The sequence below is a fragment of the Enterococcus sp. DIV1328a genome (assembly GCF_050536905.1).
GTDB lineage: Bacteria > Bacillota > Bacilli > Lactobacillales > Enterococcaceae > Enterococcus > Enterococcus faecalis.
Window position 1 is genome coordinate 2,276,785 of record NZ_CP172912.1, and the last position, 43,216, is coordinate 2,320,000.

The 43,216-nt window shown below is 37.6% G+C and carries 49 protein-coding genes and 1 tRNA gene (2 of these 50 running past the window's edge); 5 read left to right on the forward strand and 45 right to left on the reverse strand.

Annotated features, from left to right (window positions below):
* The 8 genes from IGL93_RS10875 to IGL93_RS10910 all read right to left on the reverse strand — a co-directional run.
* On the reverse strand, positions 1-894 hold the 5' end (the start) of the coding sequence (locus IGL93_RS10875) for an FAD/NAD(P)-binding protein (RefSeq protein ID WP_010776068.1). 945 nt of this gene lie to the left of the window's left edge; the window shows 894 of its 1,839 coding nt (coding positions 1-894); it begins with the start codon at positions 892-894; its stop codon lies off the left edge, out of view.
* Between the two features lie 13 nt (positions 895-907).
* Entirely contained in the window at positions 908-1,258 is a 351-nt protein-coding gene (locus IGL93_RS10880; protein WP_002365077.1) for a DUF488 domain-containing protein, read from the reverse strand.
* A gap of 121 nt (positions 1,259-1,379) precedes the next feature.
* Entirely contained in the window at positions 1,380-1,778 is a 399-nt protein-coding gene (locus IGL93_RS10885) for a rhodanese-like domain-containing protein (RefSeq protein ID WP_002356334.1), read from the reverse strand.
* A 15-nt stretch (positions 1,779-1,793) separates the two neighbouring features.
* Entirely contained in the window at positions 1,794-2,765 is a 972-nt protein-coding gene (locus IGL93_RS10890) for an ROK family glucokinase (RefSeq protein WP_002356333.1), read from the reverse strand.
* Positions 2,766-2,984 (reverse strand): YqgQ family protein, encoded by a 219-nt coding sequence (locus IGL93_RS10895; RefSeq protein ID WP_010776069.1) that lies wholly within the window; start codon positions 2,982-2,984, stop codon positions 2,766-2,768. It lies immediately after the preceding gene.
* A 17-nt stretch (positions 2,985-3,001) separates the two neighbouring features.
* Positions 3,002-3,712, reverse strand: a complete 711-nt coding sequence (locus IGL93_RS10900) for a rhomboid family intramembrane serine protease (RefSeq protein WP_002362481.1) — start codon at positions 3,710-3,712, stop codon at positions 3,002-3,004.
* 10 nt (positions 3,713-3,722) lie between these two features.
* Entirely contained in the window at positions 3,723-4,265 is a 543-nt protein-coding gene (locus IGL93_RS10905; RefSeq protein ID WP_002384041.1) for a 5-formyltetrahydrofolate cyclo-ligase, read from the reverse strand.
* An 87-nt stretch (positions 4,266-4,352) separates the two neighbouring features.
* Positions 4,353-5,123: an alpha/beta fold hydrolase gene (locus IGL93_RS10910; RefSeq protein WP_010707173.1), complete on the reverse strand. Its 771-nt coding sequence runs from the start codon at positions 5,121-5,123 to the stop codon at positions 4,353-4,355.
* A gap of 165 nt (positions 5,124-5,288) precedes the next feature.
* Between IGL93_RS10910 and IGL93_RS10915 the strand changes: the two genes are divergently transcribed.
* From IGL93_RS10915 to IGL93_RS10925, 3 genes are all read left to right on the forward strand, one after another.
* Positions 5,289-5,864 (forward strand): DUF805 domain-containing protein, encoded by a 576-nt coding sequence (locus IGL93_RS10915; protein WP_002356327.1) that lies wholly within the window; start codon positions 5,289-5,291, stop codon positions 5,862-5,864.
* 90 nt (positions 5,865-5,954) lie between these two features.
* Positions 5,955-7,520: a membrane protein gene (locus IGL93_RS10920; protein WP_025192704.1), complete on the forward strand. Its 1,566-nt coding sequence runs from the start codon at positions 5,955-5,957 to the stop codon at positions 7,518-7,520.
* Positions 7,472-8,605, forward strand: a complete 1,134-nt coding sequence (locus IGL93_RS10925; RefSeq protein WP_029644925.1) for a DUF4950 domain-containing protein — start codon at positions 7,472-7,474, stop codon at positions 8,603-8,605. Before IGL93_RS10920 ends, IGL93_RS10925 begins: the two co-directional genes overlap by 49 nt.
* A gap of 259 nt (positions 8,606-8,864) precedes the next feature.
* Here the strand turns inward: IGL93_RS10925 and IGL93_RS10930 are convergent, their stop codons facing one another.
* The 12 genes from IGL93_RS10930 to IGL93_RS10985 form a co-directional block, all read right to left on the reverse strand.
* Positions 8,865-9,929 (reverse strand): FUSC family protein, encoded by a 1,065-nt coding sequence (locus IGL93_RS10930; protein WP_016618027.1) that lies wholly within the window; start codon positions 9,927-9,929, stop codon positions 8,865-8,867.
* Positions 9,930-10,184: 255 nt separating this feature from the next.
* Positions 10,185-10,436 (reverse strand): hypothetical protein, encoded by a 252-nt coding sequence (locus IGL93_RS10935; protein ID WP_033789494.1) that lies wholly within the window; start codon positions 10,434-10,436, stop codon positions 10,185-10,187.
* Positions 10,437-10,525: 89 nt separating this feature from the next.
* Positions 10,526-10,615, reverse strand: a tRNA-Ser gene (locus IGL93_RS10940).
* A gap of 95 nt (positions 10,616-10,710) precedes the next feature.
* Complete coding sequence (gene rpmG / locus IGL93_RS10945) at positions 10,711-10,860, reverse strand: 50S ribosomal protein L33 (protein ID WP_002356321.1); 150 nt, start codon at positions 10,858-10,860, stop codon at positions 10,711-10,713.
* 125 nt (positions 10,861-10,985) lie between these two features.
* Complete coding sequence (locus tag IGL93_RS10950) at positions 10,986-13,121, reverse strand: peptidoglycan D,D-transpeptidase FtsI family protein (protein WP_002359399.1); 2,136 nt, start codon at positions 13,119-13,121, stop codon at positions 10,986-10,988.
* Between the two features lie 164 nt (positions 13,122-13,285).
* Positions 13,286-15,223: a threonine--tRNA ligase gene (gene thrS, locus IGL93_RS10955; protein WP_002359397.1), complete on the reverse strand. Its 1,938-nt coding sequence runs from the start codon at positions 15,221-15,223 to the stop codon at positions 13,286-13,288.
* Positions 15,224-15,619: 396 nt separating this feature from the next.
* A complete protein-coding gene (locus tag IGL93_RS10960) occupies positions 15,620-15,799 on the reverse strand; it encodes a 2-hydroxymuconate tautomerase (protein WP_002356318.1) in 180 nt (59 codons plus the stop codon).
* Positions 15,800-15,917: 118 nt separating this feature from the next.
* Complete coding sequence (locus tag IGL93_RS10965) at positions 15,918-16,628, reverse strand: M15 family metallopeptidase (protein ID WP_002356314.1); 711 nt, start codon at positions 16,626-16,628, stop codon at positions 15,918-15,920.
* A 97-nt stretch (positions 16,629-16,725) separates the two neighbouring features.
* Positions 16,726-17,838: a sensor histidine kinase gene (locus IGL93_RS10970; RefSeq protein ID WP_002365141.1), complete on the reverse strand. Its 1,113-nt coding sequence runs from the start codon at positions 17,836-17,838 to the stop codon at positions 16,726-16,728.
* On the reverse strand, positions 17,831-18,535 hold the full coding sequence (gene vanR / locus IGL93_RS10975) for a VanR-ABDEGLN family response regulator transcription factor (protein ID WP_010776110.1): 705 nt from the start codon (positions 18,533-18,535) through the stop codon (positions 17,831-17,833). Before vanR ends, IGL93_RS10970 begins: the two co-directional genes overlap by 8 nt.
* Positions 18,536-18,633: 98 nt before the next feature.
* The gene (locus IGL93_RS10980; RefSeq protein ID WP_010776111.1) at positions 18,634-20,079 is read right to left on the reverse strand and encodes a L,D-transpeptidase family protein; all 1,446 of its coding nucleotides are present in this window, start codon (positions 20,077-20,079) and stop codon (positions 18,634-18,636) included.
* A 146-nt stretch (positions 20,080-20,225) separates the two neighbouring features.
* Positions 20,226-21,089, reverse strand: coding sequence for an aminoglycoside 6-adenylyltransferase (locus IGL93_RS10985; protein ID WP_010776112.1), 864 nt, complete (start codon positions 21,087-21,089; stop codon positions 20,226-20,228).
* A gap of 121 nt (positions 21,090-21,210) precedes the next feature.
* On the opposite strand from IGL93_RS10985, the gene IGL93_RS10990 reads away from it, so the two are divergent.
* A complete protein-coding gene (locus IGL93_RS10990) occupies positions 21,211-21,792 on the forward strand; it encodes a YdcF family protein (protein ID WP_002359392.1) in 582 nt (193 codons plus the stop codon).
* Between the two features lie 157 nt (positions 21,793-21,949).
* Positions 21,950-22,894, forward strand: coding sequence for an endo-beta-N-acetylglucosaminidase (locus tag IGL93_RS10995; protein WP_002382461.1), 945 nt, complete (start codon positions 21,950-21,952; stop codon positions 22,892-22,894).
* Positions 22,895-23,173: 279 nt separating this feature from the next.
* Here the strand turns inward: IGL93_RS10995 and IGL93_RS11000 are convergent, their stop codons facing one another.
* The 25 genes from IGL93_RS11000 to bgsB form a co-directional block, all read right to left on the reverse strand.
* Positions 23,174-24,004 carry a DUF6287 domain-containing protein gene (locus IGL93_RS11000; protein WP_025192710.1) on the reverse strand — a complete coding sequence of 277 codons (831 nt, stop codon included), beginning with the start codon at positions 24,002-24,004 and terminating at the stop codon, positions 23,174-23,176.
* A 234-nt stretch (positions 24,005-24,238) separates the two neighbouring features.
* Positions 24,239-24,958, reverse strand: coding sequence for a YebC/PmpR family DNA-binding transcriptional regulator (locus IGL93_RS11005; RefSeq protein ID WP_002356305.1), 720 nt, complete (start codon positions 24,956-24,958; stop codon positions 24,239-24,241).
* Between the two features lie 86 nt (positions 24,959-25,044).
* On the reverse strand, positions 25,045-26,232 hold the full coding sequence (locus IGL93_RS11010; RefSeq protein ID WP_025192711.1) for a nucleotidyltransferase: 1,188 nt from the start codon (positions 26,230-26,232) through the stop codon (positions 25,045-25,047).
* A gap of 80 nt (positions 26,233-26,312) precedes the next feature.
* Positions 26,313-27,053 (reverse strand): class I SAM-dependent DNA methyltransferase, encoded by a 741-nt coding sequence (locus IGL93_RS11015; protein ID WP_002356302.1) that lies wholly within the window; start codon positions 27,051-27,053, stop codon positions 26,313-26,315.
* 1 nt (position 27,054) lies between these two features.
* Positions 27,055-27,393 (reverse strand): ribosome silencing factor, encoded by a 339-nt coding sequence (rsfS, locus tag IGL93_RS11020; RefSeq protein ID WP_033072556.1) that lies wholly within the window; start codon positions 27,391-27,393, stop codon positions 27,055-27,057.
* A gap of 46 nt (positions 27,394-27,439) precedes the next feature.
* Positions 27,440-28,030, reverse strand: coding sequence for a bis(5'-nucleosyl)-tetraphosphatase (symmetrical) YqeK (yqeK, locus tag IGL93_RS11025; protein ID WP_002356300.1), 591 nt, complete (start codon positions 28,028-28,030; stop codon positions 27,440-27,442).
* Positions 28,008-28,667, reverse strand: a complete 660-nt coding sequence (locus IGL93_RS11030; RefSeq protein ID WP_002379799.1) for a nicotinate-nucleotide adenylyltransferase — start codon at positions 28,665-28,667, stop codon at positions 28,008-28,010. Before IGL93_RS11030 ends, yqeK begins: the two co-directional genes overlap by 23 nt.
* Positions 28,668-28,684: 17 nt before the next feature.
* The gene (gene yhbY / locus IGL93_RS11035; RefSeq protein ID WP_002356298.1) at positions 28,685-28,996 is read right to left on the reverse strand and encodes a ribosome assembly RNA-binding protein YhbY; all 312 of its coding nucleotides are present in this window, start codon (positions 28,994-28,996) and stop codon (positions 28,685-28,687) included.
* A 23-nt stretch (positions 28,997-29,019) separates the two neighbouring features.
* Positions 29,020-30,129, reverse strand: coding sequence for a ribosome biogenesis GTPase YqeH (gene yqeH / locus IGL93_RS11040; protein WP_284954640.1), 1,110 nt, complete (start codon positions 30,127-30,129; stop codon positions 29,020-29,022).
* Positions 30,126-30,653 carry a YqeG family HAD IIIA-type phosphatase gene (locus IGL93_RS11045; RefSeq protein ID WP_002356296.1) on the reverse strand — a complete coding sequence of 176 codons (528 nt, stop codon included), beginning with the start codon at positions 30,651-30,653 and terminating at the stop codon, positions 30,126-30,128. The genes yqeH and IGL93_RS11045 overlap by 4 nt, the downstream gene beginning before the upstream one ends.
* 221 nt (positions 30,654-30,874) lie before the next feature.
* Positions 30,875-31,663 (reverse strand): acetyl-CoA carboxylase carboxyl transferase subunit alpha, encoded by a 789-nt coding sequence (locus tag IGL93_RS11050; protein WP_002362363.1) that lies wholly within the window; start codon positions 31,661-31,663, stop codon positions 30,875-30,877.
* 1 nt (position 31,664) lies between these two features.
* On the reverse strand, positions 31,665-32,531 hold the full coding sequence (gene accD, locus IGL93_RS11055) for an acetyl-CoA carboxylase, carboxyltransferase subunit beta (protein ID WP_002356293.1): 867 nt from the start codon (positions 32,529-32,531) through the stop codon (positions 31,665-31,667).
* A gap of 94 nt (positions 32,532-32,625) precedes the next feature.
* The gene (locus tag IGL93_RS11060; RefSeq protein ID WP_002367303.1) at positions 32,626-33,996 is read right to left on the reverse strand and encodes an acetyl-CoA carboxylase biotin carboxylase subunit; all 1,371 of its coding nucleotides are present in this window, start codon (positions 33,994-33,996) and stop codon (positions 32,626-32,628) included.
* Between the two features lie 7 nt (positions 33,997-34,003).
* On the reverse strand, positions 34,004-34,429 hold the full coding sequence (gene fabZ / locus IGL93_RS11065) for a 3-hydroxyacyl-ACP dehydratase FabZ (protein ID WP_002356286.1): 426 nt from the start codon (positions 34,427-34,429) through the stop codon (positions 34,004-34,006).
* 3 nt (positions 34,430-34,432) lie between these two features.
* Positions 34,433-34,921 carry an acetyl-CoA carboxylase biotin carboxyl carrier protein gene (accB, locus tag IGL93_RS11070; RefSeq protein WP_002397489.1) on the reverse strand — a complete coding sequence of 163 codons (489 nt, stop codon included), beginning with the start codon at positions 34,919-34,921 and terminating at the stop codon, positions 34,433-34,435.
* Position 34,922: 1 nt separating this feature from the next.
* Complete coding sequence (fabF, locus tag IGL93_RS11075) at positions 34,923-36,158, reverse strand: beta-ketoacyl-ACP synthase II (protein ID WP_010776117.1); 1,236 nt, start codon at positions 36,156-36,158, stop codon at positions 34,923-34,925.
* A gap of 18 nt (positions 36,159-36,176) precedes the next feature.
* On the reverse strand, positions 36,177-36,914 hold the full coding sequence (gene fabG / locus IGL93_RS11080) for a 3-oxoacyl-[acyl-carrier-protein] reductase (RefSeq protein WP_002356283.1): 738 nt from the start codon (positions 36,912-36,914) through the stop codon (positions 36,177-36,179).
* A 3-nt stretch (positions 36,915-36,917) separates the two neighbouring features.
* Positions 36,918-37,847, reverse strand: a complete 930-nt coding sequence (gene fabD, locus IGL93_RS11085) for an ACP S-malonyltransferase (RefSeq protein ID WP_010776118.1) — start codon at positions 37,845-37,847, stop codon at positions 36,918-36,920.
* Between the two features lie 32 nt (positions 37,848-37,879).
* Positions 37,880-38,836 carry an enoyl-[acyl-carrier-protein] reductase FabK gene (fabK, locus tag IGL93_RS11090; RefSeq protein ID WP_010707125.1) on the reverse strand — a complete coding sequence of 319 codons (957 nt, stop codon included), beginning with the start codon at positions 38,834-38,836 and terminating at the stop codon, positions 37,880-37,882.
* A 136-nt stretch (positions 38,837-38,972) separates the two neighbouring features.
* Positions 38,973-39,200: an acyl carrier protein gene (locus IGL93_RS11095; RefSeq protein WP_002356278.1), complete on the reverse strand. Its 228-nt coding sequence runs from the start codon at positions 39,198-39,200 to the stop codon at positions 38,973-38,975.
* Between the two features lie 52 nt (positions 39,201-39,252).
* On the reverse strand, positions 39,253-40,218 hold the full coding sequence (locus IGL93_RS11100) for a beta-ketoacyl-ACP synthase III (RefSeq protein WP_010776119.1): 966 nt from the start codon (positions 40,216-40,218) through the stop codon (positions 39,253-39,255).
* Between the two features lie 15 nt (positions 40,219-40,233).
* Positions 40,234-40,674, reverse strand: a complete 441-nt coding sequence (fabT, locus tag IGL93_RS11105; protein ID WP_002362455.1) for a fatty acid biosynthesis transcriptional regulator FabT — start codon at positions 40,672-40,674, stop codon at positions 40,234-40,236.
* A 389-nt stretch (positions 40,675-41,063) separates the two neighbouring features.
* The gene (locus IGL93_RS11110) at positions 41,064-41,294 is read right to left on the reverse strand and encodes a YkuJ family protein (RefSeq protein WP_002379802.1); all 231 of its coding nucleotides are present in this window, start codon (positions 41,292-41,294) and stop codon (positions 41,064-41,066) included.
* Between the two features lie 100 nt (positions 41,295-41,394).
* Complete coding sequence (locus IGL93_RS11115) at positions 41,395-42,285, reverse strand: NAD(P)-dependent oxidoreductase (protein WP_002359377.1); 891 nt, start codon at positions 42,283-42,285, stop codon at positions 41,395-41,397.
* A gap of 72 nt (positions 42,286-42,357) precedes the next feature.
* Positions 42,358-43,216: the 3' portion of a cell wall glycolipid biosynthesis glucosyltransferase BgsB gene (gene bgsB, locus IGL93_RS11120; RefSeq protein WP_010776120.1), read on the reverse strand. It continues 365 nt past the right edge of the window; the window shows 859 of its 1,224 coding nt (coding positions 366-1,224); its start codon lies off the right edge, out of view — the gene reads right to left on this strand; it ends in the stop codon at positions 42,358-42,360.

The window sequence follows — 43,216 nt, forward strand, 5'->3', positions numbered from 1 at the left end:
GGTTAAAAAAACAGGCTGATAGGTTTCCCCGTAACCTTTTTGATTAATCCCTCGAGGATGAGAAGGAAAACCGCGACCAGAACCAGCAATAATAATAGGCTCTCTTCCAGAAGGTTCATAACGTAAGCGGTCATTTTGACGAGAAAAAACACCCCCGCGGCCAATCGTCAAGGCAGATAAATAGTCAAAAAATGCCAAACCTAAGCCTTTTAACACAACAGGTTGTTTTGCGGGTATATTGGCAAGTGCCAATAAAGCATCCGCCGCATTTTTAGGAGAAGAATAAAACAAACGATGCTCCTTGGCGTAGTCCGCAAGCTCTTGTTCAACAGTCGTTAATTCATTTTCTTGGTGACCCAAAGCTAAAATTACTTTGTCTGCCGTAAACTCAATGGATTGGGTGTACACATAATAGTTATTCTCTCCTGCCCGCACAGCAGTTACTGGCTCTTTAAAAAACGTCAGCGATGTTTGTTCGTTACACCGCGTGGCTAAATACGTATAAAACCATTTTTGGTACATGCCATAAAAAGCCCTCGAGCAGTGATCATTCGGTCCAAGGCGATGACATTCTTTCAACAACTCAAGATAATTATAGGGTTGTTGCTGTTGAATGTACTGCGCAGCTTCTGCTTGGGTCCATTCATAGAGAGTGGGGCCCTTGACAATTGGTCCTTCGCCACTAAAAGATTCATCTGTAAATAAAGTGACTTGGCTAATCACGGTGTTCATTAATAAATAATTAGGTTGCTCTGCTCGCCAAATTTTCCCACCTGGACCGTATGGATCAAACAACGTGAGCTGAACATTTATTTCCGTTTTACGAGCCCATTCAATGACTCGTTCTGCAGCTGATAAGCCTCTGGGTCCAGCACCTACAATTGCAATTTTCATCCAATCACCTACTCTATTTTTCTAATAATTCTTTTAAGACAACCGCTTGATTATGCACTGTATCTTTCGCCCCATAGACCAGCGTGACTACTGGCTGATTTTTTACAATCGTCTGTAACTGCTTAAACGCTGTGGCAGTTGGCTCATGTTTCAATTCTTCTTGGTATTTTTGTTTAAACTCGGGATATTTATTTACTTCATGATTAAACCATTTCCGTAGCTCTGTACTTGGGGCCACTTCTTTGAGCCATTCATCTAACTTTTCAGATTCCTTGGATTTTCCTCGTGGCCAAATACGGTCAACTAAAACACGGTAGCCATCTTGCTCTGTCGGTGCTTCATATGCTCGCTTGATTTGAATCATCTGCCTTCACCTCTTCTCTTTATTGTAGCTCAAAAAGTGAGGACTGACAAAAAGCAGCATCTCTATTAAACTTTCCTATACAAAAAGAGTTGGTCTCAATGAAGACCAACTCTTTTTGTTATTAACTATTTCTCTTTTTCACTTTCCCAGTCCAGCCATCATAGCCGCCTTTTAAAATATAAATATCAGTATAGCCATTTTTGCGTAATAAATTAGCTGCTCGGATACTTAAAGCTTTCTTCTGATCATAAAGATAAACAGGTTGATCCTTACGAAGAGAACCAATTGTTGTTTTTAACATGCTGTATGGCATGCTGCGCGCCCCTAAAATATGCCCAGCATCAAATGTATCTTTCTCACGAACGTCAATCACTTGTGCTTTACGCATTGTTTCTTTAAATTCTTCTTCCGTCAGCATTTTTGCTGAACGTTTCACCATAATTTTCAAATATAATTCATTGAATACCATCGCTAGTACAATAACTAGCAAAATACCATTGATTACCCATAAAATACTCATTCTAAAAAGCCCTCTCTATTTCTCTTTTGAAAATTGTAATGCTAGTGAAGCGGCACCAATGACGCCGGCCTCATTACCTAGCTCTGCTAATTTGATTTTTGTACTATTTCGAACTTGCGGGAAGGTAAATTCTTGGAAATATTTTTCTACACGACTACGTAAAAATTCTCCTGCTGCAGAAACACCTCCACCGATAACCACGCTATCTGGATTTAACGTGTTACCTAAGTTTCCTGTGGCTAAGCCTAAATAGAAACAAACACGATCCACAACCATTAAAGCAAAATGATCGCCTTTTTCAGCAAATTCAAAAACATCTTTACTCGAAACATCTTGTCCATCATCAATCGCTTGTTTCAGTTCAGAGTCACCTGCAAACTCTTCTGATAAATGACGTGCAACACGAACGACACCAGTGGCGCTAGAAACAGTTTCTAAACAGCCACGTTTCCCACAGGTACAGTCAAAGCCGTTAGGATCAACCGTCACATGCCCAACTTCACCAGCACAGCCAGCAACACCGTGGAGCAATTCTCCCGCTGCAACAATGCCTCCGCCAACACCTGTTCCTAAAGTAATAAAAATCACGTCGGGATTGTTTTCCCCCGCGCCCTTCCAACGCTCACCTAAAGCGGCAACATTGGCATCATTATCTAATGCAAACGGAATTCCTAAAGCAGATTCGATTTGTTCTTTGACAGGCTGTACAGTCGTCCAGTTTAAATTATAGGCACCTACAACAGTTCCTTTTTCAATGTCGACACTTCCTGGTGTTCCCATACCAATTCCCACAAAATCTTCTTTTTTCATATTATAAAGATCTATACGGTGACGAATACTTTCAATAATTGATGGCACAATATGCTTGCCATCTTCTAAAATATTCGTTTCAATACTCCATTTTTGTTGAACAACGCCATCAGTTGTTAAAATAGCAAATTTGATGGTCGTTCCACCTAAATCAATCCCAATAATCTTCTTATCCATTTAGTCGATTCCTTTCTGCTTCCCTCTAGATTCTTCTATTCGATGCTCTCTTTGCAAAATATGCCAGGCCTGTAAATACGTATCTCGGTCTACCAATTGACCTTCATACAATTTTTTTAATTCAATCATCATTAACTCAATATCATAAATCCGTGCACCGACATAAATATACATCCCAAACTGTTTAAAAAGTTGTTGTACATCATATAACGTTTCCATACGAAAACACTTCCTTATTATACAGGTAAACCGTATTTTTTAAAACCCAATAACAGACAAATTACGACAAGAAAAATAAAAATTAACGTGGCCATAATTCGCTCGTGCTTATTAAATGCTTCTTCACGATTTGGAACAGCAAAAGCCGTCGCGACTAATAGTCCACCGATTAGACCGCCAACATGACCCATCATATCTACAGAGCTACTAAACAAGTTAAATAACAAATTAATCACAATAAACATTGAATAGCGTTGCACCATATACATAATCGCTGGATTGTCTCTAAAATGGCGTCCTAAAATAACAAATGCGCCAAACAAACCAAAAAGCGCTGTACTAGCACCCGCTGAGACACTGTTGGGTGTCCCAAAGGCAAAACTGGCGATATTTCCAGCAATCCCACTCAATAAATAAATTCCCAAATAGCGCCAATGCCCATAAATTGCCTCAACCTGTGCGCCGATATAATAAAGAGTAACCATATTCAAAATAATATGCATAAACCCAATGTGAAGAAACATTGGCGTGATAAACCGCCAGTATTCATGATTTTGAGCTACCAGTGGACGAACCATTGCTCCCCAATTAACTAAGTTTAAAATATTTTCTGATCCTCCAGTTAATTCCAATCCAAGGAAAACAATGATTGAAATACCTAAAAGGGCATACGTAATGAACGGCTGATTTTTTAGCCGTTTCAATTTCATTTCTGTTTGATAATTCATTCCATTCCTCCTATTGTATAAATAATTGTTCGATTGGCTGATCAAACGCTTCTGGTTGCCATTGTTCATGGAGTTGTTCACTAAAAACTAAACTACATGAATGGCCCGAAAAATGTTCCAAATAACGATCATAAAAACCACCGCCGAAGCCTATTCGATAGCCAGCCCGATTGAAAACAATCCCTGGCACAATCAATAAATCAATCGCTGTAGCTGTTATTTCTGCCGCTGTTAACGGAGGTTCTTCCACGCCAAATGCACTGGTGTCATAAACCGTCTCTGGAAAGACTTGATAAAAGTGCATTTTGCCTCCTTTAAATGTTCGCGGCACCGCCACTTGCTTGCTCTCTTGCATGGCCCGCTCGAAAATTGGCTGTGTTGATAATTCTAGCGGTAACGACCGAATCATTCCGATTGTTTGTGCTTGTTGCCATTGCTGACTAGCAAACAACTGTTCATAGAGACTTGATTCTTTATGTTGTTTAATTTCTGGATGTTGTTTTAGCCATTCTAGGGCAGTTAAGCCCACTTTTCTCAACTTGTTTTTCTCCATGTACACCTTCAACCCCTTTTCTGTTAAGTTTATAGAAAGTGTTCTTAAAAAACAAGCTGATTCCCCTTTTCTCTTTGAAAAATCCCGTTATTTTTCTAACGTTTTTGACGCTTCTTTAAAAAAGTCAGCAACCAAATCCATTGTTTCTCCTTTCACTAAATGCCGCTCACCGATTTCCGTTATAAATTGCGTATTTCTCGCATACGTTTTCCCAGACACTAATTGTTCAAAATCAGCCATGTCTTCATAGGGAATTTTTTCATCTTCCGTTCCATGCCAAAACAGCATCGGTCGTTCTTGTAGTCTTTCTGGCGTTTGTGATAAATCGTATTGATGTACCCAACTTAGCAACAGTGGCAAGTCTTTAGGTACAAAAATAGCAAATTCTTTCGCCCGTTGAATCACTCGCTGAATATAGCGCGCCGGATAGGGTGTTCCCATTAAGCAAGCAGCAGCTTGAATCTCAGGATGTTGGGTCATAAGAGCGCTAGTAGTAATACCGCCCATGGATACACCACCTACGCCAATCCAATTTTCTTTAATCAACCCTAATTTATGAAAATGATGGATAATTACTGGAAATTCAATTAAATTATATTGAATGCTACTCCAAAATGTAATCGAAGGAATCGTGGAAATAGGTCCTGTTTTTCTTTCTCCATGGTTCATGGCATCTGGTAAAATGACCCGAAACCCCTCGTGTGCTAATTTTCTTGCTTGTGTTAAAGATAATTCTTTAGCTGATTGCCAACCATGATAGTAAACAATTAAAGGTAATGCTTCGTTTTTTTGCTCTTCTGTTGTCACTTCTAATGCTGGAATTTTTGCTATGTAGCGATGTCTAATACTGATTTTCATTCATGATTCCTCCATTATAAAATATCTTCTCTTATTTTACCGTTTTTTGATAAAACCTGCTCTTTATATGATTTATCAAAAAAATCACAAAATATGCGAATTCGCATTTTCCTATTTTATTACTTTCCGTTATAATCATTTTATTAAATACAAAGGGGTGTTTTTATGGTTAAAATTGAGGAAAAAGGCAAAGTAACATTTGGACAAGCTTTTAAAGATTATTTTCGTGGATATGTTGATTTTAAAGGTCGGACCACACGTGCTGGTTATTGGTGGATGACATTGGTATTAAGCATTTTAGCACTTATTTTTTATATTGCCATTGTCGGCAAAGCCGTGTCAGCAATTTTAGCAGCTGAATATTTTGAAACCTATGATTTTGGGAACTTATTACCGTTGATGCTTTTTGCACTTGTTTTATGGTTAGCTTTATTATTACCAACGTGGGCAATGTGTGTCCGTCGGTATCGTGATGCTGGGATGACAGGTTGGGGCGTGCTTGTTTTATATCTACTTTCTATTGCCTGTAGCTATACACAAGTTTTCTCTGTTATGTCAACACTGAAATATGATGTTCAAACAGATACTGTGATAACAGGTGGCAGTCCCGTCTTCTTATTTTTCACTCTTGTGATTAGTCTGTTTTTCTTCTTACTAACAGTCTTACCGACAGATAAACTAACAACAACTAGCCAAAATAGCGTCTTACGCTTCTTCTTCCGTTACAAAGAAGTGAAGTAAGGAAAAGTTTTAAGCCTTTCTTTTAAAAGAAGGGCTTTTTTCTTATTTTAAAATCTTTATGATAAAATAAGAACTAGTCTAGCTAAAAAAATGGAAGGAGAAAATATGGCTACTTTTAAACGGATTCTGAATCTAGAAAATTATATTTTTACTTTTTTTATTTTATTTGTCTTTTACGGCGCAATTAACTCTCCCTATTCGCTGGTAAAAATTCTTTGGGAAAAGCCTAAGCACTTGCTTGTTTTACTTCCTCTATTAATTATTCTATTGTTGATTATTTATAAAAACAAAAAATTTCTTTACACTAAGATTCAAGCGCTCTGGCACTTAATAAAAGCCTATGATCGTGTGGTTATTATTGGTAGTTTGATCAGTTTATTTTTACTACAACTTTTACTCCTGAGGCAGATTACTGTGCCGATTGGCTGGGATGTTTTTGACAACTTTCATAGTATTACCACTGAAAATAAGGATTATTCAAAAATCGTACTTTCTTTAAACCCCAATAACGAATTTTTCTTTTTCATGATGTATTACCTGAATAAATTTTTGCGTTTCATTGATGTAACAGAGAGCTGGAGCAATACTTGGTTTAGTTGGCAAGTGGTTAATTGCTTGTTTATTAATAGCAGTTTATTTCTCTTTTATCATGCCTCTAAACGTGTCTTTAATCCATTAACCGCCTTCGTTGCTTACAGTTTATTTTTTCTTTCTTTCGGATTGTCTCCATGGTTACTCACGCCTTATACAGATACGGCCGTCTTATTGTTCATCAACCTAGTCTTTTTTGCATATAGCCTTTTTGACCAAGTTTCCCATCCCTTCGTAAAATATTGTTTATTACTGTTTATTGGAATTGGCTTAGCTTGGTGTTTTTTAATGAAACCTTCGTCTATTATCTTTTTTATTGCATTTAGTTGTATCAAAGTGCTGCAACTTCTTTTAGTAAATCGGAACAAACAGTCTATCGTAAAATTAACCGTGGTTGCTCTCTTTTTACTGACTGGTTTCGCCAGCGCATATTATAGTTTTCAATTTTTTGTGGAAAAACAAACGATTACGGAAATCGATAAAGAACAAGCCAAACCTTGGACACTTTTTGTAATGATGGGTTTGACTGGAACTGGCGGTTACAATGATGCAGATACACAAGCAGTAAATCAGTTGCCTACACAAAAAGCCAAAAAAGCTTATACCATAAAAATGATTCAAGACCGTTTAAAAAATAAAGGATTCTTCGGTTATCTCCGTTTTCTGGCTCAAAAAAATCGTCATAATACTGCCAATGGTGATTTTGACTGGGGTTGGGATGGCGGTGATTTAATCCCAGAAACACCTTCTAAAAATCGTTGGCAAGAACACTTGCGGTCACTGTATTATCCGCAAAATCCCAAAAGTAACTATCTACGAATTTATATGCATTTTTTCTATTTACTCACATTACTAGGTCTATTGTTCAGTATCCCTCTAAAAGATTCAAAAAATAACTACGCGATTTTGAAATTAGCTTTCATTGGAGCTATTCTGTATTTATTGCTCTTTGAAGGCGGCCGCTCTCGCTATCTAATCCAGTTTATGCCGTTTTGGTACTTGTTATCAGCGAGTGGTTGGCTGGGGTTGAGAGAGATTCGAAGATACAAAAAAACAGTAAAATAGAAAAGAGGATTGAGTTAAAAATGAAAAAAAGTTTACTGGGGTTGATTGTTTTTTTATCCTTACTGACCCTTACTTCTTGCAGAAATAAAGTGACCACAAAAGAGCTAATGGCAAACGAGTGGGCCGTAAACTCCAACGTTGATGAAGTAGTAATGATTGTATCATTCAGCGAAGATACCGCTACTTTCAAAATCAATACAGATGAACACACATCAACTGCAAAAAATGATTTGGAAAAAGCAGGCGAAGAATTAGGTAAACAAATTGCAAATAAAATAGAATACAAAGTCAAATACCATCTAAAAAACAATCAAATTCGTTGGAAAAATGAAGGAAAAGAAGTAGCTTACAAGATAAAAAAAGAAAAGCAAAATCTACTTTTCACTCCTACTAAGACAAACAATTCTGATAACCAAACAAAACTAGTTTTGAAACCTTACACAAAGAAAAGTATTGATTCTTCCACTCAAAAAGATAAAACGGAAGAAACCAGCTCTAATTATCAAAACGTCTCATCTGAAACAAACCAATCTACCTCTTCATCTACTACTAAAGAACCGCTACCACAAGTTAGCTTAGCTGATTTTATAGGCGGTTGGGGTATTCCTCAAAGTGATAACTTATTTTTTATAAATGCTGACGGAACACTCACTAGCATAACTCAATCGAATGTTCCTCTTCAAAATGTAAGTTTTTCTGTGGATGAGAATGGTAATCAAATAATGACGTTTCTTTTGAATAATACGCCCCGAACAGTAACGAAAAATAATGATGGTACTTTAACTGTTAATGGACAAATATACACTTATCTAGGTAATATTACGTTGGAACAATTAATTGAAAGAAATAATCAAACTCAACAAGTTTTTGAACAATCTGAACAGCAACCACCACAAAACTCTGATTCTCGTGAACAAATACAAAATTCTAAATCAGACCAACCTATATACGATACGGTACGAAGTGGTGAAGGTGGGCGACAGTTAGCCGAAAGAAATGGTTTAACCTTAGAAGAATTATTAGCATTAAATCCAGGCATTGAAACTTCTGTTTTTTATCCTGGTCAGTCATTACGAATTAAATAGAAATTTAGGTATACTAATAGATAATAGTCTATGAAAGTAGAACTGGACCATCTACCATTTACTTTGGGATACCAGTTGATGGCAATAGGTTTGACGAAGTGGAACTAGACCTTGTACCGACTGGCTCAGCAAAAATTGCGACATTTGATATAGCAGTTGGGCATTGATTAACAGCATGCATATAATTTGATAATATGGAATATAAACAAAAATGTCTAAGGAGCCTAACATTCTTTCAAGAAAGAATGTTAGGCTCCTTTTATTCAGACAATTTCAGCCACTCTTTGCGATTGCAATAGGACATAGTTTTTACAAAGACAAAATGATAAAGCAAACCGTAAGCTAGCCCCAACATATTTAACAAAATTCTTAAGTAAAGACTTGTTTCTAGCCCAAATATCATAGAAGCTGCCATGATAGCACCAACACAATTAAAAATCGTTTTACTTTTATAAGATGTGCATAAGCCTAAACAAAGTCCTCCTAAAATACCAAGTAGGTTCGTTGGTATATAAAATAACAAGATAGCCGATACTAGAGAACCAATAACGACCCCTATTATTCGTTCTTTGGCTCGTTCAGACAATTTAAACGTATCATACCCAGAAAATAATGACGAACTAGCAAATGTTGCCCACATAAAGCGGTCAATCTGAAGGTGCGTTCCTATAAAAAGTAATAAGCTAATGCCTAAAGCGTAATAACCAAACCAAATATTTCTTTGATTAAAAAAACCATTTTCTTTAACCATCTGTATAAAAGTAATCTCCTGATCCAACTTTTTATGTTTCACATGATAAACAAAAGCTAAAAGTAGATAAGCAAACACTAATACAAAGAAAGTTTGTTCTAATTGCTGAAACGATTGATAGTGAACCGTGCCAACTAAATATAAGTAGGAGAACGTATACAAGCCAGGATTACCCATTTTAGGGTTTTTACCAGTTAAGAAAAACAATGCCAGCAAGCAGATAAAATGAAGACCCCATTGTAAAAATGATACAGAAATCAGTGAAATTAGTGGACTAACACCTAGAATTGTTAACACGATTCCTAAACTAAGCAAGGCCTGTTTTTCCCTGTAGCCATATGAGACGAAACGGATACTCAACAGCAAACAAAATAATACAATTGAAAAAGGCGCTACAGCTTTTCCAAAGAAAAAAGTAATCGTCGACACCCATAAAATCGCAAACGAAACTAATAAGATATCCCTTATTAACAAGGCGCGCCAAAAATATCTCCGCTGTTTTTTAGTGTCCGCTTGATGAATTTTTTGTTTTAAAATAAATGGATCTAACTGCAATAATTGATAAAAAGTCACCTAAAATCATCTCCTAAAAATCGACTCTTCTCAATTCATTATTCCAACTTTTCCTTCTATGAAATTATAAGAAAAGTAGTTGTGACGAACATTTTACTACAACTTTTTTTCTGAATCAATACATGCTTTATTTCTTAATTCAATACCTCTCCCGATACGATTTGCTTACTTCATAAAAAATAAGCCTAGAAAAAATCAAAACGATTAATTCTAGACTCAAAATTAAATAACTGTTGAACAAAAGCTAGCGCTTTTTTACATAAACTTTTCCAACAGATCCATTTCTTTTTCTAATTCTTTTTCATCATACTTGTCATACTTACCAGCTTCGTGTGCAATTTTTTTAATCTCATGAATGGCTTTTTTTTCAACAATCCATTTCTTCATACTATGTTTTTTTGTATCCTCATCTAGCGAGTCCAACTCTTCTAAACTTGCATCCAATTTGTTCAAAACGTCGGAAATTTTTGCTAATGCTTGCGCTTCTTTTTCTTCATAGTTTGACATAATAGACACCTCTTCTTAAGTATTTTTCTACTTTAAGTGTACGTCTCTGTCGTTTTATTTGCAACTAATAACTCAACTGCTTCTCGGTACGGAGGATAAGGGATTCGAACCCTTGCACGATGTTACTCGCCTAACGGTTTTCGAGACCGTCCCCTTCAGCCAAACTTGGGTAATCCTCCCTCTACATTCCATCTACAAATGAACATGTAATGAATCAATAGATAAAAAGCCTAGACCCTTACACAACAAGGATTCTAGGCTCTGTCTAACTAAATTATTTAGTTTCACGGTGTAAAGTAACTTTTCTTTCACGTGGGCAATATTTTTGTTTTTCTAAACGATCAGGATTGTTACGTTTATTTTTATTTGTTAAGTAGTTACGTTCTTTACAAGAAGTACACTCTAAAGTGATGTTTACGCGCATGTTTTCCCCTCCTACTAATAATTGATCTTTCCAAGAGATTTCTTAGACTTGAATATCATACCATTTTTTTTGTCATTTGACTACCCTTTTGGGCAAATTTGTAAAGTAGTTCTACTTTACAAATTTTATTTTTTGTACATTTCCATATACGCTTCTAAAACTTCTTTGGCAATCGTTTGATTTGGTTTGGAAGATTCATCATTTAAGTGTGGTAAAACAACGCTAATTGCAATTTCAGGATTTTCGTACGGCGCATAAGCCACCAAGTTACTATTAACCGTTGTATGGTTTACTCCATTAGCATCTGTTGCTTGCGTTTCGGCGGTCCCTGTTTTAGCAGCAATCGAAAACTTGTCTGATTTTAAACCACGTGCAGTTGTAAAAGGACTAGTTCCATTTACCACATTATAGAAACCTTGTTGAAGAATTCCTATCTGGTCTTCAGAAATATTCACCTTATTCAAAACTTTTGGTTCAATTTCTTTTAAAATTTTTCCTAAAGCTCCATTTTCATCATTGCCATAGATTCCTTCTACCACATGGGGTTGCACGCGGATACCATTATTTGCGACAGTGGAAACGTACTGTGCTAATTGTAACGCGCTATAGGTATCATATTGTCCAAAAGATAGGTCAAGAAGATTACCGCCTTGTGGCGCAGAAGACGAATCCTTAAAGTCCTTGTTTTGAATTCCTGTTGTTTCTCCTGGTATATCAATTCCAGTTTTCGTTCCCATACCATATTCTGCAAAAGCTTTTCTTAATTCTTTAAAGACAGTGTCATCTCCTACTTCATAAGGGAAAATCATATTGGGATAATAATTCACACCCATCATTTTAAAGACTAATTTCATCATATAGGCATTCGAAGAATATTCTAACGCTTGCTCCGCAGTTAATTGCATGGTTGTTCCGCCAGAAGCATTCCACCAAGAAGCTTTTGGATTACTACCTGCTAGTAAAATAGCTTCATCTGTTAAAACGTCATTGCCTTTAATGACGCCTGTTTCATAACCAGCTGTTAAAGTACCTGCTTTCACAACTGATCCAGGAACTTCAGAATTCAAAATAGGTGCTAAAGGATTAGGTGTGACTTCCCCAGTTGCTAAATCATGATGAAATCCGGACATCGCTAAAATAGCACCTGTTTGAGGGTTCATAGCAACGACATATGCATTTTCTGAGTATGGTCCAATGGTTTTGACTATTTGTGAATAGTTTCGTTGTAAAATTTCATCAACTTTGTTTTGGAAATTTGAATCAATCGTTAATTTTAAGTTGGAACCTTTTTCCCCTTTGGAAATTGGGGTTTGTGAAACAATCTTTCCGTTATTGTCTAAAACGACTTCTGATTTTGCTTTTTTACCTTGTAGAACGTCTTCATATTGTTTTTCTAAATAGCTAGTCCCAACACGGTCATTTCGTGCATAACCTTTTTTCAAATATTCATCGACTTCTTCGGCTGGCAATCCTTGTTTTTCAGTTGAAACGGTGCCCAACAGGCTACGTAATGCACCACTTTGAGAATAATCACGCGTCCAATCAGTCCCTGTTGAAACACCAGATATTTCCGCTGTGTGTTCACCAATTGTCGCAATTTCACCTTCTGTTACCCCTTCATTCTTGATGAAGACCGTGTTCATTTGTGACGCGGCATTCATTCGTTTAAAAATCGTCACTGCTTGTAAGGTTCGGTCATCAAACGCAATTTCTTCAGGGGTGACTTTTTCAACGGCTTTGGCATATAATGTGCCTTCGTCCGTAATTTTGTTGCCTTTTTCATCTTCTTTATCTTGATCGGTTAAACGGGCTTGGGCTGCTTTTAAATTTTCAGGATTCGCTAACCAATAATCTTTTTTATCACGGTCCGTTAAGTTTGGATCAACTGGAACGTTAATAAGTTCGTTGACTTTATTCGCAATCGGTAAAATATCTTTTCCTTCAATGTTTTTTCCTCGTGTGTAAGTGATTGCTAAATTGGCTTTGTTAGAAACCAAGACTTTTCCTTGTGAATCATAAATTTGTCCTCGAGGGGATGGTGTCGTGATTTGTAGTGAAGAATTGGCAGTGATTTTTTTGTTAAACTCTTCTCCTTCTACAATCTGTAAATACCCTAAACGGACAATTAATGAAACAAATAAAGTGAATATCACAAAAAATAATAAGTTCAATCGAAAAGGAATATGTGGCTTTCTACCTCGTTGACTCTTTGCTGCGGCATCTGTTTTTTTTATTTTATCTATAAATGAGTTTTTCTTCATACCTCTAGTCCCTTCACTAAAAAGTTTCGCATTCTCATTGTAACAAAAATTAGTCAAAAAATCAGGATTATTCCTAGCTCTAAGGAAATATTTAATTATTTTGTTGTTGAAAAAAGTCAAAAGGACTTCTGAATTCAGAAGTCCTTTTGACTTTTTCTCTTTTTTTAACGGCTGTAATTGTGAACTTCAGCAGCCATGCTGTCAATGAAAATTGATAAATCTTCGACAGAAGTTTCTTTGCTTCCATAACGACGGACGTTCACCGTTGCATCTTCCATTTCTTTGTCCCCGACCACTAATTGATAAGGTACTTTTTGTGTTTGAGAGGCCCGAATTTTGTAGCCCATTTTTTCGTTACGATCATCGACTTCAACACGTAAGCCTTGTGCTTGTAAACGTTCTTTGATTTCATAAGCATACTCAGAATGCGCTTCTACAGAAACTGGGATAATAGTTGCTTGAATTGGTGCTAACCAAGTAGGGAAAGCGCCTTTGTAAACTTCTGTTAAGTAAGCCACAAATCGTTCCATTGTTGAGACGATACCACGGTGGATAACAACTGGGCGATGTGTATTTTCACCATCTTCGCCAACATAAGTTAAGTCAAAACGTTCTGGTAATAAGAAGTCTAATTGGATGGTTGATAATGTTTCTTCCATTCCTAAAGCTGTTTTTACTTGAACATCTAACTTCGGACCGTAAAAGGCAGCTTCACCTTCTGCTTCAAAGTAATCTAATTCTAATTCATCCATGGCAGCTTTTAACATCGCTTGCGCTTTTTCCCACATCGCATCATCATCAAAATATTTGTCTGTATTATTTGGATCACGATAGCTTAAGCGGAAACGATAATCCGTAATGTTAAAGTCAGCATAGACTGCCACCATTAACTCCAAAGTACGTTTAAATTCGTCTTTAATTTGGTCAGGACGAACAAAAGTATGGCCATCGTTTAAAGTCATTTCACGAACACGTTGTAACCCTGATAATGCGCCAGATTTTTCATAGCGGTGCATCATCCCTAATTCAGCGATTCGAATTGGTAATTCGCGGTAACTATGAATGTCATTTTTATAAACCATCATATGGTGTGGACAGTTCATTGGACGTAATACCAGCATTTCGCCATCGCCCATATCCATTGGTGGGAACATATCTTCATGGTAATGATCCCAGTGACCAGATGTTTTGTATAATTCCACATCTGCCATAATTGGTGTATACACATGTTGGTAACCTAAGCTAATTTCTTTGTCCACAATATAACGTTCAATTGTACGACGAATGGTTGCGCCTTTTGGTAACCAGAAAGGTAACCCTGAACCAACTTCTTGTGAAACCATAAATAAATCTAATTCTTTTCCTAATTTACGGTGGTCACGTTCTTTGGCTTCCTCGCGCATTTTGATAAATTCTTTTAAATCTTTTTTATCGAAAAAGGCAGTGCCGTAAATCCGTTGCATCATATGATTGTCAGAGTTTCCGCGCCAATAAGCACCAGCTACTGAAAGTAATTTAAAGACTTGAATCCGTCCTGTTGAAGGGACGTGAACACCACGACATAAATCAACAAAATCGCCTTGATCATAGACAGTGATGATTTCATCTTCTGGTAAATCTGTAATTAATTCAACTTTGTAAGGATCATCAGCAAATAATTCTAACGCTTCTGCACGTGAGATTTCTTTACGAACGATTGGGTTATTTTCCTTCACAATTTTCATCATTTCGGCTTCAATTGCAGGTAAATCTTCCGCTGTCACAGGGGATTCCCCATTATCTGTATCATAGTAGAACCCAGAATCAATCGCAGGACCTACGCCAAATTTAATGTTAGGGAAAAGACGACGTAAGGCATTAGCCATTAAATGAGCTGACGAATGACGTAAAATTCCTAAAGCATCTTCATGATCAGGCGTCACGATTTCAAGCGAACCATCTTCTACGATAGGACGATCTAAATCGATTAAAACACCATTGAATTTACCAGCTAAAGCTTTTTTGGCTAAACTGTTGCTAATACTTTTAGCAACATCAAATGTTGTAACCCCAGAATCAAACGGTTTGACAGCGCCATCTGGAAAAGTAATGTGAATAGACATAATAAAATTCTCTCCTTTTAATTTTTTTGATTTGAAGCGTTTCATTGTGTTCCTGTTTTTCACAATGAAACGAAACAGCCACCTGTTCCCCTTGTTAAAAAACAAAAAGTCCTAGTATTCTAACGAATACTAGGACGAAAATATCGTGGTTCCACCTAATTTTGAACACAAATAATCTGTGTTCCTCTAGCGTGTTAACGGTGCGACCGCCTTTGTTTCAACAAAGGTTTCGAAAGTGGTCATCCCTTGTGCCAATCTGGAAAATTTTCAGCCAAGATTTTCCTCTCTAATAGATCGCGGGCAAGTTCAGTTGTCTTTCTCATCAATCATTTATGCACTTATTTAACCACTTATTTTCAGAAAAAGCAAGTGATTCAACAGAAATTCTCTGAAAACTTATTTTTTCCATTCGCCGCCTTGTGCATAGCGGTCTTTTTTCAATTCATTGACAATCACATGGATATTCTCTTTTGGTGCACCAGCGTTTTTTGACACAGCTTCTGTAATATCTTTGACCATATTAGTTAACTGTTCTTCTGTGCGGCCTTCAATTAATTCTACATGTACAAATGGCATCTTCGTTCCCCCAATTTAAATTGCTTGTTCTGTTTGTATCATAGAGCGGGTTATGACGCTTGTCAATAAAAAATAGCCTATGTTCAGTAAAAGCTAAGATAGCTTTATTGATAAACAATTAATTATTATTTTCTGCTAAGTATTCTTCTAACGTTAGACTCGCTTTTTGAATCTCTAGTGCTGCTTTTTTACCCACATATCGATAATGCCAAGGTTCATAACTAACACCCGTAATTTCCACTTTGTCTGAAGGATAACGAAGAATAAATCCATATTTATAGGCGTTCTTTGCCAACCAAGCGTAGACTTCTTCGTCAGTAGATCGCTTACTTTGCGCATTTATATCCACTGCTAAACCTACTTCATGTTCACTAGTTCTCGGCACTGCTACCCAACTTTCAGCTGTTTCAATCGCTTCTTGTTCGCTGAATCCTTGATCTTGAAAAGCCTGTACTTTTTCTGCCATAATTTCTTTTTGCTCTTCATTTGTTCGATAACTAGAAGTGACTTCAAGATAGAAGCCTTGTCTTTTGGCATCTTTAAACATCCTGTTCAAAGCTGGATAAATTCGTTTATCCACTGCCTGTTTGTTAGGTAATTTTTTTAATTGGATTTGATAATCTTCAGGAATCTGATGCGTTTGATTTACTAATAATAATTTCCATGATTGATCGCCTTCTTCAGGAGAACTCATTTTTTCCTCTTCCTCTAAACTGAGGGCTTGCTCATTTCCTATTGAAACTATTTTTTTCTCAGCAACTTGTTTAACAGCCATGCCCACAATAAAAAGGCCTAAAATAGCGACACCAATTGTAACTTTAAATTTCATTTTTATTTCTCTCCTCTTTACTTACTTAACAAAATTAGTATAGCAAGCTAGTAAAAAGGAGCCTTCTTTTTTTTCGCAAGAATTTCTAACGATTTTCTTACAAAATCGATAAAGAAATCATAAAGGTAGTTTTTTCATTTTCGCTTTCAGCTGAAAGCACCCCGCCATGCAGCTCCACAATTTTTTTAGCAACCGCTAAACCTAGTCCTGCGCCTCCTCGGTTTGTTTGACGGGCAGTATCTAATCGGAAAAATTGTTCAAAAATTCGGGCTAATTTTTCTGGTGGAACAGTAGGACCATGATTTGTAAAATAAATATTTACTCGTTGATTTTCATTATCAACTTTAGTGGAAAGAGAGATGGTTGTTCCTGCATAGCTGTAGTTAATGGCATTTTGAACTAAGTTATCAAAAACTCTTTGCATTTTATCGACATCAAGATGAATAGACAAAGCCTCAGTAAAATCTGTTTCAATAGTTAACTGTTTTTGTTTCAACATAGGTAAAAATTCATAACTTACTTGATTTAACATACGATCCAAGCGAACACTCGTCGGTTCTAATTCAATATTCGAGAGATTAAATCGAGCTATTTCAAAAAATTCATTAATCAACTCTTCTAAATGCTCTGCTTTTTCTAATGAAATAGCTAAATATTTTTCTCGTAATTGCGTCGAAATTTCCAGTTCATCATGAAGAAGTGTTAAATAACCAATGACTGATGTTAAAGGCGTTTTTAAATCATGTGCTAAATAAACAATCAAATCATTCTTTCTTTGCTCAGCTTCCTTCGCTTGTTGCTGGCGTAAGTTAACTTCTTGACGGATTTGATTCAACTCTTTGTCAAACTCCATTAAATTTGCTGACAAGGCTATCGGTTCTTCGGAATTCTGATAGAGTTTCCCTGTTGCCTCCAATACTTCTGTTAATTGATTGATGCTTTGCAACCATATCCGAAAAAGAATGATTACTGAACCACCTAGAATTACTAAGCTAATTAAATAAACGTAGTTCTCCTCAATTCCTTTGGCTAAAAGGTAGAGTGGATCTTCCATGCCCCATCTACGTAATCCAAACAAAAAATTACTAAAAAAATACAAGACTGCTGATAACGCCAATATTCCCAAACTAAAAAACAAAAACTTTGTTAGTAGTTGTTTAATCATTCGTTCTTTAAATTGCTGTTTTCCTGTTTTTTTCTTTTCAGTCAATTTTATACCCCACTCCCCAAACAGTTTTAATAAACTTTGGCTTCCTTGGTGGTTCTTTTAATTTTTCCCTTAAACGGCCAATATGTGCCATCACGGTATTTCCATTGTTTTCCAAATATTTTTCACCCCAGATTTCTTCAAACAATATCTCTGCTGGGACTACTTCTCCCTGACGTTCTGCTAAATACCAAAGAATTGAAAATTCTAATGGCGTTAAAAATATATCCTCCCCGTATAGTTTACTTGTATGATGTATTTTATTTATCACCAAACCATGAATATCTATTTCTGTTCCTTCTGTTTCTTGTTGTAGACTCGCCTGTGAATTATATTTACGAAAACGTCTTAGTTGTGTTTTAATACGTGCGACTACTTCCAATGGATTAAATGGCTTTGTAATATAATCATCAGCGCCTAAAGTTAGCCCAGTAATTTTATCAATGTCCTCAATTTTAGCGGTTAAAAGAATAATAGGGAAAAAATATTTTTCCCGTGCTTTTTTAACCATTTGAAAGCCATCAATATCTGGTAACATTACATCAAGTACCGCTAAATCGAACTGATTATTTGCCATTGATTCCAGAGCAGGTTTCCCTTGATAAAATTTTTCTACTTCATAACCGTCACTCGTTAAATATACTTCCAGCAAATCAGCTATTTCTTGTTCATCATCTACTAATAAAATTCTTTCTGCCATGGTTTTGCTCCTTGCTTGTCCATTTATAAATTATCTATTCAACTAAAACAGCACCAAAAAGACTGCTCATTTGCCCTTTTGGTGCTGTAAATAATCATTTATACTTCTTCGCCGTAATCTACAGGTTTATCAAATTCACCTGGTGCATCATCATAGATATGTCCGTAAATAATTACCGGCATTCCGTCATAGGATACGTCAAAGATTTTTGAAACTTCTGTTCCTGGCGTATTGATACAGCCATTACTACCAGCATCGGTTTTAAAGGCTTCTTTATCGCCATACTTATCCAATTTATGGTCGGAGTCATGAATCCCAATTTGTGTGACAACGCCCCCTTGACTTAATAACGGCATCCAATATTTTACTGGCACACTGTATCGAGAACCATCGAGCATTTGACCTTCTAAATTCACATCGGTTGTCCGATATAAAATTGTATGGAATCCTGGTACTGTTGCGGTTCCTTTGTTATATCTGCCAGTAATGACATCTGTGGTGACTATTTTTTTGCCATCAATGAAACAATACATTTTTTGATCTTTTAAATCAATTTCAATGTAATTATTGGCAATTTTACTATTTTCTTTGGTATCGCCAACCAACGGAGCAGTGATTGCATTCGTTTGTTCTTGGCTATTCAGCGCGTTTACTAGTAGTTCTTTCGTTTTGGCCCCATCAATCGACCAGCCATAACTTCCGTTGTTTTTAAAACGACGTGTCGTGCCGTGAACATCTGTAAATAAAACTGGTTGATTAGCAGAACCATATGTTGTTTCTAATTGTGTCACCCAAGTAGTTAGTTTTTCTTTGTTGATTGTGCCATCATCATTCAGCACGTTTTGAATTTGTGTTTTATCAAAGGCTACTTTTTCACCATTAATATCAACTGTAATTGTTTTATTTAACTTGTTATTGAGCGTTGTCAATGTTGCCTTTAACGTTTGATCCTCTTTTGTAATTTCAGGGGCTTTATAAAAATCTTTGGCATTGTATTGATAGTTGCCTTTTCCCGCTTCAACATCCGCAATAATCTGCTGATTTAAGCGCTGTGTGTCCACTACTGTGCCTTGTTCTTCGGGAACAATTTCAAAAGTGCCATTGCCTCGACGGATACTCGCATTTTTGCTTGGTTTCCCCTCTGGAAAACTCAAAGTTGCTAATTTGGCTTCTAGTTCTTTTTTGAATGCCTCGTTTAACGGTAGCTTCACCTTGCTACTGTGTAAATGGTCTTTTAAAAATTTTTGATCCAATTGGTATTTTTTAGGAAGTTGAATTTTTTCTTCTTTTGTCCCCGTTTGAACCACAACTTCTTCGGTTTGATTAACTTGCGCTAATTTTTCTTCCGCTGCATTTACATTTAACCAGCCTACAGAAACTCCATTTACTTTTGTGGTTGGTAAAAAGTGACTTTGAAAATAAACATAGCTGCCCCCAGCAACCAGAGCTAGTCCAACCAAAGAAGTAATAATTACTTTCTTTTTATTATTTTTTCCTGATTTTTGACGACGTGTATTACGCATTTGCATTTCTTCTTTTTTCATTTGTTCATCCTTTATATCAATAATTTTAGGTTTATTTCTTAGAGACTAGGCAACAAACAACTGCGGTGATCTACAATCAAAAAAACTTCCCTTTCTCTCGCAGATTAATTTTTTCAATTATACACTATTTTTACGTTGTTTTCAGCTTATTTTCCTTGTAAATCCTTTAATCTTAAAGAATTTGTATACTCTGTGACTTTTTTTGCTTCTTGTAAATGATACGTAAACTGGGCCATTTTAGCAAAATCCTGAGCGACGACATCAAAAAAGGCTTGTGTCTTTATTAAGCTGTTCCAACAAGCTTCTTTACTAGAAAAATCCAGCAACGATGCTAATTGATCCATCGTGTCAGGAGTGACATAATTTTTCAGATACTTAAATTGTTTCCCAACAGAAATTGGCTCCGGTTCCTGCCAAGCCGCTTGCCAAGAAAGCAAGCGCAACAGTTCCTGCTGACAATATTCATAGAGATGTGTGACAGCGTAAAATAGTTCATTCCGACAAAGCCCCTTAACTACATACGTACTAACCCACCAAAATTCATTGCAACAATCGTTAAACTGCTGCTGATTCGGAACTGTTACTGTATAATTTTTATCAGATGCTACAGGTAAAGGTGGCAAATTTTCATCTTTGTCTAACAAGATAATTGCTAAAGAATCGCCTTCATGCCAATTGTCTTTTTCTGCGAGAGGACACAACGTTAAATCGATACGTTGACCATCTTCAAATAACATTAAAAATGTTTCCCGCGTCTTCGGTTCTGTGGGAAATAAGGTCATTTCCTTGGGACGTTGCATAATTAATGGTTGACCAAATTTTGCTGTCCACGTTGCTGTTTCAAAAAACTCAGCACATGGTTCTACAATATAAACAATGTCGAAATCTTGAAAACTATCTTTTGGCGCTTTCACATTCGTACGAGAACCCACCATTCCCACGGCTCGAATGTGTTCTTCTTGTTTTGCTACATCCATAATAAGTTGAAACATTTCTTCTTCTGTACGCATTCACTCGCTCCCTCTCTTCAAAAGTTTCTATTAAAACATAGATTTTTTTATAAGTCTTTTGTTTTCTATCGCTTTTTCTATGGTACTTCGTATACACTAACATTACAAGGAGGGATGTTTCATGCATTGGTTAAAAATAACAAGTTTATCCATTGTCAGTTTTGGCTTTTGTATTCTTTTGATTTTAGGTCTACTTATTTTTACTGGCAAAAATACGCAACCCACCGATAAACCAGATGCTATTTTAATTTTAGGGGCCCGTGTTTTAGGGACGTCTAAAGAAACCGCACTGCCCAGCCGTGTTTTGCAAGCTCGGTTAGATGTGGCTATCCCCTATATTAAACAACACCCCGAGACACCCGTTATTGTTAGCGGAGGGCAAGGAGCAGATGAGCCGGCTACGGAAGCTGCGGTTATGAAACAATACTTGCTAAATAAAGGTGTTCCAGAAAAACAGATTCTCTTAGAAAATCGTGCCACACGCACCAAAGAAAATATTGTCAATTCACAAAAACTCCTTTCTTTTAAACGGCTAGTGATTGTTACTAGTGACTTTCACATGTACCGCTCGCAACTTTTAGCCAAGCGAGCAGGCATCTCAAATGTTTCAGGCATCACTGCGGCTTCTTCTTTTCCAAAAGATATCAAAAATTTTGGTCGAGAGCTGCTTTCTTTAGGCTATGCCTTACTCTTTGATTGGTAAAAGAGCGTCCTTCGCAAGACCATTTTGCGAAGGACGCTTTTATATTCTGTGGATTTGCTCACTTTTGTTCTCTTCTTCTTGTGTTTAAATTATAAAAATGATAACATATCTTTGTTAGCGCTTACAAATAATATTTATTTTATAGGAGGAGAAAGTTATGGGGCATCAATTGAGCACTCATTTTTTTAACAAGAAAACAGGGATTATTTCAACTTTTTTAAGTTTGATACTTTTAGTCGGTGGTTTACTGTTTGCACTACCTGCATTTGAAGTACAAGCAGCATCAACTGTTACACCTAAAACAGTCATGTATGTAGAAGTAAACAACCACGATTTTAACAATGTGGGAAAATATACTTTAGCTGGAACCAATCAACCTGCTTTTGATATGGGGATTATTTTTGCAGCCAATATTAATTATGATACGGTCAATAAAAAACCTTACTTATATCTAAATGAACGGGTCCAACAAACTTTAAACGAAGCTGAAACACAAATTCGTCCAGTTCAAGCACGCGGCACTAAAGTCCTATTGTCTATTTTAGGCAACCATGAAGGCGCTGGCTTTGCTAACTTCCCAACTTACGAAAGTGCGGATGCCTTTGCAGCTCAATTAGAACAAGTCGTTAATACGTATCATTTAGATGGTATTGATTTTGATGATGAGTATGCTGAATACGGAAAAAATGGGACGCCTCAACCAAATAATTCTTCGTTCATTTGGTTACTTCAAGCCTTAAGAAATCGCTTAGGCAATGATAAATTAATTACTTTTTATAATATTGGACCAGCGGCTGCGAACTCTTCAGCTAATCCTCAAATGAGTTCTTTAATTGATTATGCTTGGAACCCTTATTATAGTACCTGGAATCCGCCACAAATTGCGGGGATGCCTGCTTCTCGTTTAGGTGCTTCTGCCGTTGAAGTTGGTGTCAATCAAAATCTAGCTGCGCAATATGCTAAACGTACGAAAGCGGAGCAATATGGTATTTATCTAATGTATAACCTCCCAGGAAAAGATTCATCTGCGTATATCTCGGCGGCGACACAAGAACTTTATGGTCGAAAAACGAACTATTCACCAACTGTTCCAACACCTTAATTATTATCTCGTGTCTACAAGCGCCAACATGTAAAGAGTTAAAAGCCAGCTTACTACAAGCTGGCTTTTTGGTATCTTGAGTGAATCGTTTTACACAAAAAAAGACCCGCCCTTTGGGTAAGGACGGGAAAGGAGTTAAAAATGAAAAAGTGTTTTGTGTTGTTAAGGTTGTTTGTTGATATGCTTATATCTTACAAACTAAATGTGAAGATTTTGTGATCATTTCATTCTTATTTTGCTACTTTTATAGGAATTAAATAGATTGCCACGAGACTATCTTTAGTTGCCTCGTGCATCCGTTATTCTGACTGCTCCTTGTGGTGATACTCTGTAAAAACCGACAGTTCCTGTCCCTCCATTTGCAACCATCTGTTTCGATTGGGCTCTAAAAAAGAAGTCATTTCCATTCATACCCAAAAATCCAAGGTTCGTATCATTATTTTCTGCATCAGTCAGTGTCTTTCTAATATATGTCTCTGCTTTTTCTTGTGTATCGATGATTTTTGCCTCTTCATTTTGGTCTTGATTTTCCTCTTCAGAAGAACGATAGTAATACTCTTCCGCAGGATAATTTCCACTATCTTGAGTAATTAACAATCGTGGTTTCGTCTTATCCGATTGGTCGCCGTTAGGATTTTCAACACCAATTTTATATAATAATAACGCAGCACCAGTAGGCCCCCACCTAATACTTAAGCTTGTAATTGGTCGCGACTCATCAGTAGGTGAATCCTTCGTAATCATTCCTCCGGTATTTGTACTACCATCAGGATGAATGATCAAACTCTCTCCTTTACCATTTTTCCATGTTCCAACTAAAGTAGTAAAATCGCCAGCATTAATCGCTGTAGTATCTAAATCAGCTGTGGTTAGCTGACTGTTGTTTTCATCAGCTGCAGACTCTTCACTTTTCACTGATTCGTTAAACTCGATACTGCTACTCGCTTGTTCGTTTGTCTTATCAATTGTTTCACTCGTTTTTTCATTCGTCTCTTCAACTTTAGAGGATGCCTCCGTTGAAGCGGTTACTTTCTTTTCTTTTGGTTCCCGACAAGCAGTTAATGATAAAACCGCTAGCCCGACAAAAAACGCTAGCATTCCCTTTTTCACGCCTATTCACCCCGTTCAATGATCTATCTTACTAGACTATTGTACTATTAATTCAACTGTTTAGACAAATATTTATGGAACAGACAAAAGTTGAACCTGTCATTGAATGCTTTGTGTCACATGGACTTATCAATCAACTTTCTTTTTTCTATATATTATATGAAAAAAAGTGAGCCATCAGTCAAAATGACCGATGGCTCACTTTCTAAATCTTAAAACAAACGAACAAATGGATTATTCAGGTAAATCTACATTATGATGAACTTTTTGAACATCTTCTAAATCTTCTAAAACGTCTAACATTTTTTCAAAGTTCGCCAAATCGTCGCCTTCTAATGTTACTTCGTTTTGTGGAACCATTTCTAACTCAGTAACCGTGAATTCTTCAATGCCTTTTTCTTTTAACGCTTCTTGTGCATGGTGGAAATCTTCTGGTTCTGTGTAAACGATAATTTGACCGTCTTCTTCAACAACATCGCGAACATCAATGTCTTTTTCCATTAAGTATTCTAAAATTTCATCCGCATCGTCACCAGCAAAGCCAATGATACCTGTATTATCAAACATATAGGAAACAGCACCGCTGACACCCATGTTTCCGCCGTTTTTACCAAATGCGGCCCGCACATCTGCTGCTGTTCGGTTCACGTTGTTTGTTAAAGCATCAACAATGACCATTGAACCATTTGGCCCAAATCCTTCATAGCGTAATTCAGAATATTGTTCATCTGCTGAACCTTTTGCTTTTTCAATAGCGCGATCAATAATATGTTTTGGTACATTGTATGTTTTGGCGCGTTCGATTACAAACCGTAATTTTTGGTTTGCATGAGGATCAGGGTCTCCTGACTTCGCTGCTACGTAAATTTCAATCCCGAATTTTGCATAAACACGGCTATTGTTTGCGTCTTTGGCAGCTTTTTTCTCTTTAATATTTGCCCATTTACGGCCCATATTCTCACTTCGCTTTCTCTGATTTGTTGTTAGTATCTTATCCCTTGTTTATTATACTGGGGAAACTGATTTTTGTTAAGTATTTTTTAGGTATCTGGCGAAAATCGTAAGGGAAACCGACCAAAATTTTGTTCTTTTAAAGAAGAATCTCCCATCTGATATAGTTGATTGGCGCGAATATCTAATGAAAGCATTGCGCGGTTTTCTTTAGATACTTTGGAAATTACCGGCAATTGAATCTGTGCTTTGGTTTCTTTTAGATAAGCTTGTCCCTTTGGCGTAAATCCTAGCACATGGAGATAACTGTTTTGCCAAGCAGTTTCAACTTCTTCTTTGGTCATATTTAACAATATATAGGTTGCTAATCGTTGCAACCTTGTCCAAGTATAACGCTTCGTTTTCATACGTTCCATTAATTCGTGAAAAGAACCTGCTGCTTGGATTTGATCTTTTAGTCGATGTTCAAGTCCTTCCGTCATTTGGTAAATGGCTTGTAACTCTTCTAACGAGGATTGAACAATTTTATACTTTAGGAAGGGCCAATAGTTTTCCCATGAAATCATTGCTTGTGTTTGTAAATGTTGTGCGGTTATAGAAGGAACCGTTGGCAGCACTTGCGTTATTTCTTGTTGAAAAACACTTTGCCTAATCGCCGTGGCGCTAGCAACTTTCCCAGAAATCGTTGCATCATGAAAGCCCGCTTGTTTTCTAGCAATTGGGTAGAGCGTCATCGGGGTTGGATACGTGGCATTTTCCTTTGCATAACTCATCCCCAAAATATGATTAGGCGAAGAAAAATCAAACCTGCTTTCAGGATATACTTGACGAAAAACAGCAGTCATTTTTTGTGGATAACTCAATTGTTTGTCTGTCAATGCGTGGAACGTTTGATCAATTAAGGATTGATTTTCTTGGACAAACTGGCCGAAAGCCGCATAATCAATTGCGCTTGTACTATCTGTTCCAAAACATAAGCTCTCACATTGCAACGCCTGCAATAACTTTATACCGCCTTTGGCAAAGTAATCCGCAGACTGTACCGACCAAGCTGTCGGCAATTCAATGACTAAATCCACACCATTTTGCAAAGCTTCTTCTGCTCTGGCCCACTTATCTAGTAAGGCTGGTTCTCCTCTTTGTAAAAAATTTCCACTCATTATAGCAATTACTACTTCAGCTCCGCTTTGTTGGCGAGCTTGTTGGGCATGATAGCGATGTCCATTATGAAAGGGATTATATTCCACGATAATGCCACAGGCTTTCACTCTAGCCACCTCCGTTATAAAAAAATGGACTTATCAGCAAAGAGACCAACGTTTTTAAGCGCTGTCCCAAGCTCATAAGCCAAATCTTATTAATCTCTTTGACAAACAAAGAACCAGCGTTCACTTGTTTCAGTTGGTGCTTCATCTGTAAAGTCTGCATAAACTTTGACGTTCATGAAACCAGCACTTTCTAACATTCGTAAATAGTTATCTAACGAATAGGTTCGTTCTTGATGCAATTCATCATACCGAACAAAGTGCTCATCTGTTTCCTGTTCTTTCACAAAAAATGTTAAGAAATGTTCGATGCTGTGTTCTTTTTCACCAGCGTAACTATCCCATAGAAAAGCAAATTCTTCTGTTTGATAATGATAGCTATATTCTGGAAAAACTGAATCAATTTTGTAAGTAGAATGAACATCAAAAATGAACGTTCCTTCCTCTTCTAACGCTTGATAAACTTCATCGAACACTTGTTGTACTTCTTGGCGGTTAGCCATGTAGCACAGTGAATCAGAAAAACAAGTGATGGCTTGGTATTGTCCCACTTCAGATAAATCTAGCATATTTCCCTGAACAAATTGAACTGGCACTTCTTCTTCAAAGGCTCGTTCACTAGCAATCATCAACATTTCTTCTGATAAGTCTAAGGCCGTCACATCGTAACCACTTTTCGCGAAATCAACTGCTAAAGCGCCTGTACCACAAGCCATTTCAAGAATTTGTTGGGTTCCTTGTGGGAGATGACGATTGGAAAAATCCAACCATTTTTGGTATAGGCTTTCGTCCATCACTTCGTCATAGACGAAAGCAAACGTTTCATAGGCCATTTTAGTCAACCCAAGCGCTTAGATCAACCATTGGGGCATCTGACCATAATTTTTCTAAGTTGTAAAAGGCACGTTCTGAAGATTGGAATACATGGACAATAACATCGCCTAAATCGATTAAAATCCATTTTCCGCCTTCTTTACCTTCCACACGTTTGACTTCTACTTGATTTTTGGCTTCTTGTTCGTTAATTTCATCAACAATCGCATTGATTTGACGTTCACTATTGGCTTGGCAAATTAAAAAATAATCTGCTAATAATGAAATCTCTCTTACGTCTAATGCGACAATTTCTTCTGCTCGTTTTGAATCTGCTGCTTTGACAGCAATTTCTAAAATTTTCTGGCTATCTATGATAGTTCCCTCCTAGTAATTCTTTCTTCTTTTATTTTTGATTAACGACCCATTGATTGTAGGTCTCTAACGTTTTTGGATAAATTTTATGTTCTTGTTCAATCAAATGTAACAAGGTATGTTTCGTTTCATAAGCAACCGCTGCATCTAAGTCAACAAGGGCAATTTCACGGGCTTCTTTCACACCTGGAAAATCACGTCCTGGTTCAATGTAATCTGCGACATAAATAATTTTATCTAGCAAGCTCATCTTAGCAGCCCCAGTTGTATGCACACGAATTGCCTGCAAGATTTCTTCGTCATCAATGGCTAATTCCCGTTGAACAATATCCGCCCCAACTAAGCCATGCCAAATTTCATTGCCATAGTTTAATAAAGCCAAATCAAAACCATCTCGGCGAATAATCAACTCGAATTCATCGTTTGGACGTTCTTTGGCGTAATCATGCGTCAAAGCAGCAATACTGGCTTTGGCTTCATCGGCACCATATTTCGCTGCCAAGGCCACAGCTGTTTCCTCGACTCCTAACACATGGCGAAAGCGACGTTCACTCATTTGCATTTGAACTTTTTGCATTAATAATTCACGTTGTGCAGCATCATAATTTGTTATCCAGCTCATCTTGATACAGTCCCTTCTCTTGAATATAGTTTATCACATTCTCTGGAAGAAGATAGCGTGTTGAGCAACCACTTTTGACTTTTTGTCTAATCAAAGTGGAACTAATCGCCATCTGCGGAACATCGACCCAAATAATTGGATAGGTAGATTCCGTTGGATAATTAGGACGCCGAATGCCGACAAATTGAACTAAATGGAGTAAGTCATCAATCCGATGCCATTTGGGCAAGTATTCCACCATATCTCCACCAATTATAAAATAATAATCAGTATCTGGATTGGCTTCTTTTAAAGCTTTCATCGTATCATACGTGTAACTTTTGCCTTTGCGAATTAATTCAATTGGCTCAATATCTAAGCAGGGATTATCAGACACCGCTAGTTCTAACATTGCTAACCGATGTTCGCTGCTAATTGTTTTCTTTTCGTCTACATGTGGTGGTAAGTACGTAGGCATTAAGTAAACTTTGTCCAAACCTAGTTGATTTTGAACTTGATCGGCCATGACAAGATGTGCTAAATGAACGGGATTAAAATTACCACCTAACAAGCCGACTTGCTTTCTTGTTTGAAAACGTAACGGTTCCTCTTGCAAGAGAACGTCCGCTCCTTGACGCGCTTGTCTTTTTTCTCCCATTGTTCATCCCTCCAATATTAAATCTCTTTGACTGCTGCTGAAATTTTTTGATATTTTTCTTTACTTGATGGCTTGAATAAGACCAACACGCGACCAATAATTTGTACCACATCGCAATGAATGGCTGCTGTTAGTTCTTCTGCAACCTCTTCTGCTACTTCATCTGTATTTTGTAATAACGTAATTTTAATCAATTCACGTTTTTCCAACGCTTCATCAATTTGTGTAATCATTGCGTCATTCAAACCACCTTTGCCTACTTGAAAAATAGGTTGTAAATGATGTGCCTGACTACGTAAATAACGTTTTTGTTTTCCTCTAAGTTTCAAATTGTTTGCCTTCTCTCTAAAATTTAAATTAATGCTTTTCTACGTAAAACATCGACACCTTTAGGCGCCCAACCAGCGACTACACCAGGTTCTGTGACAGTAATCCAACCTAGACCAGCAAACACAATATCCGTTTTTTCTTTCACGGAAAATTCAAAGCGCACTAATTCAGGAAACTCAGCGACTTCATCGGCACGTGGGGGCTGCAATAAGCCACCAACATGTTTTTCATAAAAAGCATCGGCGGTTGCTGTTTTTGTTCGGTGTAAATTTAAGTCATTGGAAACGTAGGCAATGATGGAACTTTTAGCACCTTGGACATAATCAAAGCGAGCCAAGCCACCTAAAAACAAGGTTTGTTCAGCATTTAATTGGTAAACTTTTGGTTTGATTTCTTTTTGCGGTGCAATAATTTTCAAGTCTTTTTTACCTAGGTAATGTGCCATTTGATGACGGTGAATAATTCCCGGCGTATCGATTAAGAAGTGGCCATCGTCTAATGGAATTTCAATTTTATCTAGCGTTGTTCCAGGAAATTGTGATGTCGTAATCACATCTTGAACACCCACTGTTTGTTGAATGATTTGATTGATTAATGTTGATTTTCCAACATTGGTCACACCTACGACATAAACGTCTCGGCCTTCACGATATTTTTCGATCGTATCTAATAACTCTTGCATTTCTTGTGGTTTCTTGCCACTTGTTAGTAAAACATCAACAGGGCGTAATCCTGCTTCATGGGCCCGTTCTCTCATCCATTGAACCATTTTAGGTTTTTTTAATGATTTAGGCAAAACATCCACTTTATTACCAACTAACAACACAGGATTATCTCCGATAAAACGATGTAGTCCTGGAATAAGAGAGCCATTAAAGTCAAAAATATCCACTACGTTCACAATCAGTGCATCTTCTGTTCCTAAACCATTCAATAAACGTAAAAAGTCATCATCTGTTAATTGGACATCTTGAATGTCATTATAATGTCTTAAGCGAAAACAACGTTGGCAATAAACTTCCCCTGTTTCCATTCCTTTTTCGAAAGCTGTTTTTGGTGTATAGCCTAATTCATGAGGATTTTCCGTTTGGATAATCGCACCACAGCCAATACAATGAATTGCCTCTGTCATTCTAATCCGCCTCTCCATGTCATTTCTGGATGTTTTTTTGATAAGTATTTCATAATTTTCCGTTCAAAGAACCGATTGATTCTAGTATTCCAGCCATCTGTATCGACAATCGGTTGAACTAAAACATTGCGTATACCCGCTGCGTTAGCTCCCCGAATATCTGTCATAATCTGATCGCCGACCATTAACATTTCAGATGGCTTCAAGCCTAATTTTTTTTCTGCTAATTTGAAGCCACGTGCGGTTGGTTTCAAGGCACGTGCTACATAATCTAAGTCAAACTTTTCAACAACGCGTTTAATCCGGCTGTCTTTGTTGTTTGAAACAACAAGGACGGTAATTCCTGCATTTTTCATCTCTAATAACCAAGTTTTTAATTCTTCTGTTCCATCGGGATTATTCCAAGCAATTAACGTATTATCTAAGTCAGTTAGTACTGCCTTAATCCCCAGTTTTTTTAATTGTGCGGGGGTAATTTTATAAATCGCATCAATCATCCATGTCGGTTTATATTTTGAAAACATCGTGACTCCTCTCACTGACACTATGTAGTTTCTTCGATTTTAAGAGACTGAAACATAACTAAACAATTATGCTTCAGTCTCTACCTATTGTATTATACTGCATTTTGCTGAAAATTTCTATAAAGGACGGTCGTTCCTTGTAAAAGAACAAGTAAAATAAAAGAAAAAATAAAAAAAGCCACCCATCAACCCCTGAAAAGTTCGTTGATGAGTAGTAACTTCTAATATTTGCGAAAACGTTGGTATCTTTTTTCTAGTAACGTTTCCGTATCTAATTTAGCTAATTCAGTTAATTTTGAAATAAACGCTTTTTGTAACATGCGATTAATTTTTGCTTGTTCCAGAGGCTGACCGTTCATAACTTCTGGAATTACTTTATCTACAATAGCTAATTCCTTCAGCTCTGTCGCTGTGATTTTCATCAATTCTGCTGCTTCTTTCGCACGACTGCCATCTTTCCACAAAATAGAGGCGAAACCTTCTGGCGAAAGAACCGCATAAATCGTGTGTTCCAACATCCAAACTTCATCTGCGACTGCTAAAGCTAAAGCACCGCCACTACCGCCCTCACCAATGATGACTGAAATGATTGGCACTTTCAAATCAGACATCTCTAACAGGTTTTGCGCAATGGCTTCCCCTTCGCCCCGCTCTTCGGCACCAATCCCACAATAGGCACCAGCAGTGTTCACAAAGGTAATGACTGGGCGATTAAATTTTTCCGCTTGTTTCATTAAACGTAACGCTTTGCGATACCCTTCAGGATTAGGTGAACCAAAATTACGTTCAATATTTTCTGGTAGATTTCGGCCTTTTTGGATACCTACCACTGTAACTGGTTTCCCTTGCAAAGTAGCAACACCACCGACTACAGCTAAATCATCGGCAAAGTAACGATCCCCATGAAATTCTAAAAAGTCCTCAAAAATGGCTTCTATATATTCTAAAGTTGTCAAACGATCTTGGGCTCTTGCCAAGGTAACAACATCATTGGCTGTTTTCTTTTCCATGTTAGCGCCACCCTTCCAAAGAATGTAAACGTAACAAGTCGCTCAATCGTTGACGCAAAAGATTTCTTGGCACAATCTGATCTACAAAACCATGTTCTAAAAGAAACTCGGCCTTTTGAAAATCATCTGGCAACTCTTGACGAATCGTTTGTTCAATTACACGGCGGCCAGCAAAACCGATTAAACTCTGAGGCTCTGCCAAAATAATATCGCCATCCATCGCAAAACTTGCGGTAACACCGCCAGTCGTTGGATCAGTCAATACCGTAAGATACAGCAAGCCTGCTTTGTTATGCCGTTGCAAAGCGGCCGAAATTTTCGCCATTTGCATCAATGAAAAAATCCCTTCTTGCATACGGGCACCACCAGATGCAGTGAAAATCACTACTGGTAAATGCTTTTCCGTCGCCCGCTCAAACAAGCGTGTGATTTTTTCACCAACAATCGTTCCCATACTGCCCATGATAAAATTAGCGTCCATGATTCCAATTGCAACAGCTTGTCCTTCAATTGTTGCTTCTCCCGTTAAGACAGCTTCATCTAGCCCAGTTTTTTCTTGCATTTTTTCAATTTTTTCAAGATAACCAGGAAAATTTAGTGGATCTTTTGTCACTAATTCACTGTCCCAATTGTGGAAACTTTTTTCATCAACGGTTATCGCTAATCGTTCCCATGCACCAATCCGAAAACTATAGCCACAATGCGGACAGATTTTTTCTGCACCCATTTCTTTTGTATACAGTGTTCGCTTACAAGAAGGGCATTTTGCCCACATATTATCTGGAACAGAAGGCTTCTTTGATGCATCATTTGCATCAGCACGATTTGGATTAATGCGAATGTAATTTTTCTTTTTAAATAATGCCATTTGCTTACTCCTCGTATTTTAGCGGCAAGAGCTCAGCTCCTTTCAAAAGATCACTGATCTTTCCAAGCAAGAGAGCTCTTGCGGCGTTCTTTCTTTAATGATTGCTTTCTGGCTCCCAATTTGGTAGAAATGTTTCTTGTAAAAAGCTTGTGTCATAGTCACCTGTCAAAACATTGTCATGTGTAATTAAATCCAATTGGAATTCGGCATTCGTAATAATACCTTCTGTTACAATTTCATTTAAAGCCCTTTGCATTTTCATCAAGGCATCAAAACGATTTTCACCATGTACGATGACTTTCGCAATCATCGAATCATAATAAGGTGGAATTGAATACCCTGAATACATAGCGCTGTCTACACGCAAGCCCATTCCACCACTAGGCAACAAGAGATTTTGAATTTTACCTGGTGAAGGAGCAAAATTAAAGGCAGGATTTTCAGCGTTAATTCGGCACTCAATCGCATGCCCAGTCATGGTAACATCCTCTTGGGTATAGCCTAAAGGTTCACCTGAAGCAATTTCTAATTGTGCTTTGACTAAATCAATCCCTGTTACCATTTCCGTAACTGGATGTTCGACTTGGATGCGGGTATTCATTTCCATGAAATAAAAGTCGCCAGCTGGATCCATCAAAAATTCAATGGTTCCGGCATTTTCATAATGCACAGCTTGTGCCGCTCGAACGGCCGTTTCGCCTAACATCTGACGCTTTTCTTCAGAAATAGCAATCGATGGTGATTCTTCTAACACTTTTTGATTATTTCTTTGTAGTGAGCAATCACGTTCCCCTAAGTGAATCACATGCCCATATTGATCACCTAAAATTTGCACTTCGATATGACGTGCTGGATAAATAATTTTTTCTAAATACATATCATCATTACCAAATGCGGCTTTGGCTTCTTGCTGCGCTGAAGTAAAGTGTTTCGGTAACTCTTCTTTTGAAAGAACTTTTCGGATTCCTTTTCCGCCACCACCAGCAGCTGCCTTTAACATCACTGGGTAACCAATTTCTTCAGCAATCGTCAACGCTTCTTCGACAGAATCAATGACGCCATCACTCCCAGGAATAACAGGTACCTTGGCTTTCTGCATCAGTTGACGTGCATTTATTTTATTGCCCATTGCATCAATCGTTTCTGCTTTAGGACCGATAAAAGTAATGTTACATTCTTCGCACATTGAAGCAAATTGACTATTTTCAGATAAGAAACCAAACCCTGGATGAATCGCTTCAGCATTGGTAACAATCGCTGCACTTAAAACAGCTTGAACATTTAAATAAGAATCAGTTGCTTTCGCCGGTCCAATACAAATGGCTTCATCTGCTAACTGTGTGTGTAACGCTTCTTGATCCGCTTCAGAGTAAACAGCAACTGTTTGAACGCCTAATTCGCGACAGGCACGAATAATACGAACAGCGATTTCTCCGCGGTTTGCGATTAATACTTTCGAAAACATTTTTCACCTATCCAATCATAAAGGTTAATTCAGCCTCGGCAACTTTTTTTCCATTAACTTTTGCTACACCTTTACCCATTCCAGCAGAAGCGCGGACTTTTAAAAGTTCAACCTCTAAAATTAATGTGTCGCCTGGTGTTACCTTTTGTCTAAATTTTGCTTTATCTAATCCACCAAAGTATGCCGTTTTCCCTTTGAATTCAGGCATTGAAAGTAATGCCACGGCGCCTGCTTGAGCCAACGATTCAATAATTAAAACTCCTGGCAAAACAGGATTCCCAGGAAAATGACCTTGAAAAACTTGCTCATTAACCGTTACATTCTTTTTCGCTACAACGCGTTCCCCGGGAATGACTTCTTCAACACTATCTAATAATAAAAAGGGATAGCGATGTGGTAAAATTTCTTGAATTTCTGTAATTGTTAATTTCATGTTTTATTCTCCTTTAGCAACTCGGAATAGCGGCTGACCAAATTCAACCACATCTTCATTGTTGACTAACACTTCGGTGATCACGCCGTCAACTGTCGCCGTAATTTCATTCATTAATTTCATCGCTTCAACGATACACACAACGTCACCCGTTTTAACAGTGTCTCCTACTTTGACAAAGTTCTCTTTATCTGGTGCTGGTTGTAAATAAACGATTCCTACAATAGGTGACGTAATTTCTTCTGTCTTTTCATTGGCTGTCGGTGTATTGGTTGGCGTTTCTTCAACGACAGAAACTGTTTCAACAGGCACTGACACACCACTAGCGGCTACTGGTGTTTCTTGTGGTTGCGCCACTGGTTCTACGGCACTTCGTCCAGAAACTGTATTTTTATTCATATATAATTCAAACGAGCCTTCTCGTAAATCAAATTCGGTTAAAGTTGATTGATCAAATTGTGTTAATAGTGCTTTTACTTCTTCTAACTGCATGTTAATCCTCCCAGCGTTTTAAGCAAATAACTGCATTGTGGCCACCAAAGCCTAGCGAGTTACTTAAAGCATAATCAAATTTATGCTCTTTGCTTTCGTTTAAAACAACGTTCACCGTAATTGCTTCATCTTGATTTTCCACATTAATGGTTGGCGGAATAAATTGATGTTGTAAAGCATTTAGGGTAGCAATTCCTTCAATTCCACCAGCGGCGCCTAAGAGATGTCCCGTCATACTCTTTGTACTACTTACATACGCCGTTTTTGCGGCATCACCTAAAGCCAATTCAATTGCTTTAGATTCTGCACTGTCATTAGCTTGTGTGCTTGTTCCATGGGCGTTAATATAGCCAATTTTTTCTGGAGAAATCCCCGCTTCTTCCATTGCTAGTACCATGGCTTTCGCTGCGCCGCTCCCATCTGGTGTTGGCGATGTCATATGATAGGCATCGCAATTAGCACCATAGCCAACCACTTCACCTAAAATAGTTGCGCCTCGTTCTAGAGCATGATCTAATGATTCTAAAATAAAGACACCCGCTCCTTCTCCCATCACAAATCCACTACGTTCTTTATCAAAGGGAATTGAGGCTTTTTCTGGATCAGTCGCCTTTGTTAAAGCGGTCAAGGAAGCAAATCCTGAAATACCGATTTCTGTAATAGGCGCTTCTGCTCCACCAGCAATAATGACATCGGAGTAGCCATGTTTGATATTGCGGAACGCTTCCCCAATTGAATGAGTTGCACTAGCACAAGCCGTCACTGTTGACGTACAAATTCCTTTGGCACCAACACGTAAAGCAATATTTCCCGCCACCATGTTTCCAATCGCCATTGGAATAAATAACGGTGCCACACGTTCAGGTCCTTTGTCGTGCATCCGAATTACTTGATTTTGAATTGTTTCCAAACCACCAATCCCGGAACCCACCATGACGCCAAACCGATCCACATCTAGTTGACTGGTATCCAAGCCACTCATAGCCATTGCTTCTAAGGCCGCATAAATGCCAAATAACGAAAACTTATCCATGCGTTTGCCATCTTTTTTAACAAAATATTTTTCCATTGGAAAGTCTTTCACTTCAGCTGCTAAGGTGACACCTGTTTCACTAACATCAAATTTACTAATCGGTCCGATACCATTTTCCCCTGTTTTCAAACTTTCTAAAAAAGTCTCAGGTTCATTGCCAATCGGCGAGGTGACACCGTAACCGGTAATAACTACTCGATTCATCCTTTTGACTCCTTTCGTTTATCCGTGCATGACTAAGCCGCCATCAACATTCACGACTTGCCCAGTAATATAGGGACTTTTAGCTAAGAATATCGCTGTAGCTGCGACATCTTCGACTTGCCCAAACGTTTGTAAGGGAATTTGCGCATTCATTTGTGTTTTAACTTTTTCCGATAAAACATCCGTCATTTCTGTTTGGATAAACCCTGGTGCAATCGCATTGCAGGTAATACCGCGCGGCGCAACTTCTCGTGCCACCGATTTAGTAAAACCAACGACACCCGCTTTACTCGCAGCGTAGTTTGCTTGACCAACATTTCCCATTAAACCAGAAACGCTAGCCATATTAATAATCCGACCACTTCGTTGTTTCATCATACGTTTAACCGCTTGTTGAGTCATGTTAAAAGTTCCTACCAAGTTAATATCTAAACAGGCATTAAAATCCTCTTTTGTCATTCGTAATAATAATTTATCATTCGTAATCCCAGCGTTATTCACCAGAATATCAATCGAGCCTAATTGGTCAACAGTTGCTTGAATCATCTCACCTGCTGCATCAAAATCGGAAATATCTCCAGAAAGGCCAATACATTTTACCCCAAAGGCTTCAATTTCTTGTCGTTGTTCTGGCGTAATCTCACTCCGACCGTTTAAAACAATATTGGCGCCCTCTTTCGCAAAAGCCAACGCAACTGCTTTGCCAATCCCACGAGTGCTTCCAGTAATAAATACGTTTTTCCCTGTTAATTCCATTTTTTACCTCCCAGTAAGTGCTGTTAACGTTTCTGTTAATGTTGCAACATCTTCCACACGGTGCATTTCAATTGTTTTGTCAATTTTTTTAACAAAACCAGTTAATGTTTTCCCTGGACCAACTTCAATCATCGTTCCCACGTTCATAGCCTTCATCGTTTCGATACTGTCTTCAAAACGTACCGCAGACATGACTTGCTTTTCCAATAACGCTTGAATTGCCTCTTGGGGCATAATTTCGGCAGTCGTATTACTAATGACAGGAATTTGCATCGTTTGAAAGTTCAATTTTGCTAAATCCTGAGCCAATTTTTTTGATGCTGGTTGTAACAGTGCCGTATGGAAAGGACCACTCACATTTAACGGAATCATTCGCTTCACACCAGCTTCTTTGAGAAGTATCATCGCTTGATCAACAGCAGCAACCTCACCACCAATCACGATTTGTTGTGGTGTATTATAATTTGCTGGAGCCACAATTCCGAAAGTACTGGCTTCTTGACAGGCTTTTTCAATTACTTCACGCTCAGCATTCATGACAGCAACCATTTTGCCAGTTCCTTGTGGTGCTGCGTCTGTCATGTACTGACCGCGCTTTTGGACCAAGGCCACTGCTTCTGAAAAACGCAAAGCCCCGCTGGCAACCAAAGCACTGTATTCCCCTAAGCTTAAACCCGCTACGACATCAGGTGTTAGTCCTTTTTGTTGCAAAAGACGGTAAAATGCGACACTGACTGTTAAAATAGCAGGTTGCGTATATTCTGTTTCATTTAAACGTTCATTTTCAGTAAAACAAAGTTCTGCCATCTCATAACCTAAGATATGACTTGCTTCATCGAAAGTTTCCCGAACAATCGCTTCTTGGTGATATAATTCTTCACCCATCCCTTGATACTGGGCTCCTTGTCCACTAAATAAAATCGCTGTTTTCATACGACACCTCATTTTTTGTTAAAATTATTCACTTAGCCCCAACGCTGATTCATCTTATGTACAATCGCTTTGCATTCAGACATGAGTGAATCAATGATTTCTTGGGCTGTTTCTTCTTTTTTTATTAACCCGGCAATTTGTCCCGCCATGACGGAACCGTAATCCATATCCCCGTCAACGACAGCTTTGCGCAAAGCGCCTTGACCAATCTTTTCAAACATTTCTAAATCAGGTACTTCTTTTTGAAGTTCTTGCTTTTCTAATTGATTATATTGAGCGGTTAATTTATTTTTTAAAGTACGCACTGGATGGCCAAAATGTTGACAGGTAATTACTGCATCTAAATCACGTGCCTTTAAAACTTTCTGTTTATAATCTGGATGAACGTTGCATTCTTTTGCAATTAAAAAACGTGTGCCTAACTGGACTGCTTCAGCACCTAACATAAAGGCAGCAACCATACCACGACCATCACCAATCCCACCTGCTGCAATCACAGGAATTGACACAGCGTCAACGATTTGCGGTAAGCCACTCATAGTGGTTAACTTGCCAATATGTCCACCAGCTTCCATTCCTTCAAAAATGACAGCATCGGCACCAATTTTTTCCATTCTTTTTGCTAAAGCAACTGAAGGAACTACTGGGATTACTTTAATGTTATGTTCTTTAAAGCGAGCCATGTATTTGGCTGGATTGCCCGCACCTGTCGTTACGACAGGAACCTGTTCTTCACAAACCAAATCGACAATTTCATCGACAAAAGGTGAAAGTAACATGATATTGACACCAAAGGGTTGCTCCGTTAATTCTTTAACTTTTTTAATTTCTTTTTTTACGACTTCTTTTGGGGCATTGCCGCCAGCAATAATCCCTAATCCACCAGCGTTTGACACGGCACTTGCTAATGAAGCATCGGCTACCCAAGCCATACCGCCTTGAAAAATGGGATAATTGATTCCAAGCAACTCACATAACTGTTGATTCATTGATTTTATACGTCCTTTAGTTCTAAGATAAGTACACTTCATTCAAGTAAAAAAGGATTTTTCCGGCTTATTTACTTGTTTTTTTAGGGACTGGGTCATTTAGCAATTAAATGTCCCAGCCCCCTATTTTCATGTATTAGTTTGCTTGTTGTTTTTCTACATATGTTACTAAATCTTGAACGGTTTGGATGCCATCTTCTGTTTCGATTTTCACATCAAATTCATCTTCGATTTCGTTAATGATTTGGAATAAATCTAAGCTATCCGCATCTAATTCTTCTTGAATGTTTGTAGTTAATTGTACCTCTTCAGCATCTTTTCCTAATTCTTCTACGATAATTGCTTGAATTTTTTCAAATACCATGTGTATATTCCTCCAAAATAGTCATTTTCTTCATTTATATGTGAACAGTTTTTTACAGCGTTAGGAGCAGTGAGCCCCATGTTAAGCCGCCGCCAAATCCTGTTAGCACCACGCGTTGTTGGGAACCTAAAATTAAGGTCCCATTTTCAACTGCTTCATCCAACAAAATAGGAATGCTAGCAGCTGAGGTATTGCCATATTTATCCATATTCGTTAAAAACTTCTCGCGGGAAATCTTCGTCTTACGTGCAATTTTATCGATAATGCGCACATTTGCTTGATGTAGTAGAAGATAATCCACGGTTTCGTCCGTCACGAGTGATAAAATATTTTGTGAAACATCTTTAATCGCAAAATCAAAAATACTACGTCCTTCCATCTGTAGCGTCTTACTAGCCTGCTCATGCCCCTGATAAAAAGGACTTTCGTTGATCGTGTAGCCTGACGTTAAAGCCGCCCACCGTTGTCCATCTGCTTGTAATTTTTCATTTAGAAAATGCGGTGTCTCAGTCGCTTCAATCAAGACGCCGGCAGCCCCATCACCGAAAAGCACCGCTGTGGAGCGATCGGTCCAATCCAACATTTTGGAAAATGTTTCGCCACCAATTACTAGACCTGTTTGATAACGACCACTTAAGACTAGTTTTTCTGCCATGCTTAAGGCATAGACAAAACCAGAACACGCTGCACTGATGTCAAAAGCAAAAGCCTCAGTAGCGCCAATTGCGCCTTGCACTTGGCAAGCAACAGAAGGCATATTGAAATCTGGTGTCACTGTTGCAACTAAAATAAAGTCAATCTCACTTGCTTGCTTTCCAGATTTTTCCAATAACTGTTTTGCGACTTGATGACATAAATCAGACGTATTTTCTTGCGTAACGATGCGACGTTCACTAATGCCTGTTCGCGAATGTATCCATTCATCAGAGGTATCCATCATTTCACTCAGTTGCTGATTCGTGACACAATTCTCTGGAACATAACGGCTTGTACAACTAATTCGTGCATAATTCTTCATGGGGATCCTCACTTTTTATTTGTATTCTTGCAAGAAATCATGAAGATTTTTTAGTGCTCTTAACAGCGCTTGTTCTTCTTCTTGCTCCATGCCTTTCAAAATGTTTTTAACCATTTCACGATGAAAATGCTGATGGACTCTAAAAAGTAATTTTCCTTTTTTAGTTAAGCCAAGCTTTACTACACGTCGATCATCTTCACTACGCAAACGTTCAACATAGCCTTTTTTAACTAAGTTGTTAATCGCTACAGTAAGTGTTCCGACGGTAATTGACAGTTCCTTGGCTACTTCTGAAGACGTTTTTTTCTTGTACATACCAATTGCTTCGATTGTGTGCATCTCCGTAATGGATAAATCATTAAATTGTGATTTTTTCAATTCAGATTCTTCAATCGTTAAGATGTCATTAAAGACACTGACTAAGTAATCGTTGACTGTTTCTAAATTAGGTTCCATTCTGTGCACCATCCATATACTTTGATTATCAAAACATTTGATGTTCAAACTATATCGTAAATAAGCAAAGAATGCAAGAGAATTTTCTATATTTTTAATGAAATATTCTTCAAATATTTCAAAAAAGGCGCATTTTCAAGGGACGAGGCTTTTAAAAAAAGGATCAATTACTTTGATACCCAAACTATTTTCACAGAAAAAGGAAAGAAGTGCAACTAAAAAGCATCACTGGCACTCCCCTGATTGAGAAGTGCCAGTGATTTTTGTTATATAATTCTTAAACTCCCACTAAGCTATTGCTACAACTTGACTGGATAATACGAGAAGAGAGTGAACCAGAAGCTTTGGTGCTTCTACTCCACTCCCTTATTAAAATGTAGGACGATTAATTATTGAATTAAGTCGTAAATTTCCATTGCTACAATATCGATGTTATCGAATTGATAGCTTTGGTGCGTATCAGATTCTGTTAATTCAAATGTTTCTGTTGATTTATCAAAACTTACAATACATTTCTCTACGCCTTCACGTTCAAAGCGGCGTACTTGTACTTCATTATCTGCTGCTTCGATCATTGCTTCCAGTCTCTTAATAATCGCCACAAGTTGTGAATGTTTCATCAGTGGGCCTCCTTTTGCAAACTAGTTCTGTACCATTGTAACAAAACATTGCCTAACTTGCATGATTTTTCGTCATTTTTTTTGATTTTTTTGTTGTTCTTTAATTTTTATTCGTTGGTTGCTTGCCATCTGTCCACCAAAGCTTAATTAAGGCCTGTGTGCCATCATTTTCAAACCCTTTATCTGCAAGGCTTTCATATAATTCTGTCGCTTTTTGCGTCGCTGGCAATGGAAGGTCAAGTTTTTTTGCTTCATCTAACGCAATCTTTAAATCTTTGATAAAATGTTTAACAAAAAAGCCTGGCGTATAATCTTCTTTTAAAATACGCGGACCATAATTACTTAATGACCAGTTCGCAGCACTACCACCACCGACTGTTTCCAGAACTTTTTCTAAAGTTAATCCTGTCGCATTTGCATAAACGAGCATTTCAGTCAAACCGGTCATTGTGCCTGCAATCATTAACTGATTCGCCATCTTAGTGTGTTGCCCTTTTCCAGCTGAGCCGTGTAGCATAAACGTTTTACCAAATGTTTTGAAAATTGGTAAGACGGTCTCATAACTTTCTTGATCGCCACCAACCATAATTGTTAAAGTACCATTTTTAGCACCTAAGTCACCACCAGAAACTGGCGCATCCAACGCATGAGCACCCACTTCTGCTGCTTTTTTGGCAATCTTTTCAGCCAAGGTCGGCGTACTTGTGGTTAAATCTACTACTATTTTACCTGTAAGATCTGCTTGAAAAATCCCTGTTTCATTAAAATACACGCCTTCAACATCTGAAGGAAAGCCAACCATTGTAAAAATGATATCACTCGCTTCCGCAATTGCTTTTGGCGTATCATACCAAACTGCTCCTTCAGCAACTAAATCATCTGTTTTACTTTTTGTTCGATTGTAAACATTGACAGATAAATTGTTTTTCATCATGTTACGAATAATTGATTTCCCCATGACACCCGTTCCAATAAAGCCGATTTTAGACATAGTAGCTTCCTCCGTTCTTAAAATAAAAAACTTTCCTCCTTCAGTATAAACGAAGGAGGAAAGTTTTGCAGTTTATTTTCTTAAAGATGTAAATTTTACTTTAATTTTTTTTATTGAGTCCGCATTTTCTTTTTCCATTTGAAGTTGATCAAAGTAAATCAATGTATCTTGATAAAATTCAATCATTTTGTTGCCAAAGTTTGTAGAAGAAATTTCAAATAATTTTTCATCTAAAATAGTTTGGTCCATTTTAATATTTGCTTGTATATAGTCAATCAATGTTGGGGCAAAATCACTGTCTGTCTTAAAAGTTTTGCCTAAGCTTTCATGATCAAATAAATTATTTAAATAGGCGTTCCCTTCTGCAACACATTGAACACCAGCAGCCATCGCTTCTGTATAAGTTAAGCCTTGTGTTTCCGACGTTGATGCGCTGACAAAATAGTCAGCAGCTTTATAATAAATGGCGACTTCTTCATTTGGCACTTCACCCGTAAATTGAACGTATTCACTAACTTCTAGTTCTTCTGCTAATTCTTTTAAATCCTCTAGATAGGGACCATTTCCAACTATTACTAAACGAGTTTGTGGTAATTTTTCAATAACTTGTGGTAACCCTTGAATAATTGCTTGAATATTTTTTTCATAAGAAATTCGACTTAACGATAACAACATAATCTGTTGCTCTTCAATACCTAGTTGTTGACGCATTCCAGCGATCATTTCCTCAGTAATATCGGGACGTAAAAACTTATCAATTTCGATCCCTGTTGGAATAATTCTCATTGGTGCGGTCACTCCATAATCCCGTAATTTTTCAATTACACGTTCACTGGGACAAACAACACCTGTCGTATGATTTGTAAACACTCTTGAAAAGAATTTAACATGTGATGGACGGACAACTTTTCCTTTAGCAATATAATGTAAG

Coding starts and splice junctions, on each gene's coding strand:
- IGL93_RS11015 (WP_002356302.1), bottom strand. CDS start 27,053: ATGGCCTATGAAACGTTTGCTTTCGTCTATGACGAAGTGATGGACGAA.
- IGL93_RS10905 (WP_002384041.1), bottom strand. CDS start 4,265: ATGGAGAAAAACAAGTTGAGAAAAGTGGGCTTAACTGCCCTAGAATGG.
- IGL93_RS11095 (WP_002356278.1), bottom strand. CDS start 39,200: ATGGTATTTGAAAAAATTCAAGCAATTATCGTAGAAGAATTAGGAAAA.
- fabF (WP_010776117.1), bottom strand. CDS start 36,158: ATGAATCGAGTAGTTATTACCGGTTACGGTGTCACCTCGCCGATTGGC.
- accD (WP_002356293.1), bottom strand. CDS start 32,531: ATGGCATTATTTAAAAAGAAAAATTACATTCGCATTAATCCAAATCGT.
- yqeK (WP_002356300.1), bottom strand. CDS start 28,030: ATGAGCTGGATAACAAATTATGATGCTGCACAACGTGAATTATTAATG.
- IGL93_RS11060 (WP_002367303.1), bottom strand. CDS start 33,996: ATGTTTTCGAAAGTATTAATCGCAAACCGCGGAGAAATCGCTGTTCGT.
- IGL93_RS11050 (WP_002362363.1), bottom strand. CDS start 31,663: ATGGAAAAGAAAACAGCCAATGATGTTGTTACCTTGGCAAGAGCCCAA.
- IGL93_RS11115 (WP_002359377.1), bottom strand. CDS start 42,285: ATGTCTAAAATCGGCTTTATTGGAACGGGTGTCATGGGGAAATCAATT.
- IGL93_RS11005 (WP_002356305.1), bottom strand. CDS start 24,958: ATGGGCCGTAAATGGGCAAATATTAAAGAGAAAAAAGCTGCCAAAGAC.
- IGL93_RS10990 (WP_002359392.1), top strand. CDS start 21,211: ATGCATTGGTTAAAAATAACAAGTTTATCCATTGTCAGTTTTGGCTTT.
- IGL93_RS10890 (WP_002356333.1), bottom strand. CDS start 2,765: ATGGATAAGAAGATTATTGGGATTGATTTAGGTGGAACGACCATCAAA.
- IGL93_RS10915 (WP_002356327.1), top strand. CDS start 5,289: ATGGTTAAAATTGAGGAAAAAGGCAAAGTAACATTTGGACAAGCTTTT.
- vanR (WP_010776110.1), bottom strand. CDS start 18,535: ATGGCAGAAAGAATTTTATTAGTAGATGATGAACAAGAAATAGCTGAT.
- IGL93_RS11110 (WP_002379802.1), bottom strand. CDS start 41,294: ATGAAACATTCACAACTTGTGGCGATTATTAAGAGACTGGAAGCAATG.
- fabD (WP_010776118.1), bottom strand. CDS start 37,847: ATGAAAACAGCGATTTTATTTAGTGGACAAGGAGCCCAGTATCAAGGG.
- yqeH (WP_284954640.1), bottom strand. CDS start 30,129: ATGACAGAGGCAATTCATTGTATTGGCTGTGGTGCGATTATCCAAACG.
- fabG (WP_002356283.1), bottom strand. CDS start 36,914: ATGGAATTAACAGGGAAAAACGTATTTATTACTGGAAGCACTCGTGGG.
- IGL93_RS11030 (WP_002379799.1), bottom strand. CDS start 28,667: ATGGGAGAAAAAAGACAAGCGCGTCAAGGAGCGGACGTTCTCTTGCAA.
- IGL93_RS11100 (WP_010776119.1), bottom strand. CDS start 40,218: ATGAAGAATTATGCACGAATTAGTTGTACAAGCCGTTATGTTCCAGAG.
- IGL93_RS10965 (WP_002356314.1), bottom strand. CDS start 16,628: ATGAAATTTAAAGTTACAATTGGTGTCGCTATTTTAGGCCTTTTTATT.
- IGL93_RS10885 (WP_002356334.1), bottom strand. CDS start 1,778: ATGAGTATTTTATGGGTAATCAATGGTATTTTGCTAGTTATTGTACTA.
- IGL93_RS10880 (WP_002365077.1), bottom strand. CDS start 1,258: ATGATTCAAATCAAGCGAGCATATGAAGCACCGACAGAGCAAGATGGC.
- IGL93_RS10910 (WP_010707173.1), bottom strand. CDS start 5,123: ATGAAAATCAGTATTAGACATCGCTACATAGCAAAAATTCCAGCATTA.
- IGL93_RS10995 (WP_002382461.1), top strand. CDS start 21,950: ATGGGGCATCAATTGAGCACTCATTTTTTTAACAAGAAAACAGGGATT.
- rpmG (WP_002356321.1), bottom strand. CDS start 10,860: ATGCGCGTAAACATCACTTTAGAGTGTACTTCTTGTAAAGAACGTAAC.
- IGL93_RS10900 (WP_002362481.1), bottom strand. CDS start 3,712: ATGAATTATCAAACAGAAATGAAATTGAAACGGCTAAAAAATCAGCCG.
- fabZ (WP_002356286.1), bottom strand. CDS start 34,429: ATGAAATTAACAATTACAGAAATTCAAGAAATTTTACCACATCGCTAT.
- IGL93_RS10950 (WP_002359399.1), bottom strand. CDS start 13,121: ATGAAGAAAAACTCATTTATAGATAAAATAAAAAAAACAGATGCCGCA.
- IGL93_RS10985 (WP_010776112.1), bottom strand. CDS start 21,089: ATGCGTACAGAAGAAGAAATGTTTCAACTTATTATGGATGTAGCAAAA.
- accB (WP_002397489.1), bottom strand. CDS start 34,921: ATGCAGTTAGAAGAAGTAAAAGCACTATTAACACAATTTGATCAATCA.
- IGL93_RS10895 (WP_010776069.1), bottom strand. CDS start 2,984: ATGGAAACGTTATATGATGTACAACAACTTTTTAAACAGTTTGGGATG.
- IGL93_RS10960 (WP_002356318.1), bottom strand. CDS start 15,799: ATGCCATTTGTACATGTAGAATTAATTGAAGGCCGCACAGAAGAACAG.
- IGL93_RS10920 (WP_025192704.1), top strand. CDS start 5,955: ATGGAAGGAGAAAATATGGCTACTTTTAAACGGATTCTGAATCTAGAA.
- fabT (WP_002362455.1), bottom strand. CDS start 40,674: ATGGAACCTAATTTAGAAACAGTCAACGATTACTTAGTCAGTGTCTTT.
- IGL93_RS10980 (WP_010776111.1), bottom strand. CDS start 20,079: ATGAAAAAAGAAGAAATGCAAATGCGTAATACACGTCGTCAAAAATCA.
- thrS (WP_002359397.1), bottom strand. CDS start 15,223: ATGTCTATTCACATTACTTTTCCAGATGGCGCTGTCAAACCGTTTGAT.
- IGL93_RS10935 (WP_033789494.1), bottom strand. CDS start 10,436: ATGTCAAACTATGAAGAAAAAGAAGCGCAAGCATTAGCAAAAATTTCC.
- fabK (WP_010707125.1), bottom strand. CDS start 38,836: ATGAATCAACAGTTATGTGAGTTGCTTGGAATCAATTATCCCATTTTT.
- IGL93_RS11045 (WP_002356296.1), bottom strand. CDS start 30,653: ATGTTTTCAAAATATAAACCGACATGGATGATTGATGCGATTTATAAA.